This window comes from Hymenobacter sp. HDW8, assembly GCF_011305775.1.
Taxonomy (GTDB): domain Bacteria; phylum Bacteroidota; class Bacteroidia; order Cytophagales; family Hymenobacteraceae; genus Hymenobacter; species Hymenobacter radiodurans.
Genome location: NZ_CP049907.1, coordinates 115343 through 173013, shown reverse-complemented (window position 1 = coordinate 173013; position 57671 = coordinate 115343). Strand labels below are relative to the sequence as shown.

At 53.4% G+C, this 57671-nt stretch carries 53 protein-coding genes and 1 pseudogene (2 of these 54 running past the window's edge); 28 read left to right on the top strand and 26 right to left on the bottom strand.

The window, feature by feature from the left end; translation table 11 throughout:
- From G7064_RS00755 to treF, 7 genes are all read left to right on the top strand, one after another.
- On the top strand, positions 1-702 hold the 3' portion of the coding sequence (locus G7064_RS00755) for a SusC/RagA family TonB-linked outer membrane protein (RefSeq protein WP_205711151.1). It extends 1716 nt beyond the left edge of the window; the window shows 702 of its 2418 coding nt (coding positions 1717-2418); the start codon falls outside the window, past its left edge; its stop codon occupies positions 700-702.
- 173 nt (positions 703-875) lie between these two features.
- On the top strand, positions 876-1340 hold the full coding sequence (locus G7064_RS21840) for a hypothetical protein (RefSeq protein WP_205711150.1): 465 nt from the start codon (positions 876-878) through the stop codon (positions 1338-1340).
- A 17-nt stretch (positions 1341-1357) separates the two neighbouring features.
- Positions 1358-2923 carry a RagB/SusD family nutrient uptake outer membrane protein gene (locus G7064_RS00750; protein WP_166072053.1) on the top strand — a complete coding sequence of 522 codons (1566 nt, stop codon included), beginning with the start codon at positions 1358-1360 and terminating at the stop codon, positions 2921-2923.
- Positions 2924-3077: 154 nt separating this feature from the next.
- Positions 3078-3356: a hypothetical protein gene (locus tag G7064_RS00745; protein WP_166072052.1), complete on the top strand. Its 279-nt coding sequence runs from the start codon at positions 3078-3080 to the stop codon at positions 3354-3356.
- Positions 3298-5172, top strand: coding sequence for a glycoside hydrolase family 65 protein (locus tag G7064_RS00740; protein ID WP_317172798.1), 1875 nt, complete (start codon positions 3298-3300; stop codon positions 5170-5172). The genes G7064_RS00745 and G7064_RS00740 overlap by 59 nt, the downstream gene beginning before the upstream one ends.
- Positions 5172-5303 (top strand): hypothetical protein, encoded by a 132-nt coding sequence (locus G7064_RS22885; protein WP_317172797.1) that lies wholly within the window; start codon positions 5172-5174, stop codon positions 5301-5303. The genes G7064_RS00740 and G7064_RS22885 overlap by 1 nt, the downstream gene beginning before the upstream one ends.
- Positions 5304-5396: 93 nt before the next feature.
- Positions 5397-6974, top strand: coding sequence for an alpha,alpha-trehalase TreF (treF, locus tag G7064_RS00735; protein ID WP_166072051.1), 1578 nt, complete (start codon positions 5397-5399; stop codon positions 6972-6974).
- A 210-nt stretch (positions 6975-7184) separates the two neighbouring features.
- Here the strand turns inward: treF and dnaG are convergent, their stop codons facing one another.
- The gene (gene dnaG / locus G7064_RS00730) at positions 7185-9239 is read right to left on the bottom strand and encodes a DNA primase (protein WP_166072050.1); all 2055 of its coding nucleotides are present in this window, start codon (positions 9237-9239) and stop codon (positions 7185-7187) included.
- A gap of 252 nt (positions 9240-9491) precedes the next feature.
- A complete protein-coding gene (locus G7064_RS00725; RefSeq protein ID WP_166072049.1) occupies positions 9492-10766 on the bottom strand; it encodes a hypothetical protein in 1275 nt (424 codons plus the stop codon).
- Positions 10767-10962: 196 nt separating this feature from the next.
- Here G7064_RS00725 and G7064_RS00720 point away from each other — a divergent pair, with 196 nt between their 5' ends.
- Both G7064_RS00720 and G7064_RS00715 read left to right on the top strand, forming a co-directional pair.
- The gene (locus G7064_RS00720) at positions 10963-12066 is read left to right on the top strand and encodes an Mrp/NBP35 family ATP-binding protein (protein ID WP_133273066.1); all 1104 of its coding nucleotides are present in this window, start codon (positions 10963-10965) and stop codon (positions 12064-12066) included.
- Between the two features lie 173 nt (positions 12067-12239).
- Positions 12240-12575 carry a NifU family protein gene (locus G7064_RS00715; RefSeq protein ID WP_133273067.1) on the top strand — a complete coding sequence of 112 codons (336 nt, stop codon included), beginning with the start codon at positions 12240-12242 and terminating at the stop codon, positions 12573-12575.
- Positions 12576-12791: 216 nt separating this feature from the next.
- Here the strand turns inward: G7064_RS00715 and G7064_RS00710 are convergent, their stop codons facing one another.
- The 3 genes from G7064_RS00710 to G7064_RS00700 all read right to left on the bottom strand — a co-directional run bounded on the left by G7064_RS00710 (position 12792) and on the right by G7064_RS00700 (position 15278).
- Positions 12792-13460 (bottom strand): SMI1/KNR4 family protein, encoded by a 669-nt coding sequence (locus G7064_RS00710; protein WP_166072048.1) that lies wholly within the window; start codon positions 13458-13460, stop codon positions 12792-12794.
- A 228-nt stretch (positions 13461-13688) separates the two neighbouring features.
- Entirely contained in the window at positions 13689-14675 is a 987-nt protein-coding gene (locus G7064_RS00705; protein WP_166072047.1) for a bestrophin family protein, read from the bottom strand.
- A 183-nt stretch (positions 14676-14858) separates the two neighbouring features.
- Positions 14859-15278 (bottom strand): hypothetical protein, encoded by a 420-nt coding sequence (locus G7064_RS00700; RefSeq protein ID WP_166072046.1) that lies wholly within the window; start codon positions 15276-15278, stop codon positions 14859-14861.
- A gap of 257 nt (positions 15279-15535) precedes the next feature.
- Between G7064_RS00700 and fahA the strand changes: the two genes are divergently transcribed.
- From fahA to G7064_RS00685, 3 genes are all read left to right on the top strand, one after another.
- The gene (gene fahA, locus G7064_RS00695) at positions 15536-16816 is read left to right on the top strand and encodes a fumarylacetoacetase (protein WP_166072045.1); all 1281 of its coding nucleotides are present in this window, start codon (positions 15536-15538) and stop codon (positions 16814-16816) included.
- 315 nt (positions 16817-17131) lie between these two features.
- Entirely contained in the window at positions 17132-18286 is a 1155-nt protein-coding gene (locus tag G7064_RS00690) for a zinc-dependent alcohol dehydrogenase (RefSeq protein WP_166072044.1), read from the top strand.
- Between the two features lie 12 nt (positions 18287-18298).
- The gene (locus tag G7064_RS00685) at positions 18299-18862 is read left to right on the top strand and encodes a hypothetical protein (RefSeq protein WP_166072043.1); all 564 of its coding nucleotides are present in this window, start codon (positions 18299-18301) and stop codon (positions 18860-18862) included.
- Between the two features lie 88 nt (positions 18863-18950).
- On the opposite strand, the gene acs is transcribed toward G7064_RS00685, so the two are convergent.
- The 11 genes from acs to G7064_RS00640 all read right to left on the bottom strand — a co-directional run bounded on the left by acs (position 18951) and on the right by G7064_RS00640 (position 31513).
- Complete coding sequence (gene acs / locus G7064_RS00680; RefSeq protein ID WP_166072042.1) at positions 18951-20861, bottom strand: acetate--CoA ligase; 1911 nt, start codon at positions 20859-20861, stop codon at positions 18951-18953.
- Between the two features lie 87 nt (positions 20862-20948).
- Entirely contained in the window at positions 20949-21785 is an 837-nt protein-coding gene (locus tag G7064_RS22650) for an AMP-binding enzyme (protein ID WP_262888636.1), read from the bottom strand.
- A 23-nt stretch (positions 21786-21808) separates the two neighbouring features.
- Complete coding sequence (locus G7064_RS22645; RefSeq protein ID WP_262888635.1) at positions 21809-22705, bottom strand: AMP-binding protein; 897 nt, start codon at positions 22703-22705, stop codon at positions 21809-21811.
- Between the two features lie 328 nt (positions 22706-23033).
- Positions 23034-23417 (bottom strand): response regulator transcription factor, encoded by a 384-nt coding sequence (locus tag G7064_RS00670; protein ID WP_166072041.1) that lies wholly within the window; start codon positions 23415-23417, stop codon positions 23034-23036.
- Between the two features lie 85 nt (positions 23418-23502).
- Positions 23503-26301 carry a sensor histidine kinase gene (locus G7064_RS00665; RefSeq protein ID WP_166072040.1) on the bottom strand — a complete coding sequence of 933 codons (2799 nt, stop codon included), beginning with the start codon at positions 26299-26301 and terminating at the stop codon, positions 23503-23505.
- A gap of 64 nt (positions 26302-26365) precedes the next feature.
- Positions 26366-26578, bottom strand: coding sequence for a hypothetical protein (locus G7064_RS00660; protein ID WP_133274682.1), 213 nt, complete (start codon positions 26576-26578; stop codon positions 26366-26368).
- Between the two features lie 214 nt (positions 26579-26792).
- On the bottom strand, positions 26793-28286 hold the full coding sequence (locus G7064_RS00655; protein ID WP_166072039.1) for an MFS transporter: 1494 nt from the start codon (positions 28284-28286) through the stop codon (positions 26793-26795).
- Positions 28287-28373: 87 nt separating this feature from the next.
- Entirely contained in the window at positions 28374-29879 is a 1506-nt protein-coding gene (locus tag G7064_RS00650; RefSeq protein ID WP_240731386.1) for a hypothetical protein, read from the bottom strand.
- 134 nt (positions 29880-30013) lie between these two features.
- Positions 30014-30139: a hypothetical protein gene (locus G7064_RS22640; protein WP_262888634.1), complete on the bottom strand. Its 126-nt coding sequence runs from the start codon at positions 30137-30139 to the stop codon at positions 30014-30016.
- Positions 30136-30435: a terminase gpP N-terminus-related DNA-binding protein gene (locus tag G7064_RS00645; RefSeq protein WP_166072038.1), complete on the bottom strand. Its 300-nt coding sequence runs from the start codon at positions 30433-30435 to the stop codon at positions 30136-30138. The genes G7064_RS22640 and G7064_RS00645 overlap by 4 nt, the downstream gene beginning before the upstream one ends.
- Before the next feature lie 157 nt (positions 30436-30592).
- Positions 30593-31513, bottom strand: coding sequence for a M28 family peptidase (locus G7064_RS00640; protein ID WP_166072037.1), 921 nt, complete (start codon positions 31511-31513; stop codon positions 30593-30595).
- Positions 31514-31784: 271 nt separating this feature from the next.
- Between G7064_RS00640 and G7064_RS00635 the strand changes: the two genes are divergently transcribed.
- Positions 31785-32105 carry a hypothetical protein gene (locus G7064_RS00635; protein WP_166072036.1) on the top strand — a complete coding sequence of 107 codons (321 nt, stop codon included), beginning with the start codon at positions 31785-31787 and terminating at the stop codon, positions 32103-32105.
- Between the two features lie 25 nt (positions 32106-32130).
- On the opposite strand, the gene G7064_RS00630 is transcribed toward G7064_RS00635, so the two are convergent.
- The 3 genes from G7064_RS00630 to G7064_RS00620 form a co-directional block, all read right to left on the bottom strand.
- Positions 32131-33057 (bottom strand): NAD(+)/NADH kinase, encoded by a 927-nt coding sequence (locus G7064_RS00630; RefSeq protein WP_166072035.1) that lies wholly within the window; start codon positions 33055-33057, stop codon positions 32131-32133.
- On the bottom strand, positions 33054-34076 hold the full coding sequence (locus G7064_RS00625; RefSeq protein ID WP_133273081.1) for an SPFH domain-containing protein: 1023 nt from the start codon (positions 34074-34076) through the stop codon (positions 33054-33056). Before G7064_RS00625 ends, G7064_RS00630 begins: the two co-directional genes overlap by 4 nt.
- A 121-nt stretch (positions 34077-34197) precedes the next feature.
- Positions 34198-34737, bottom strand: coding sequence for an RNA 2'-phosphotransferase (locus G7064_RS00620; protein ID WP_166072034.1), 540 nt, complete (start codon positions 34735-34737; stop codon positions 34198-34200).
- Positions 34738-34807: 70 nt separating this feature from the next.
- Here G7064_RS00620 and G7064_RS00615 point away from each other — a divergent pair, with 70 nt between their 5' ends.
- Positions 34808-35731, top strand: a complete 924-nt coding sequence (locus G7064_RS00615; RefSeq protein WP_166072033.1) for a flavin reductase family protein — start codon at positions 34808-34810, stop codon at positions 35729-35731.
- A gap of 10 nt (positions 35732-35741) precedes the next feature.
- Here the strand turns inward: G7064_RS00615 and G7064_RS00610 are convergent, their stop codons facing one another.
- From G7064_RS00610 to G7064_RS22635, 5 genes and pseudogenes are all read right to left on the bottom strand, one after another.
- A complete protein-coding gene (locus tag G7064_RS00610) occupies positions 35742-36590 on the bottom strand; it encodes a GNAT family N-acetyltransferase (RefSeq protein WP_166072032.1) in 849 nt (282 codons plus the stop codon).
- 158 nt (positions 36591-36748) lie between these two features.
- Positions 36749-37974 (bottom strand): annotated as a pseudogene (locus G7064_RS00605) (alanine dehydrogenase).
- 101 nt (positions 37975-38075) lie between these two features.
- Positions 38076-38516: a tRNA (adenosine(37)-N6)-threonylcarbamoyltransferase complex ATPase subunit type 1 TsaE gene (gene tsaE, locus G7064_RS00600; RefSeq protein WP_166072031.1), complete on the bottom strand. Its 441-nt coding sequence runs from the start codon at positions 38514-38516 to the stop codon at positions 38076-38078.
- Positions 38517-38535: 19 nt separating this feature from the next.
- A complete protein-coding gene (locus G7064_RS00595; protein ID WP_262888653.1) occupies positions 38536-39624 on the bottom strand; it encodes a hypothetical protein in 1089 nt (362 codons plus the stop codon).
- Positions 39525-40142: a hypothetical protein gene (locus tag G7064_RS22635; RefSeq protein WP_262888633.1), complete on the bottom strand. Its 618-nt coding sequence runs from the start codon at positions 40140-40142 to the stop codon at positions 39525-39527. The genes G7064_RS00595 and G7064_RS22635 overlap by 100 nt, the downstream gene beginning before the upstream one ends.
- A gap of 189 nt (positions 40143-40331) precedes the next feature.
- On the opposite strand from G7064_RS22635, the gene G7064_RS00590 reads away from it, so the two are divergent.
- The 7 genes from G7064_RS00590 (at position 40332) to G7064_RS00570 (ending at position 48121) form a co-directional block, all read left to right on the top strand.
- The gene (locus G7064_RS00590; protein ID WP_166072030.1) at positions 40332-41588 is read left to right on the top strand and encodes a pyridoxal phosphate-dependent aminotransferase; all 1257 of its coding nucleotides are present in this window, start codon (positions 40332-40334) and stop codon (positions 41586-41588) included.
- Between the two features lie 319 nt (positions 41589-41907).
- Positions 41908-42228, top strand: a complete 321-nt coding sequence (locus G7064_RS22040; protein ID WP_240935630.1) for a hypothetical protein — start codon at positions 41908-41910, stop codon at positions 42226-42228.
- Positions 42171-44000, top strand: a complete 1830-nt coding sequence (locus tag G7064_RS00585) for a TonB-dependent receptor domain-containing protein (protein ID WP_262888632.1) — start codon at positions 42171-42173, stop codon at positions 43998-44000. The genes G7064_RS22040 and G7064_RS00585 overlap by 58 nt, the downstream gene beginning before the upstream one ends.
- A gap of 2 nt (positions 44001-44002) precedes the next feature.
- Positions 44003-44368, top strand: a complete 366-nt coding sequence (locus G7064_RS22630) for an outer membrane beta-barrel family protein (RefSeq protein ID WP_262888631.1) — start codon at positions 44003-44005, stop codon at positions 44366-44368.
- Between the two features lie 300 nt (positions 44369-44668).
- Positions 44669-45364, top strand: coding sequence for an HAD family hydrolase (locus G7064_RS00580; RefSeq protein ID WP_166072029.1), 696 nt, complete (start codon positions 44669-44671; stop codon positions 45362-45364).
- 146 nt (positions 45365-45510) lie between these two features.
- Positions 45511-46416 carry a UbiA family prenyltransferase gene (locus tag G7064_RS00575; protein ID WP_240935629.1) on the top strand — a complete coding sequence of 302 codons (906 nt, stop codon included), beginning with the start codon at positions 45511-45513 and terminating at the stop codon, positions 46414-46416.
- A 46-nt stretch (positions 46417-46462) separates the two neighbouring features.
- Positions 46463-48121: a glycosyltransferase family 39 protein gene (locus G7064_RS00570; RefSeq protein WP_166072027.1), complete on the top strand. Its 1659-nt coding sequence runs from the start codon at positions 46463-46465 to the stop codon at positions 48119-48121.
- A 93-nt stretch (positions 48122-48214) separates the two neighbouring features.
- Here the strand turns inward: G7064_RS00570 and G7064_RS00565 are convergent, their stop codons facing one another.
- The gene (locus G7064_RS00565) at positions 48215-49783 is read right to left on the bottom strand and encodes a PglZ domain-containing protein (protein WP_133273095.1); all 1569 of its coding nucleotides are present in this window, start codon (positions 49781-49783) and stop codon (positions 48215-48217) included.
- Positions 49784-50164: 381 nt separating this feature from the next.
- On the opposite strand from G7064_RS00565, the gene G7064_RS00560 reads away from it, so the two are divergent.
- From G7064_RS00560 to G7064_RS00535, 6 genes are all read left to right on the top strand, one after another.
- Complete coding sequence (locus G7064_RS00560; RefSeq protein ID WP_166072026.1) at positions 50165-51397, top strand: HD domain-containing protein; 1233 nt, start codon at positions 50165-50167, stop codon at positions 51395-51397.
- 95 nt (positions 51398-51492) lie between these two features.
- Positions 51493-52533 (top strand): UDP-3-O-(3-hydroxymyristoyl)glucosamine N-acyltransferase, encoded by a 1041-nt coding sequence (gene lpxD, locus G7064_RS00555; protein ID WP_166072025.1) that lies wholly within the window; start codon positions 51493-51495, stop codon positions 52531-52533.
- Positions 52534-52671: 138 nt separating this feature from the next.
- Positions 52672-54066, top strand: coding sequence for a bifunctional UDP-3-O-[3-hydroxymyristoyl] N-acetylglucosamine deacetylase/3-hydroxyacyl-ACP dehydratase (locus tag G7064_RS00550; protein ID WP_133273096.1), 1395 nt, complete (start codon positions 52672-52674; stop codon positions 54064-54066).
- Positions 54067-54087: 21 nt separating this feature from the next.
- Positions 54088-54891 carry an acyl-ACP--UDP-N-acetylglucosamine O-acyltransferase gene (lpxA, locus tag G7064_RS00545; RefSeq protein WP_166072024.1) on the top strand — a complete coding sequence of 268 codons (804 nt, stop codon included), beginning with the start codon at positions 54088-54090 and terminating at the stop codon, positions 54889-54891.
- 6 nt (positions 54892-54897) lie between these two features.
- Positions 54898-55530, top strand: coding sequence for an ABC transporter ATP-binding protein (locus tag G7064_RS00540; protein ID WP_166072023.1), 633 nt, complete (start codon positions 54898-54900; stop codon positions 55528-55530).
- 311 nt (positions 55531-55841) lie between these two features.
- The gene (locus G7064_RS00535) at positions 55842-56192 is read left to right on the top strand and encodes a hypothetical protein (protein WP_133273099.1); all 351 of its coding nucleotides are present in this window, start codon (positions 55842-55844) and stop codon (positions 56190-56192) included.
- Between the two features lie 64 nt (positions 56193-56256).
- Here the strand turns inward: G7064_RS00535 and G7064_RS00530 are convergent, their stop codons facing one another.
- On the bottom strand, positions 56257-57012 hold the full coding sequence (locus G7064_RS00530; RefSeq protein ID WP_133273100.1) for a DUF4197 domain-containing protein: 756 nt from the start codon (positions 57010-57012) through the stop codon (positions 56257-56259).
- 102 nt (positions 57013-57114) lie between these two features.
- Here G7064_RS00530 and G7064_RS00525 point away from each other — a divergent pair, with 102 nt between their 5' ends.
- On the top strand, positions 57115-57671 hold the start of the coding sequence (locus tag G7064_RS00525) for a competence/damage-inducible protein A (protein WP_166072021.1). Its footprint extends 694 nt past the window's final position; only the first 557 of its 1251 coding nucleotides appear in the window; its start codon is at positions 57115-57117; its stop codon lies off the right edge, out of view.

The window sequence follows — 57671 nt, the reverse complement described above, 5'->3', positions numbered from 1 at the left end:
TTCGGCCTCGATTACACCAACTACATTCAGTATTCGGCCGCCGGCAACCGCCAGGTGTCTTCCTTCTTCGACCCGTCGTCAGAGCTGCAATCGGTATTTGGTCGGGCCATCTTCAGCTATAAGGACCGGTACGTACTGACCGGTACGCTGCGCCGGGATGAAAGCACCAAGTTCGGACCGAACAATCGGGTGGGCTACTTTCCTTCGTTTGCCGCGGCCTGGGATCTAAGCCAGGAAGCTTTCTTCCCGGCCGAGCGGCTTACCCAGCTTAAGCTGCGGGCCGGCTACGGCCTTACCGGCAACCAGGAGTTTCCGGCCGGCGCGGCCCAGTTTCGCTACACCCTCGACAACAACGGCGCCCAGTCGCCGCTCAACGACGCGAACGATGATTTGAAGTGGCAGGCCGACGCCCAGTTCAACGTGGGCATTGATATCGGGGCCTTCAACAACCGCCTCACCTTCTCGGCTGACTACTTCAACAAAACGACCACCGATATCCTCTTCCCGACGACCCCCGGCGAGCCCCGTCCCGCCAACGCGGCTATTCGCTGGGACAACCTCGACGCTAAGATTGTAAACAAAGGCGTAGAGATGTCCCTGGGAACTACGCTGGTGACCAACGAGCAAGTGGAGGTGAGTTTCAATGCTAACGCCACTTTCATTCGCAATGAAGTGTCAGATCTGGTAGGCCCCCCATTATAACTGGAGCCATCAACGGTCAGGGCCTGTCAGGGGCTACGTCCCAACTCATTAGGAACGGCTACCCCATCAATGCCTTCTTCCTGCCTCAATTCAACGGTCTCAACGAGCAGGGCTTATCTAATCCAATTGATCTAGCAAACCCAGTTTACGCTGGTAGCCCCAACCCCCGTACGTTGCTGGGCCTAGGTGCCAACGCTCGTTACGGCAAGCTCGCCCTGGTGGCAAACATGACCGGCGTGTTCGGTCAGTACATCTATAACAACACGGTCAACGCAGTGGGCAATGTGGGCCAGATTGGGGCCGGCAAAAATATTGCCCTCTCTACGTTTGAAAATCCAATTAAGGAGTCATTAGGTAATCCAGCGGCGGCCAATACGCGCTATCTGGAAAAGGGAAATTTTCTCAAAATGTCTAACCTGACGCTTTCCTATGCCCTCGGCGACGTGAGCACATTCATAAAGGGCGCTCGGGTGTATGTTACGGGTCAGAATCTGTTCGTGCTTACCGACTACGATGGGTTTGACCCGGAAGTAAACACCGTGAAGCGCGGAGCCAACCAAGTGCCCTCGGTTGGAATCGATTACCTACCCTACCCCAGCGCCCGCACCTTTACGTTCGGCGTTAATTTCAATCTGTAACCTCTGCTTTTCCCACCATGAGATATTCTAAGATTGCCTGTGCAGCTGCCGTCCTGGCTTTATTACAGGCGGCTACTAGTTGTGAAATTGACGAAACGCTGGAAGGTCAGCTGACGGAAAGCCAAGTTCGGCGCGGCGAGCTTACCTCACTGCTCCAGGGCGTGTATAATGCTCAGCGCGAACCTATTCAGGGTCACGTAAGCGTGTTTGCCCTCCAGGAAGTGTCCACCGATTCCCGCATCATGCCCACCCGCGGGCCAGACTGGGACGATAATGGCAAGTGGCGCGCCCTCTACAACCATACCTGGGATGCCAATAATGAGCGGGTGCGGGAAACCTACACCCAACTCAATGGCATCATCTACGCTTCCACTGACCTGCTGCGCTTCTCCCCTTCCCCCCAGCAGGAAGCTGAGTCCCGGTTTCTGCGGGCCTGGGCTATGTATCTGGTGCTCGACCTCTACGACCAGGTGCTCTATCGAGAGCCCGGCGAGAACCTGAGCGAACTGGCGCGGGTGCGCAAGGGCACTGAGGCGCTCGACTACATCGTCAGCGAGCTGAACGCTATTCAAGCCAACCTGCCCGATGCCCCTGTTAGTCGCGCCACTAAGGACGCGACCAAGGTGCTGCTGATGAAGTGCTACCTCAATAAGGGTGTATACGCCAATCGGCAGTCCCCAACCTTCGCGGCGGCTGATATGAACCAGGTGATTAAGCTGGCCGACGAGATCATCAACACCGGCAAGTACTCGTTTACGCCCAACTACTTCGACAACTTCGCGCCCAACAACGGGGCTATTGGCCGGGAGAACATCTTCACGCAGGCCAATACCTTCGGCAATAGCGGCCCCGTGCGCGACTTGTGGAAGTTCGTGTCGCACTACAACATGCGGCCCGTGGACGGCTATAACGGTCCGGCAGCCCCGGCGGAACTCTACGACTTGTTTGAGGCGACCGATAAGCGCCGGGGCGTGGCCTACGACGTAGCAGGCGGGCCCGCCAACCCCGGCCGGCGGATCAACGTGGGCTTCTTGATTGGTCAGCAGTACAATCTGGCTACCGATGCTCCCCTTACTACCCGGGGCGGGGCCCCGCTGGCGTTCACCAAGGAAATTAACTTGTTTGAAACCGGGGCTGACCTCGAAGCGAAGGGTATCCGGCCCATAAAATACCCCGTGGATTACCCAAGTGAGGCCAAAGGAGGCAACGGCGCTGAAAATGACCATGTATCCTTCCGCCTAGCCGATGTGCTGCTGATGAAGGCCGAAGCCATCCTGCGGGGCGGCACGCCTACCAATGCCGGAGGATTCGGGGGTACGGCCCTAGCCATCGTGAACTCGTTACGCACTCACCCTTCGCGCGGAGCCAGTGCTCTCACCTCGCTTAACCTCGACGCGTTGCTCGCCGAGCGGGGCCGGGAACTGTATAGCGAGTCGTGGCGGCGGCAGGATATGATTCGGTTCGGCAAGTTTCTGCTGGCGCGCAAAGACAAGCCCCAGAGCGACCCGAAATACCTGATCTATCCTATACCGCAAACCCAGGTGGATGTGAACCGTAACATCACGCAGAACCCAGGCTACTAGCCTTTGGTAGCACACAAACCGGCCGTTGGTTACTGCTGAACGGCAGCAGCCAGCGGCCGACTTGTGTCCGTCGTCTTCCTACCCCATTGCTTAATTTCTACTCCGACAAACGCAGTTGGGCGCTACCCGCTACTCTGAAGCTAGGCGGTAAGCCTTGACAGAACAATTACCCGACCCTTACGCCGGCCGCAACCCTGGCAATATTGCCCTGGTAGCCTTTAGTGCTACCCCTACGCTAAGCCTTATTTTGCTTAGTTCATTTACTTCCCGCCTGCCCCACCTCACTCCTCCCGAATGCCGAAATTTGCCCCCCACCCCCGAAAAAAGCCCCCCGGAATCGGTCCGTTGGTCTAAGTACGCTGGCTTTGTTTTTCATGATGATTTTGCCCCCCGCGCTGGCCCAAGCACCCGACCCGTGGCGCATTGCCGCTGATAAAATTGACCCCAGCAAGTACTATGGCGTGACAGTGGCCAACGGCATGATCGGCATTGTGTCGTCGCCGGCGCCGTTTCAGGTTAAAAACGTAGTGCTGGCCGGCGCTTATGATCAGTACGGTCGGGGGCGGGTGAGCAATTTCCTCAACAGCTTTAACCTGCTGAATATGTACCTGGAAGTGGATGGCCGGCGGCTGGGTCCCCAGGATGCGAGCAACTTTCGCCAGGAACTGGACATGCGCCGCGCCGCCCTCACCACCACCTTCGACTACCAGGACAAAGCTACCATCAGCTACACCTACTACGCCCTGCGCCACTTGCCCTTTACCGTGCTGTTGGATGTGAGTATCGTCGCCAAAAAAGACCTCGCCCTGACGGCGGCCAGTGTGATGGAAACCCCGGACGCGCTGCGCGATGCCCAGAACTACTACAACGAGATTGATAGGCCCCACGTCACGCTCAGCCTGCTCACTTCCTCGGCCCAAAGCCCCACGGGCAAGCTGCAGCTTTGCGCCTCCAACAGCTTTTTGTTTAACGAGGCGCATGGGCAGGAGCCCCGGGTGATTCACGAGATGTGGGATAACAACATGCACCTGATGAAATTCAGCAAAAAGCTACCCGCGGGGCAAACCTACACCTACGCCGTAGCCGGCTCGTCCATCACCTCCGCCCACCACGCCGACCCGCTGAACGAGGCCGAGCGCCTAACCATTTTTGCCCGCCTTGAAGGCAAAGACCGGCTGCTGGCTTTCCACACCAAAGCCTGGAATGAGCTCTGGCAGAGCGACATCCAGATTGATGGCGACCCACAGGCCCAACAGGACGTGCGCAGTATGCTCTACCACCTCTACAGCTTTTCGCGGGCCGGCACCGACTATTCTCCCTCGCCCATGGGCTTGTCGGGGCTGGGCTATAATGGCCACGTCTTCTGGGATACCGATGTGTGGATGTTTCCGGTGCTGGCGGTTATGCATCCGGAAATCGCTAAATCATTGATAGAGTACCGCTTCCGGCGCCTGGAGGCGGCCCGGCGCAACGCCTTTGCCCACGGGTACCAGGGCGCCATGTACCCGTGGGAAAGTGCCGATACGGGCGTGGAAGAAACCCCGGTCTGGGCCCTGAGCGGCCCCTTTGAGCACCATATTTCGGCCTGCGTGGCCCTGGCCGCATGGCAGTATTACTGCGTAACTCAAGATAAGGAATGGCTGCGCGAGAAAGGCTGGCCTATCCTATCCGCTACGGCCGACTTCTGGGCCAGCCGCGTGGAGCGCAACGGCCCCGGCCGCTACGATATCAAGAACGTAGTAGCCGCCGACGAATGGGCCGAAAACGTGGACAACGACGCTTTCACCAACGCTGCCGCCCAGGTAAACCTGCGCAACGCCACGGCCGCCGCTAAGCTGCTCGGGTTGAAGGCCAACGCTGATTGGCTGCACGTGGCCCAGAATATCCCAATCCTGAAAATGGCGGACGGCGTGACCCAGGAGCACGCCACTTACAAGGGCGAAGGCATCAAGCAGGGCGACGTGAATCTGCTGGCTTACCCGCTGAATGTAATTACGGCGCCAGCCCAGATTCGAAAAGACCTAGCTTATTACGAAACCCGCGTTCCGAATGAAGGTACGCCCGCGATGACCCAAGCCATCTTCGCGCTGCTGTACGCGCGCCTCGGCGACGCCAGCAAGGCCAAGCTGTGGTTCAAAGACGCCTACGAACCCAACTTGCTGCCACCCTTCCGCGTTATTGCCGAAACCAAGGGCGGCACCAATCCCTATTTCGCCACCGGCGCGGGGGCGTTTTACAGGCCGTGTTAATGGGTTTTGGGGGGCTAAATATTACGCCCACCGGCATTACCCAAAGCAAGACCACCTTGCCCACGGGCTGGCAGTCCGTCAAGATTACGGGTGTAGGCCCCCAGCGCAAAACCTACTCCGTTGGCCGCTAAGGCGCTGTAGCTCCTCGAACACGATAGCCACCCGGCCAATTCAGGCGCGCCGGGCCGGCCAGAATAGTACCAGACACTTTACCCTCCCACCCCATGCGTAAGCTATTTATCGCCGTCCTCCTGATTCTAGGGGGCGCCGCTACCGCTCAATCCATTCCGCCCTCGCCGCGGCAGCTCTATCCTGGCTTGTTCGAGGCCGTGCAGCTAGGCCGCGTGTACCCCGATAACAAAACCTTCGTCGATGCAGTAGCCAAAAGGCCCCCCGCCGATGTAATGCAGGCCTATTTGCAGCAGAAAGGGACCCCAGGCTTCGACCTTAAAGCCTTCGTGGCGGCGCACTTTATTCCCCCACCCGCAATTGGCGGCGAATACCAAAGCCGGGTGGACGCGGGCCTGCGCCACCATCTCGACACGCTCTGGACCGTGTTGCAGCGCCAACCCGACACGCTGGCACGCGGAGCTTCGTCGCTGTTACCGCTCCCGCGCCCCTATATCGTACCTGGGGGGCGTTTTAGGGAAGTCTACTATTGGGACTCCTACTTCACAATGCTGGGGCTGGCCGAAAGCAAGCGCACGTCGGTCATTCGCGACATGGTTGACAACTTCGCTTACCTGCTGGATACGTACGGCTTTATTCCTAACGGCAACCGCACCTACTACCTCACCCGCTCACAGCCGCCATTTTTTGCCAAGATGGTGACCCTGCTAGCCCAGGAGGAAGGCGACGCGAAGACGGTTCTACGCTACCAGCCCCAGCTGCTGCGCGAGTATACTTATTGGATGGCCGGCGCGGAAACCTTGGCTCCGGGTACGGCCCAAGACCGCGTCGTGCGCCTGCCTAAGGGCGAGCTGCTCAACCGCTACTACGACAGCAGCGACCAGCCCCGCGAGGAATCTTACGCCGAAGACGTGGCCGCCGCCAAGCTCAGCTCCCAGCCGCCAGCGCAGTTCTACCGCAACGTGCGCGCCGCCGCCGCTTCGGGCTGGGACTTCAGCACCCGCTGGTTCGGGGCAGACGGCAAGCTAGGCAGCATTCAAACTACTGATATAGTGCCAGTTGATTTGAATTGCCTGCTGTATTACCTCGAAACGACGCTGGCCAACTCTTACCAGCTACAGGGCAATACGGCCCAAGCCAACGCATTTCTCGCCAAGGCTCAAAGCAGGAAAAACGCTATACTGGCTTATTGCTGGGATGCCAAGGCCGGATGGTTTGTCGATTATAATTTCCGGACCCAACTCCGTTCACCTCAGCATACGCTGGCGGCCGTCTATCCCCTGGAGTTTGGCATAGCTACCGAGCCCCAGGCCAAGCGCATAGCGAAAGGCCTGCAACGGGACTTTCTGGAGGCTGGCGGCCTCATTACTACCCGCCGCGGCGGTGGCCAGCAGTGGGATGCTCCCAATGCCTGGGCCCCACTGCAATACATGGCCATCGACGGACTGGAGCGGTATCAGCAAGGGGCCCTGGCCCGCACCGTGGCGACCCGTTGGATTGGCCTGAATAGTGAGGTGTTCGAGCAAACCGGTAAACTGATGGAGAAGTACAATGTGGTGGATACCAAGCTAAAAGCCGGAGGTGGGGAATATCCCCTCCAAGACGGCTTCGGCTGGACCAACGGTGTGCTCCTCAAGCTGATGAACAAGTATACGCCAGAGAAATCCTTCTGATGGGGATTATTTGTCGGGCAACGGCGCGTTACCGCGGCCTAGAGTGGCCGGGCGCAGGTGGTAACTATGCTGTGACGCGGGTCTTCCTACTGCCTATACAGCATCATAATATCCCTGTAAGGAAGGATCGGGACCGATAACCGGTTTCTGTATCGCTACTAAGCTAGAATTGTACTTGCCCGTTTTGAACACTGATACTACGCTTACCCTTTACCCACTTCGCGGAATAACCGTGCCCAGCATTCCACCCAGTTGATTATCCATCTGCTTGAGCAGCTTGATAGCGTGCAGGGTTTCCATCAGATCGGCCTCGTTCATGGGCTGGCGCAGGGCGTCGAGGCGAGTGGCCAGTTCGCGCTGCACGGTGCACTTGTTGAGGCGAAGCACGGCGTTGTCGCAGGCTTGCTGAAGCAAGTCAATCTCACGGGGCACATAAATCTGGTGGGTGGTCCAGTTCGGGCTGAGCTCGTATTTCTCAGTAGCCAAGTCGCTCACTAATTGGCGGATGTCGCCGCGGCCATGCTGAATGAGGGTGCGCACATCGGGCCAGCGCCCCTGCTCCATTTCGGTGCGACAGAGGTAAAGCAAGTCGGCATAAATGGGTGTGAGAAACACGTTTTCTTCGAGCTGACCAAACAGGTATTGCGCTACGCTCACTTCCGGCGCCAGCTGTTGGGGAGCGTAGAGCAGAATTAGTCGCACGATTTCCCGCTCGCAGGCTTGCAACACATCAGGCACGGGCTCTACTTCCTCGGCAGTGCCAGCGTCGGGGACCTGGGGGGCAAAAGTGTCGGATGGCGCCCCGTACATGGCCGCTTCAGCCTCCTCTTCCAACGAAAGCGGCCGTGAGTTGGCGTAAGGCTTTTGGCTTTGGGGGCGCGAGTCGGGCTGGCTGGTGGGCGACGCGGCAGCCGTCTGGGGGGCATTTTTGCCCCCCGCGTTCTTTACCAGCTTGTTATATTCCGTAATAAGTACCTGCTCATCAATGCCGAACGTACCCGAAGTCTGCTGCAGGAACACCTGCCGCTTGATGGGGTCGGGTACCTTGGCGATGCTCTGGAGCACATCGCGGATGGCTTCGGCTTTCTTCACCGGGTCCTGGGCCGCTTCGCGGGCCACGAGGTCGGTTTTGAAGCTAATGAAGTCCTTACTGTGGTTTTCGAGGTGCTCGCGGAAGCGCTGGTCGCCTACTTTGCGGATGTAGCTGTCGGGGTCGTCGCCGTCGGGAAAGAGCACCACGCGCACATTCAAGCCGCCTTCCAGAATCAGGTCGATGCCGCGCAATGAGGCCCGAATGCCGGCCGCGTCGCCGTCATACAGCACCGTCACATTATCCGTGTAGCGAGCAATAAGGCGTATCTGGCTTTCCGTAAGCGAAGTACCCGAGGAGGCCACGACGTTCTTAATGCCGCCCTGATGCAGACTAAGTACATCGAGGTAGCCTTCCACTAAGTAACAGGTTTCCTCCGCCCGAATCGCTTGCCGTGCCTGATACATTCCATACAGCACATCCGACTTATGGTAAATATCCGACTCGGGCGAGTTCAGGTACTTGGCCGTCTTATCATTAGCCTTCAGCGTGCGCGCCCCAAAACCGATGGTACGGCCGGCCACGTTGTGAATCGGGAACATCACGCGGCCCCGGAAACGGTCGTAGCGCCGGCCCGTATCCTGGCCTTGGTCGTCATCTTTCTTAATGACCAGGCCCGTTTTTTCCAGGTATTTCCGCTCGTAGCCAGCTTTTTCAGCTGCTTTCAGCAAATCATCCCACAAATCAAGCGAGTAGCCCAGCTCGAAAGTTTGAATAGTCTGCTGATTCAGACCGCGCTGGCGCAAATAGCTTAGGCCAATGCTTTGCCCCTCTTCCGACTCCAGCAGGAGCTTATGGTAGTGGTCTTTGGCCCAGTTGGAGATGATGAACTGAGAATCTTTCTCATTCTGAACAAGCTGCTGCTCAGGCGTTTTCTCTTCCTCCTGAATCTCAATACCGTACTTTTTCGCCAGATACTTAAGCGCCTCCACGTAGCTGCTGCCCTCAATATCCATAATGAACTGCACCACCCCGCCGGCCTTACCACAGCCGAAACACTTATACAGCCCCTTGGCCGGCGCTACCGAGAAAGAGGGCGACTTTTCGTGGTGAAATGGGCAGCAGGCCCACATATTCTGGCCCTTGCGCTTGAGGCTCACGAAGTCGCCAACCACCTCTACGATGTCGGCTAAGTGCAGAATTTGATCAATAGTTTCTTTGGGAATGCGGGCCATAAAGGCAAAGGTAATACCGCTCCGCCCGGAAGTAATACCACGCTCAAGCTTGGTGCTCTCGTTAGTTAACTGTAGCTGTCCTTGACCGCAATTCTTTATCCTAGGTAGTACCCACCGATTTGAGATTTACCCACTAAGTCCAGCGGCAGTATAAACTGCGCATCCGTCTGCAAAGCGGCAAGGAAATGGTGCAAACTACGCTGGCAATAATCTGGGAGTAGCCGGTTGGGGGCAAATTATGACTGTAGCGCGTTAATAATTGTGGCTAGCGGTGGTTTCGGGAATAATGACAATGTAATCGTAGCCTAAAATGATGGCTTCCAGCTTCTGGTTAGTTACCTGAAGCTTATCGGTGAGGATAGCGCGGCGCGTAGGGCGCAAGTCGACTACGTTCCAAGCCGCGTTGGTCGCGGGCAGGAAAGGCTTGAGGTAGGCTTCTTCAGCGTAGGAATAAGGAGCAACGTTCTTGCTGAAATCGTCCGGATTTTCTCCTGCCACCTGTGTGCCCTGCTTACCCATAATCATAATGTGCAAAGACTTCTGGTCCTGGGCATCGGCCAAATTAGTAACCAGATTTCCCACGTCGGAAATACCGGCCCAAGGGCTCAGATTACGCGCCATATGGCTGGCTCCGAACTTAAATAGCATTTTGGGAAATGGCTGACTAGGCCGTAGCGAGTAAGCTTGTAGTCCTTGTAGCAGATTACGCTTCATCAAATTGATCCGCTCCTGATGGCCGCCGGTGCGCTGTCGTTGTGCTTGGTAGATAGTATAGCTAGCCACGAAATCCCGCACCATTTTCTGCACTTTTGGACTTTCCATTTTTGTGAAGCTCCGCAAGCTGTCAATGCCGGATTGGCGCAGAAAGCTCATTGTGCCCGTGTTCGTATTCCCTACCATACTAGCCCGGTCGCGGGCTTGATAAGCCACGGCACGTTGCTGCAAATAAAGCTTGGCAGGTTTGCTTTTCACTTCCGCGGCCAGCAGTTCAAAAAGGCGTCCTGAAAAGGCTCCACCCACCTGTTCAATCCCCATCAAGATTACTTGCTGAGAGCGGAGGTAACGAGCCAACTCAAATTCTTCAGCCCAACTGAAAAACGATAAGGCTCCTGGGTGCTGCCGCTCAAACGCAGTTGGTAAGCCGGGCTGAGCTGCTAAACGGGTAACCTCGTGCGCCTGATACTCATCAACCTCACTCACGTACACGGCTGGCTTGAGCTCTCGAGCCACTGCCGTAGTAAACACTGGTATCTGGGCCATACCATGGTCTTCCCCTACTAATACGAACTGGCTTATCTGGATGTCGTGCTGTAGCTTTTCCCAACCAGGCCCTGAGAACTGGGGGCCATTTTGTGTGAGAGAATAATGATTTCTCTCTACCAAACGGGTAAGGGTACTATCCTGAGCCTGGGTCCGGCTACCAACTAGGCCAGCCAGAACCACGAAAATAATGTAACGGAAGCTCCTATTAGCTTGAGGATGAGGGCTAGTAGCGAGAGTAAGTTGGCGGCGCGTCAAAGCGGTCATCAGGAGACGTTGGTTTGGATGCCGGAAGCTAGCACAAATTAAAATTGAGAGCGTAAGAGCTAATCCCTCAGGTATAGTGCGAGCAGCGAGCAAGTTCCTTCTACAATGGCGCGCACGGAGTGCTACTCTATTCCACTTACTTTTTCAACCTCTGCCTACGTTTCTGGGTTATCTTTGTATCCTGATTCCTGAACTTATGGCTATTACCCAAGAAGACGTACTGCGTGCCCTCAGCTACGTGGAGGAGCCTGACCTAGGCAAAGACCTGGTGACGCTCAACATGATTGAGGACGTGCGCATCGACGGCCTGAACGTTTCGTTCTCCGTCATCCTCACCACTCCCGCCTGCCCGCTCAAAGAGCTGATTCACAACGCCTGCGTGCGCGCCATACATACTATGGTGGACAAAAACGCGGTGGTGAATGTGAACCTCACTTCCCGTGTAACCACGGCTAGGGCCGCCAACTCGGCTATTCTTAGCGGGGTCAAAAACATCATCGCCATTGCTTCTGGCAAAGGCGGTGTGGGCAAAAGCACGGTGACGGCCAATCTGGCTATTGCCCTTGCGCGCACCGGCGCCAAAGTAGGCCTCATCGACGCCGACATTTCCGGCCCCAGCATGCCCACCATGTTTGGCCTGGAAGATTCTCGCCCCCACGTATTTCAGACGCCAGAAGGCAAAAATCTCATTTTGCCCATCGAAAAATTCGGTGTGAAGCTGATGAGCATTGGCTTTTTGGCTCCCAGCGACAATGCTATTGTGTGGCGCGGTCCCATGGCTTCGTCGGCTCTCAAGCAGTTTATTTCGGAGGTTGATTGGGGTGAGTTGGATTATCTGCTCATCGATATGCCCCCCGGAACCTCCGACATTCACCTGACGCTGGTGCAAACCGTGCCTGTCACTGGCGCTCTCATCGTAACCACGCCCCAGAAAGTGGCGCTGGCCGATGCGCAAAAGGGTTTGCAGATGTTCCGCCAGCCCCAGATTAACGTGCCCGTACTGGGCGTAGTTGAAAATATGGCGTGGTTTACGCCGGCCGAACTACCCGAAAGCAAGTATTTCATCTTCGGAGAAGGCGGCGGCAAAGCCCTCGCCGACAAGCACGAGGTACCGCTCATAGGTCAGATTCCGTTGGTACAGAGCATCCGCGAAACCGGCGACCAGGGCGCACCCGCTATTACGCAGGAAGGAACACCTGCTGCGGCGATTTTTGAGCAGGTTGCTGAAGAGGTAGCCCGCCAGATTTCTATCCGCAACGCTGTTGCGCCGCGCACGCAGGTAGTCGAAATGACGCGCTAATATGAGCGCCAGAGTTGTTTTTTGGTATGCATAAGGCCTTATCCGAACTTCCAAACCTTCCGATTGGTTGGTTCTTAACCGGCTAAAAGCCTTACTTTTGTCTTGCTAGTTTTTTGTTTGGCTGGTTGTTGTTAATCAGCTGAATCAATAAAACCGGCATTAATCTGCGATTCATGACACATTCTGCTGCCGTTGAAGAACATCCGCTGTTATCCCGCGTCGAGCAAGCCCTGGACACGATTCGTCCATACCTGGCTGCCGATGGAGGGAACGTGCGCGTGCTGAATATCACGGACGATATGGTGCTTCAACTGGAGCTTCTGGGTGCTTGTGGTACCTGTCCCATGTCGCCGATGACGCTGAAAGCTGGCGTAGAAGAATCGGTGAGAAAGGCGGTGCCCGAGATTCGGTCGGTGGAAGCGACCAACGCCACGCCGATGGAAGAGCAGCCCGCTGGCCAAACCGGTCATCCTTTGCCCCCCACGCCCGTGCCAACGCCTCAGTTCTAGAGTTTACTGCTTGTAATAGACAACGCCTCGTTTCTGCCAATTTCGGCGGAAGCGGGGCGCTGTGGTTTTGGGGAATTTAAGAAGCTAATGATTTGAGGCGTTGCGTTCAGACGAGAAATGAAAGCATAAAAGTTAGCATTATTAACAATATTCGAAAACTACACTTGACTTTAGCACTTCGCCCAACTGATGCAAAAGCTATGTTATGTATTATTTTTAATATGCATATTTTTTATACCAATTAAAAAATTCATCTTCGGAGCTTTCGTCATCCATTGTCGCTGGATGTTTTACGATCTCCAATGCGATTTTTGGTATTTCAATATTAAATATCTGCCTTACCCAATTTTGAAATTTGAAATTTGGTTTTACAATGAGGTCATCACTATTTTCATTTGGTGGATAAGGAAAGTTTTCATTCCAACAGATTTCATCATAACCAATTGCTAAAAGCCTTAAGAAATCTGTAAAGTTATCAGCTAAAACACATGATAACATTGAGCCAGAACCAGAACCCATATGTACGACCTTGATTTGTCCATTGTCAGACAACCATAGTGCGCATTCTGAACCTTCTGCGCCACTTTGAGCAAAAACACATAGTCTTTCTTTTACCTCATCATTATCATTTCCCCCAAACCAATATTTTAAATTTTCTACACCACCAGCTGAAAAGTACATTGACGTTCCACCATCTCTTTCACTGTCTGTATAACTATCATTTAACTCGTTTTCGGGAAATAGAAATCCGTATCTATATCCGTCTTTATCGTCAACATAAAGTTTTTCTTCTTCAATCCATTGATAGAGCAAAATCAACTCTTTGGGTAATACCATTCCCATTGGAAGAACTTTTTCTAATTGGTCTATAAGTTTATTATTCATTTATTCTATCGTTTACATTGTCTAAAATAATGTCTCCACCTGGTGCGAGCTTGTAGCTCGTGCCGAGCCTTGAGGTGGAGGTTGTACCTCCACTGCCGCAACAGCGGCAAACGGTGACCGCTGCGCCTGGATAATCTGGGCGGCGTGGTCGTTCAGGCGGGGGAGGCGCAGCCTCCCGACGTGGCTCGTCACGAGTCACGCTGCGCTAAACTCGCGCTAGTTGGAAGGCTACAGCAGAAAGCCATTTTCTACAGGGTAAGGCGCGGGTATATTTTCTTCATCCAACATTTCCCGCAGATCAATCTCTATCGTGCGGGCAATGGAAGAAATAGGCACATCATTATAAGCACCCTCAAATGGGTTTTCAGAGTAGTCGCCTATTCGGTCCACCAGAAAATACAGCCAGATGATGACCGTGGAAAAAGGAATAGTAAGCCAATAATGCAAAGAGCGTGATTGCTCAAATATGTCGAGCAGTCCAAAAGGAATGAGAGCACAAAAAATATACATGATCCATAGCCCGGTGGAGGCATATTGCCGGGGGAAAGGGAAATTTTTAATGCGCTCGGTCATTCCCTGTGCGTCGTACAGATTGCCGATGAGGGTATGGAGCCGCACATGCTTATAGTCAGATAATTGCCCGCTGTTATATAGACGTTCGATTTCTCGGCTTTGGTTTTTTAGAATCTGGCTGGGAATGTTTGTGTACTTTTTGAGTTGGCTAAATTCCTCGGCCGATAAATAGGGCGATACTTCAGGCTCCATCCCATCTTGGCACTCCTTCCTGAAATTCGGGGTAAAACCCAGCTTTTCAATAGGCTCATTATGTTCCCACGTTCTTCCTTTTCGCATCGTGTGCTTGAGGGCAAGGAGCCATGCCAAGTGACGGTGAATGGTTCTTTTCTTCCATTCATCGCTACTCTCTGGCCCCGGCATGGTCAGGATGGCCGTAGCAAAGGTTCGGCTGTCATTAATGATTTTGCCCCATATTTTTCTCGCCTCCCAGGTACGGTCGTATGAGCTGTTATTTTTAAAGCTTAGGAAAAAGGCCACCGCAATACCAATCACAGAAATGGGCTGCCAGGGCAAGGCAAAGGGAATATGCGTCGTTTCATACACCACAATAATTGCTGCGGAATAAAGCAACCCATACAGCAGCGATTTTCGCGACCACCGGATTGTCATCCAAAGGCTGTAATAGCGTTTTATGTACATCCTGTTTCCATTTTGGTTGAAGCTAAAACCTGTTAAACATCCCGGATAAAATGGCGATGGCCGGATAAATATAGGGTTGCCTCGGCTGCTCCTCAACTGGCGCACGCTTGCTAGCTCGTGACTTTAAGTGTTGTACCTACACTGCTGTAAAGCGATAAACTGTAGACGCGCCAGTTGAAAAGTTTATTTTGAATTAATTGATAAAATATCCTTTTCCATTTTAGTAAAGGTTTTCTCATTGAGTTTTATTACGGCAACAGGAGGGTCTCCAATGATTAATTCTTTAAAGTCGAAAAAAATAAATTTTTTATCTCGTACTTCTTTTATATCCTTCCAAGGAATGAGTATTGGGTCATGAAACAAACGAAATAAGAAGATGGGCTTTAAATAAATTCCTTCGCTGTTATATTCTAGCAGAAGTGAATTATTGTAGTTAGTTCTATTTATTGACGCAGAAATCAACCCTATCCGCTTGCCAACAAAGTTGTCATTTGCTTTATAGTGTGAGACAAGGTCGCTCCAACCGAATTTAGAAATAATATAGGTAACAAATACCCATATGCTAATGAAGAAGACGGGGAAAAGGTAAACGAGATATTCCATCGGCTTTTCTAATTATTTGTCTGGTGTTCATTGCAGTCAACATCTACGTTGGCGCCACCGAACATTTACCGGGTAGCGGGTATTGTATGGACGGTATACGGATTGCCGCTACCCCTCCCGAAACTGTAGCGGTAGTCAGCAGCGGAAGCTGAAACTCAAGGTAGGCGGTTTCACTGGGTTCGCCCAAACTTCTGTTTGGTTTGCAGTCCTTCGGCTAGTGGGTCTACCTTTGCCCCTCCTACTACCAAGCACCTTCTATGGCTAGCCCCAACGACCCCACGCTCCGCTCCTGGATTGACATTCCGCCTACCAGCGACTTCCCCATTCAGAACTTACCGTTTGGCGTGTTTGAGACGCCGGAGCGCGGCACGCGCCTGGGCGTGGCCATCGGCGACTATGTGCTGGATTTGTACGCCGTTTGTCAATATGGCTTTTTTGAAGATTTGGACTTGGGGCCGGCTCAGCCCAAGGTGTTTCGGCGGCGTTCGTTGAACGCGTTTATTGCCATGGGTAGACCTGTATGGCGGGCCGTGCGCCAGCGCGTGAGTGAGCTGCTGCGCCACGACAATCCGGCGCTGCGAGAGGAAGAAGCGATGCGCGCCTGCCTGCTGCGCCAGAGCGAGGTGGAAATGCTGCGCCCCGTGAAGCCCAACAACTACACCGACTTCTATTCGAGCATAGAGCACGCGACGAACGTGGGGACCATGTTCCGCGACCCGAATAATGCCTTGTTGCCTAATTGGCGCCACATTCCAATTGGCTACCACGGGCGGGCCAGCAGCATTGTAGTGTCGGGTACCCCCATCCGTCGTCCCAATGGGCAGCGTAAAGCCCCCGATGCCGATGCACCTACATTTGGCCCGTCGCAGCAGCTGGATTTTGAGTTGGAAGTAGCTTTTGTGAGTGGTCGCACTACCGAGCTTGGTTCACCAGTGCACATACAGCATGCCGAAGAGCATATTTTTGGGTTGGTGCTGTTTAACGATTGGAGCGCCCGCGACATTCAAGCCTGGGAGTACGTACCGCTGGGGCCGTTTTTGGGCAAGAGCTTTGGCAGTAGTATTTCGCCCTGGGTGGTAACGCTGGATGCACTGGAGCCCTTCCGTGTGGCTGGCCCTGTGCAAGAGCCGGAGCCACTGTTGTACTTGCGGCAGTTGGATGCGCACAACTTTGATATTAATCTGGAGGTCGTGATTCAGCCTGAAAATGCCCCCCAGACGGTAGTTAGCCAAACCAACTTCCGGCACATGTACTGGAGCATGGCCCAGCAGCTCACCCACCAAACCAGCAATGGCTGTAACCTGCAAGTAGGCGACCTCTACGCCAGCGGTACCATCAGCGGCGCCACACCTGACTCCCTGGGTTCTATGCTGGAACTGGCCTGGAAAGGCACTCGCCCAGTGCCCCTAGCCGACGGTTCGGAGCGCAAGTTTCTGCTGGATGGCGACACGGTGACGATGCGTGGCTTCGCGCAGAAAGATGGTATTCGGGTTGGATTTGGCGAAGTAAGCGGGATGATTTTGCCCCCCAAGGAGTAATTTATCAGCATGCATACCCGGCGAAATGCTGCTTCCATCGGAGGCAGCATTTTTCGTTTCCATATCTCTAGCGAAGAGAAATTTGCGAATGCGCTACGTATAAGCACGACTGCCTAGGTATAGCGCGCATTTGCGCCTAAGGTTTAATACGTATTTCGGAGCCAATTGACCCGATTCCGCAACTTTAGAAATACAGGGTAGTACCATTTACCACCGCTACAGTACCTCGCCCACAGATTCAGAATTTCTGCGAATCTGTGGGCGAGGTACTGTAGCGAACTGAACTCCTACCCACTACCTAAACGCCGGAAACGTATGTTAGCTATGGAATACCGGGGCCCGAAAAGGGTCCGTGCCGTCCAAAAACCAATGCCCGAAATCAAGCACCCTCAGGATGCGATTGTGCGGGTTACCCGAACCTGTATTTGTGGCTCTGACCTGCACTTATACAACGGCAACGTGCCGGACACCCGTGTAGGCTCAACCTTCGGGCACGAGTTTGTGGGGATCGTAGAGGAAGTTGGCCCTGATGTAACCAAGATCAAGGTAGGCGACCAAGTATTGGTGCCCTTCAACGTAGCCTGCGGCGAGTGCCACTTCTGTAAGCAAGGAATGTTTGGCAACTGCCACGAGTCCAACACGATGGCTACAGCGGTGGGGGCTATTTTTGGCTACTCACACACGGCCGGCGGCTTCGATGGCGGGCAGGCTGAATACGCCCGCGTACCGTATGCCAACGTCGGCCCGACGGTTATTCCGGCCGACATGGACCCCGACGATGCTGTACTGCTAACCGACGTGGTGCCTACTGGCTACCAAGCGGCCGAAATGGCGGGCATTCAAACCGGTGATACGGTAGTGGTATTTGGGGCGGGCCCGGTGGGTATTATGGCCGCGCGCTGCTCGTGGCTGTTTGGTGCCGGGCGGGTTATCGTGCTCGACAACGTGGACTACCGACTGGAATTTGTGCGCAATTATGCCCCCTGCGAGGTGTATAATTTCGACGAGATCGGGGACCCGGTGCTGTTTATCAAGAAGATAACGGACTGGATGGGTGCCGACTGCGTAATTGACGCCGTGGGAGCTGAAGCAACCGGCAACGCGATGCAAAGCATTACGGGCCGTAAACTTTTGCTGCAAGCGGGTTCGGCCACGGCGCTGCACTGGGCCATTAACTCGGTGAAGAAAGGCGGCGTGGTGTCGATTGTGGGCGTGTATGGCCCGACTGATAACTTGGTACCCATCGGCAACATGATGAACAAAGGCCTTACCATGCGCGGCAACCAAACGTCGGTTAAGCGCTTGCTGCCGCGTTTGATTGACCACGTGATGAACGGTACGCTCAACCCGAAGGCAATGATTACCCATCGCTTGCCCCTGGAGGAAGTAGCCGATGGCTACCGCATGTTCTCCGCCAAGCTGGATAACTGCATCAAAACCGTTCTGATTCCCCCATCCGCCAACAAGTAAAGCCGACTGATCATGGAAAATTCAATAAAAGACTACAAGCAGATAAAAGGCTGGGGAGTTGACGCAGATCCTAAAAACGACCCAACTTATCCGATGCGCAATCGGATGAACGTGTCGCAGGACCCTGACAGCAAATCGCATCCCTCGCCGATGCAGCATGACGACACGGAGCTGTTGAAATCAAATGAGCGGCCTCGCGTATCGACGGTGTATGGAACTACCGTGCCTCCCAGCGGGCTGAGTGGCATGATTCGGCGCTTGGCCTTCCGCTACAGCGAAAACGAGTATCGCCACTGGCTGCCCCTCCTGGTTGCCGACCGGGTGCAGGTAGTAGAAGGTATCTTGGAGGATCTCGCCAGTGGCACAGTCCCCAATATTTTTGCTGAAAAAGGGTACGCTATGGAGTGGAAACACAACCGCACGGCCTTTGTAACCAAGATGGCGGCCATTGCGGCCGTTACGGCTGGTGTCGTGGTTTTGCTCACCTCCGATTCAGATAAGAAGAATAAAAACTCGCGCAAGCGCAAAGGCTACAAAAAGGGGTATCGCGGATATTCCGATACGCACGCCTTGTAGCATTCTAGTTCATAAAAAAGCCCCCCAGAACTTGTCTGGGGGCTTTTTTAGTTTTAAGCCTACTGCTCAAATATTGCGTCTGTACACGCTACTTTTTACCGGCGATAATCTCTTCTACGATGCCAGGGTCGAGCAAGGTGGTAGTGTCGCCGAGGTTGGTGGTTTCGCCTTCTGCTACTTTGCGCAGGATGCGGCGCATGATTTTGCCGGAGCGCGTTTTGGGCAAACCGGACACAATCTGAATCTTGTCGGGCTTGGCGATTTTGCCAATTTCAGCCACCACCGTTTCGATAATGCTGGCTTCCACGTGTGACATTTCGTTGGGCTTCACAGGCTCGCCGCAAATAACGAACGCATAAATGCCCTGCCCTTTCACATCGTGCGGGTAACCAACCACCGCCGACTCCACGACGTAGGCGTTTTCGTTGATGGCATTCTCAATTTCGGCCGTGCCGAAGCGGTGACCCGATACGTTGATGACATCATCGACGCGGCCAATGATACGGTACATGCCGTCCTTGTCGCGGCGGGCACCGTCGCCAGTGAAATAGTAGCCGGGGTAGGCGCCAAAATACGTTTGGCGGCAGCGCTCATGGTCGCCGTAGGTGGTGCGAATAATACCCGGCCATGGATACTTGATAGCGAGGTAGCCTTCCTCTTCGTTGCCTTCAATTTCTTTGCCTTCCTGAGTAAGCAACACGGGCTGCACGCCAGGCAGCGGCTGACCGGCGTGGGCCGGTTTGAGCGGAGAAATGCCCCCCAGCGCCGAAATCATGATGCCGCCGGTTTCTGTTTGCCACCACGTATCCACAATGGGGCAGCGCTCCTTGCCTACGTGGGTGTGGTACCAATCCCAGGCTTCCACATTAATGGGCTCGCCCACGGTACCCAGAATGCGGAGGGAATCGAGGGAATAGCTGAGCACGTTATCAAGGGGCGTGGCCATCAGCGACCGGATAGCAGTTGGGGCCGTGTAGAATATATTAACGCCGTGCTTGTCAATTACTTCCCAGAAGCGCCCGGCGCTAGGATACGTCGGAATGCCTTCGAACATGAGGGTGGTAGCACCGCTCAGTAGTGGCCCGTAGAGCAGGTAGCTGTGGCCCGTCACCCAGCCGATATCGGCGGTGCACCAGTACACGTCGTTTTCATTTACCTGGAATACATTGCGGAACGTGTAATCAGCCCATACCATATAGCCGGCCTGGGTATGCACCACCCCTTTCGGCTTGCCGGTGCTGCCCGACGTGTAGAGGATGAACAGCATATCCTCCGCGTCCATTTCCTCGGCCGGACAGGATTTTTCAGCCTCCAACACTTCCTCATGGTACCACACGTCGCGGCCTTCGTGCATGTGCACCGGCCAGCCCAAGTGCTCCACCACAATCACGCGACGCACGCTAGGGCAGGTTTCCAACGCCTCATCCACTACCCGTTTCACCGGAATCTGGCGGGCGCCGCGGTTGAGGCCATCGGAGGTGAGGACGGTGGTAGCTTGTGCGTCGTTCACGCGGTCGGCAATGGCGGTGGCGGAGAAGCCAGCAAACACCACCGAATGCACTGCCCCAATGCGGGCGCAGGCCAGCACGGCAATAGCCAGCTGCGGAATCATAGGCATGTAGATGCACACCCGGTCGCCTTTCTCCACGCCGTTATTGTGCAGCACGTTGGCAAACTTGCAGACTTCCTGATGCAGCTCGCGGTAGGTATAGCGAATCTGACGGACTTTGGGGTCGTTGGGCTCCCAGATGAGCGCCAATTTGTTGCCGCGCGTAGCGAGGTGGCGGTCGAGGCAGTTTTCGGTGATATTGAGCTTGGCGCCGCTAAACCATTCATTGTGCCCGCCAACGAGGTCGGCCTTGACTACCGTATCCCACTTGCGGCGCCAGGTAAAGGGCTCGGCCACGTCCGCCCAGAATTGCTCGGGATTCTCGACGCTGCGCTTGTAAGCGTCGGTGTATTCTTCGAAGGTGCGAATGCGCGAATGTTGAGTGGGCATAATAGGGAGAGTAGGTTGTGTGGAAGGTTCTACTAAGTGAGGCAGCAAGGCTACCTCTGTGATAAGTATTAAGTGTTAGTGCAGGAGTTATACTTTCTCAAAGGCGGCTCCTACTCCCCGCCGCTCTAGCCCCGCTCGAATTTCATCGAGAATCAGTGGGTCGTCGATGGTTGAAGGGATACTGAACTGCTCGCCGTCGGCTAGTTGACGCATGGTTTTGCGCAGGATTTTGCCCGACCGGGTTTTGGGCAACCGTTTTACTATCAGTACTTGTCGGAAGCAGGCGACGGCCCCAATCTGGGAGCGAATTATCTGCACCAATTCCTGTTCTAGCGCCTCTTCGGCTATGGTTTGGCCATCTTTCAGCACAATTAAGCCAATGGGTCGCTGCCCCCGCAGCTCGTCGGCAATGCCCAGCACGGCGCACTCGGCCACGGCTGGGTGGGCGGCCAACAGTTCCTCCATCTCGCCCGTGCTGAGGCGGTGGCCGGCCACGTTCATCACGTCATCTACCCGGCCCATAATAAATACGTAGCCCTCCGCGTCGCGGAAGCCACCGTCGCCGCTGAGGTAGTAGCCAGGAAAGGTGTTCAGGTAGGATTTGCGGAAACGCTCATCATCCAGCCAAAGCGTAGGCAAACAGCCGGGCGGCAACGGCAGGCGCACTGCCACCAGCCCGGTAGTACCAGCGGGCACCTCGTGGCCGGCTTCATCCAGAATCCGGACATCATAGCCCGGCACCGGGTGGCCAGCGCTGCCAGCGCGAGCGGGGGGCATTTCCGTCAGGCCAACCAGCGTAGCCAGCATCGGCCAGCCTGATTCAGTTTGCCACCAATGGTCAATTACAGGAACGCCCAGGGTTTGAGCGGCCCACTCGTACGTGGCAGGGTCGCAGCGCTCTCCGGCCAGAAACAGGTGGCGCAAACGGCTCAGATCGTACTGCTTCGCTAATTTGCCCCCGGGTCTTCTTTTTTGATGGCTCGGATAGCGGTGGGCGCTGTAAAAATCACGTTTGCGCCGTAGTCGGCGGCTAAGCGCCAGAAGGTGCCAGCGTCGGGCGTACGAACGGGCTTGCCTTCAAATAGTATCGTGGTGCAGCTGTGCAGCAATGGACCATACACAATATAGCTGTGGCCCACCGCCCACCCAATATCGGAGCCTGAGAACATGGTTTCGCCGGGAGCCAGCCCATAAATGGCGCTCATGCTGTATTTCAAAGCCACAGCATGTCCGCCGTTATCACGCACCACGCCTTTGGGTTTGCCGGTGGTACCGGAGGTGTAAAGAATGTAAAGCGGATCGGTAGCTTGCACGGGTACGCACGCCTGCGGTTTGGCTTTCAGCAACTCTTGGTAATCAAGGTCGCGGCCCGGTAACAAGTCGGCTTGCACGAAAGCACGCTGGAGCACCACCGTATAATTAGGTTTGTGGGAAGCCAGCGCAATGGCTTCATCGAGCAGGGGCTTGTAGGGAATAATCTTGTCAATCTCGATTCCGCCCGAGGCCGACACAATGACTTTGGGCTGGGCATGATCGATGCGAACGGCCAGCTCGTGGGGGGCAAATCCGCCAAATACCACGGAGTGCACGGCCCCTAATCGAGCGCACGCCAGCATAGCCACCACCGCTTCCGGCACATTGGGCATATAAATAATGACCCGATCCCCTTTCACCACGCCCAAATCGCGCAGCCCGCCGGCGAAGCGCGCCGTCAAATCTTGCAGCTCTTGATAGGTGTAGCGCTGCTTGGTTTGCGCGACGGGCGAGTCATAGATCAGGGCTACCTGCTGCCCGCGGCCAGCATCTACATGATGGTCGAGGGCGAGGTAGCAGGTGTTGAGCATACCACCTTTAAACCAGCGATAGAACCCGTTTTCGTCTTGAGAAAGTATTTCCTTGGGTTGGTCGAACCATGCTATTTGCCGGGCCTGCGCCGCCCAGAAGGCGGCGGGGTCGGCGAGGCTGGCGGCGTGGGCCGCAGCGTAAGCAGACGGTTGGGGGCATTTTTCATGGAACTGACAAGTAAGTACTGTCCGATTGGGTGAGAATACTCTTCTAAAACGTCATGCAGCGCAAAGTGAAGCATCTCATATGTTTAGCAAGGTTAGTACCCTCTTATCAGCACGCCAGATGCTTCACTGCATTCTGCATGCGGGTCAGGTACATTGACTATTAACCTGGCGCGGTGGCGGCAACCAGCTCCTGCACTTTGCTTACCAGCTGGCGGGTGCTGAAGGGCTTGGGAATGTAGAGGTCAGCGCCGGCTTCGTAGCCTTTCTGCACGTCGGCTTCCTTGCTCTTGGCGCTCAGAAAAACGACTTTCGTTTCTTGGCGCTCAGGATGGGCGCGCACGTGCCGGCACACCTGATAGCCATCCACGTCGGGCATCATAATATCCAGCAGAATGACGTTAAAAGGTGCTTTATTAATAGCCTCCAGCGCTTCGGTACCATTACGGGCAATGCTGACATGGTAGCCGTTTTTGCGCATCAAAAACTCCAACGACATCACGATATTAGGCTCATCATCAACGATCAGGATTCGGGGCTGTTTCATAGAAAAAAGGCAGGTCGGAAGCGAAATTCGAGGTACTATGGGAGACTTGCTCCCTCGTGAATTTTCAGGGTTAGAGGTTCTTAGCTTAGGTTTGGGCGCCGGCAGCAGTATGCTGCGGCTCATTTGTATTCGCTGACACGGGTAGTTCAATGGAAAAGCGGGCGCCGTGATCGGGCTCACTTTCAACCCAGATGCGCCCGGCGTGCAGCTCCACTATTTTCTTGGTGATGGCCAGGCCCAGCCCAGAGCCTTCGGGCTTGCGGGTAGTCTGGTTTTTGGCCTGGAAAAACTTGTCAAAAATCAGCTCGTGGTAAGCTGGATCGATGCCTTTGCCGTTGTCGAGCACGCTGATGCGCAAGGCCTCCCCGGCTATTTCCGTGAGCACGCTAATTTGCCCCCCGCCATCGGGGCGGCACGTTTTGACCGCATTGGAAAGCAGATTAACCAATACCTGCATCAGCCGGTCGCGGTCGCCGGTGAGGAGCGGCAGATTGGGCGGCACCACAACATTGAGTTGAATGTGCTTGTCGCGAATAAGCTGGCCCACCGACTCGATAGCGTCGTTGATGATCTCGGCCACATCCACGGGTGCATAGTCCAGGGTGGCTTTGCCCGATTCATACTTTTCTAGATCCAACACCAGCGTAATCAGCCGGCTCAAGCGCTCCGACTCGCGGGTGATGGTGTGCAGAAACCGGAGGCGTTCTTCCTCCTCAATTTCCGGGTTATCACTCAGGATTTCCGATAGCGCCCGAATGCTGGTGAGCGGCGTGCGCAGCTCGTGCGTAACGGTGTACAAAAACTCGTCCTTGCGCATATCCAACTCCTGGAGCTGGGTGTAGGCATCGCGCAAATCGTCGGTGAGGCGCTGGAGCTGGCGCGACTGCTTCTGGAGCTGGCGGTTGGCTTCCAGCACTTGCTGGGACTCTTTCAAAATGCCTACCACGTTATCGAAGCTGATTTCCTCCACTCCTACCGCCGACGATAGCAGCAGCCGCGCGGAAGCCGGCCCAATGCTGCCAGCCAACAGCTTTTCGGCGTAAGCCACTAGGCGCGGATCGGCTTGGGGGGCAATTGTATCGGCTAGTTGGTTGTCGGCATCGGGGAAGCGCTCGGCGAAGGCGTGCAAGGCCTGGGCTGTGCGCTTTTTGCCTAGAAAACCCGTGAGTAAAGCCCGTAGATCGGGCAACGGAGCTGCCGAGCTAGGCCAGCCGCTGGGCCCCTCAAACACGGTGCGGTAGCGGAAAACATCTACAAATACATCGGCCTGCCGTTCTTCCAACGCCGTAGGCTGGCCCGCCAACGAAACCCCAACGTAGAGCCCAACATTGAAAAACCAGCTCCAGAAGAGCCCGTGCGACAGATAATCTAGGTCGCTAAGACCGAATAGTACGAACGGCCGCAGCCAGCTTTGGCCAAATAAACCATCGGTCAGCAAGCTTTCCGGCAGCAGTCCCGGCCCTACCATCGTGGGCATGACCAAGGTAAAAAACCACACAAAAAAGCCCCCCAAGATGCCCGCTGTTGCTCCCTGATGGGTGCCGCCTTTCCAATACAAGCTTCCGAGCACTACAGGCAGAAACTGCGCTACCGCCGCAAACGAAACCAGCCCAATATTCACCAGCGGCAGCAAATGCCCCACAAAACTATAATAGCCAAAGGCCAGCAGCAATACCAGCACCACCGCCAGCCGTCGGCTTTGCAGCGCCACCTGACTTAAGTAAGCAAACCAATGCGTGCGCACCTCGGAGCGGGCAGCGGGCACGCGCACCAGCAATGGCATAAGCAGGTTATTGCTCATCATCACGCTCAAGGCAATGGTTTCGACGATAATCATGCTGCTGGCTGCCGACAAGCCACCCAAATAGGTGAGCATAGCCAACCAGCGCTGGCCCGCATTCAGCGGCAGGGCCAGCACAAACGTATCGGCGTCGAGGCCCCGGCCACCGTAGAGTAATACGCCGCCAAAAGCAATGGGCAGCACAAACAGATTGATAACAATGAGATAGAGCGGAAACAGCCACATGGCTTTGCGCAGGTGATCCTCATTCACGTTTTCGACTACGGACACCTGGAATTGGCGGGGTAGCAGCAGAATAGCTGACACACTGAGCACGAGCAGCGTAAGCCACTGCGTAGCACTGGTACCGGCCCCGCCCAGCGTAAACAGTCGGTTGAGGGCAGGCTCGGCAGCCGCTTTTTCAAACACGTCACCGAAGCCATCGAACAGCCCGAACGTTACAAACAACCCCACACCCAGAAAGGCGATAAGCTTCACCAAACTCTCCACGGCTACGGCCAGCACCATGCCCTCGTGGCGCTCGGTGGCTTCCACCGAGCGTACACCGAAAATGATAGTGAAAAAAGCCAGCGCTACCGTGGTGTACAGAGCTGAGCTTGCAGCTTCCCCTCCCTCGGCCACAATGGACGTGGCCGCCCCTCCACGGGTCATGATATTAAATGATGCGGCTATAGCCTTGATTTGCAGCGATATATAAGGAATTATCCCCAGCACGCACACTACCGTTACGAGGGCACCCAACGAAGCACTTTTGCCGTAGCGGGCGGATATAAAATCGGCGATGGACGTGAGGCGTTGCAACCGGCAGATGCGAATAATCTTACGCAATACCAGCCACCAGGCCGGCGCCAACAACGTAGGGCCCAGGTAGATGACTACAAACTCCAGCCCATGACTAGCGGCGTGGCCCACACTGCCGTAATACGTCCAGGCGGTGCAGTACACGGCCATACTCAAGGCGTACACATACGGGTTGCTCACCAGCGAACGGCGTTCGGCCGAGCGGCGCTCCGCCGCGTAGGCCACGCCAAACAGCAAAGCCAGGTAGCCGAAAGAGAAGCCGATAATGAGCAGCTGATTCATGTGAATCCCAGATAAAACTGGTTAGGGGAAGCAAAAAGTAGCGGTTGTACTTCTGGGTGAAGCGTCAGTTTTTGACTTTGCGAACCAGCCAACCTGTAAGCATAACCAGCACGATCCAGGCCAGCAGCACATAGAGGTAGAGCACCGGAATGCCCCCCACCCGACCATTATGATCAAATACTGCTAGCAACGGGTAATTGAGCAGCACGGCAAACAGCAAACCCAGGAACAGCAGACGCTGCCCGCGGCGATGCTCAGCTTGCTCTTGTGGCGACATGGAAGCCATAGTAGGCGGTTACTTTTGGGATGATACGCTGTGTTAGACAATCACAGATGCACAGCAATAGGATGCGCGTAGAATGTACGCATTCGCTGCTAAAAGCCCCCCAGACGCCAGTTAGGTCTTTACACATAACCTAAAAAGTCCGCCGTGCCACCGGCCCGACGGACTTTTACAAGTTAACAGTGCTGGGCGGCCTGTTATAGATTCTTTAGTGTGTGCTACCGGAGCCCTCCTCCATGAGGCGCACGTTGCGCACATCCTTCATGAGCGCCTGGCCAATAAACCAGCAGATGAGGGCAATACTAACTGGGTATATCAGGCCGGCAAAGCTGCTGTACTCCTTCCAAAGTGTACCCTCAGGCTTACTAGCGGCCCAAAGCGTGAGCGCCGTAGCGATGAAAGGCACAAAGCCACCAAATACACCGTTGCCAATATGATAAGGCAAGGAAAGTGAAGTATAGCGCACCTTGGTGGGGAACAACTCGACCAAGTAGGCCGCAATCGGACCATAGGCCATTGTCACGAATAGCACGAGGCAGAATGTAAGGGCGGTCATAGCCATCAAGTTGGGGCTGAGCGCCTTCATCACGGCCGGAATGGCTTTTCCGGTGGCATCTACGGTAGCAGCAGTCACTTCCGTGAGGGGGCCAGCAAAGGCTTTAAGACCGTAGAAAATCGGAATAGTGAATAAGGCGCCGCACAGCAGTCCCATCATAATAATTTTCTTACGGCCGATGCGGTCGGAAAGGCTTCCAAAATACACGAAGAATGGCGTAGCGAGCAGCAAGGCCGCGCACAGCACAATACTGGCGTCTACTAGGTCAAGCTTCAACACGTTTTGCATGAAGGAATAGGCGTAGAATTGACCCGTGTACCATACTACACCTTGGCCCATAGTAGCGCCAAACAGCGAAATGAGCACCAAACGGCGGTTTACGGGGTTCACGAACGACTCGCGTAAGGGGCTCTTGCTGGTTTTGCCTTCGGCTTTGGCCTTCGCAAAAAGCGGCGACTCGTGGAGCTTGCGGCGGATGTAGTAAGAGGCAATTACCAAGGCACCGGAGAGGAGAAACGGAATGCGCCACCCCCACTCTTTGAAGGCTTCTTCGCCCAAGCTCTTGCGGGTAATGATAATAACCAGAATGCTCAAAAACAGACCCGCGGTGGCCGTAATCTGGATGAAAGAAGTGAAGTAGCCCCGCCGGTTATCGGGCGAGTGCTCGGCCACATAGGTGGTAGCACCGCCATATTCGCCCCCCAGGGCCAAACCTTGCAGCAAGCGCAGCAGCGTAACAATAATAGGGGCGGCAACCCCGATCTTGTCGTAGCTTGGAATGAGGCCGGTGATGAATGTGGCGCCCCCCATGATCAGCAGCGTGAGCAGGAAGGTGTACTTCCGGCCAATCATATCACCAATACGCCCGAAGAACACTGCCCCGAAAGGGCGCACAATAAAGCCTGCTCCAAACACAGCCAGCGTACCCAGAATGGTGTCCTCAATCTTACCCGTAGTACCAAACAGCACCGGACCGATAATGGCGGCCAGAGAACCGAAAATGTAGAAATCGTACCATTCGATGACGGTGCCTACGGAGGAGGCCGTAATAACCTGCCAGATTTTACTTTCCGATACCGCGTTGTTATCGTGTTCTACAGGCGCATCCGCGACAGCGCCATAGCCGGGATTTACAGTATTTTCCATGCCGATGGGAGTTTTTTATGTTGTGGAGTATGGGGAGGAGTTTTAAGGGCAAGCGCGTGCTGGTCAAGCACCAGGGCAAACCGAGTATTACAAGGATACCTGGGTCTGGAGCGTAATTTCAGGGCGATAATTCAGGTTGTTGATGTCGGTAAAGTCGGGGCGGGCGCGGTAGTTGAGCGTGAACTTGGCGTTGTGGCCGTCGATGTAAAAATTGGCCCCCGCATCGAAAATATTGACGTTCCGGGTTTCTCCGTTGTTGCGGCGCAGGCCCTCATAGTTGGCCAGTAAGTGCGAGGCATAAGGCTGCACGCGCAGTTTGGGGCCAAGCAGGCTTTTGGGCAGCAGATAGCCAGCTTGCAGGTAGCCTACATTGCCGGTGCCGGAGTGGGGCACGGCATTGCCACGGCGAGCATCGGTGCCGTAGCCAGGATTAGAAGCTCCAATAAACCGCACATGGTTGGGGCCCATGTTATAGTTGTAGTATACCCCGTAAAGTGTGAAAGCAGTGCCAGTTTCCTTATTGATGGGGGTATCAAAAAACACATCAGCCGAGAACAGGGCGATATCGCTTTTAGTCGTTTGAATGCTATTAGGATCGGCAATCTGGGCGCCATTTACGATGCTGCTCGTGGGGCGCGATACCATACCATCATTGTTGTAAAAGAAGCCTGCTCCAATGTTAAATACCCGCTTGGTGCCTAGGTAGGTACCCACGTTGAAGGGCAACAGGTTGGCTTCCTGCTCCAGAAACTCATAGCTAAAATAGCCCTGGTAGACATGGTCAGTACCCTGGGGGTTGTATTGGGCGGTGTTGGTGCCGGTATTCACGGCAGTAGCGCCCGTGCCTACTGTTGTGCCCAGGCCAAGCGGTGTGCTGAGTGCGCCGGTTTGGTTTGTCAGGAACGACTCGTTCACCGAAAGTACATAGTCGAGCTTACCAATTCGGCCCTTGCCATATACCCCAATACCCCGCACAAATTGATCAATGGCTTCAATCACCGGCCAGTTGGTGAGCGGCGCATCCAGTGTGAGGTAATTGATGGTACTGGAGCGCGTCATGCGCGACAGGCCATTCTGGTAGTGCATGCCGGCCCCCAGATTGAGGTATTTGTTCACCTTATACTCTACTACCGCCTCGTGCACAAATAGCTGCGGTTTTTTACCGTCGGTAGCCGGGGCCACGCCGCCGCTCACGGCTGTTTGGTTGTTGATACCGATGTGGGTGTAGACCAAAAACCGCGGATTCAGCTGCGACAGCACGATAAAGCGCGAGCGGCGAAGGGCAAAGTCAATCTGGTCGCTCTGGGGCTTGTTGGGCGCGCGCAGGGTGCCGGTGTTATTCTCCGTGTAGCGCGTCCAGACTTGGTGCCAGGTGATGAAACGCAGGTACTTAGAGCCATCAGGCGATAAGGGCACTTTCATGCCGGCCCCGTAAGGCACAGACTCTGTGGCCGTGGGGGTAGGTGGAGCGGGTGCCGGCGCTGCTGGCGGTGGGGCGGGTTGTCCTCCGACGGGTGGGGGCTGCACCTGGGCTGAAGCTCCAGCGGCGGATAATAGGGCACTGATGGCCAACGCGTAACGGGCGGTTCGCATAGGATCTTGGATGGGTAAGAAGTGTGGGAACATCTACCCGAAACCAGAGCGATTCTCCGGTTCGGCCCAACCAAGTAGGAAAATCCTTGCAGCGAAAGCACACCCTTGCTATACTTCCGCTAACTACTATAGCTTTATACGCTTTTGAACCGCTCCCAGCGGATCATCATATACTTATCACCTAGTTCCGTAACCACTAGCCCCGCTCCTTTCAGCTGCTGCGGATCCTGAAAAAACTCCGCCAGCTCCTTCTGATTCAATATTTTATACGTCGGGTGATAATCGGTTTGGCGGGGGCTTTTACACCGTATTTTTTCACCCAGTTCATTACGCTCACGTGGCTTACACCCAGCAAGCGCTCTATCTCACGGTAGCTGACACCCTCCACGTACAGTTGAAGCGCTTTTATAACATAGTACGAATTGATTTCTCGGCCCACCTTAGCCACCGAAAAATGGTAGCCACAATTCTTGCACTTATAACGCTGTCTGCCACCTACAACGCCACTTTTTGTTGCTTCGGTGGTATCGCACTTGGGGCAGGAGGGCTTGGTCATGGGGGGCAATTTTCGAGTGTAAAGCCTTGAAGCTATACCTATTTAGTAAAGATATAGCAGATTAGCTAATTATATAAAAACAGACCTATTCCGGCATATCCGAAATCTGCTCGCAACCGACTCATAACCAGTATAGCATCATGAAGCAGGTTGGTGCTTACGCCTCAACCAGTGCCGCCAATACAGCATCTACGGCCAAGCTCAGGCGGCGCAGATCGAGACGGTCCAGAGTATCGGTAGGCTCATGGTAATGCTTATTGCGGTAGAACGCGGTGTCAGTAACCAGCACGGCAGAATAGCCAAACTGCCAGTAGTTGAGGTGGTCAGAAAAGTCGATGCCGGGTAGCCAGGCCGGCGCTTTAAACCGCTTAACAGGCAAAGCGGCTTCCTGGCGACAGCGCCGCGCAAACTGCCGCCCAAAGCTTCCATTTCCGAATTTCTGGGCTACGGTGAGGTAATTGCCGCGGGTGCCATAGATAAGGCTCAGCAGGCCAACAGGGTAATCTTGGGAGCCTTTGCGGTCGTCGTAGTAGCCAAGGGTTTCCAGTGCCACCATCCCGCGTACGGTCACACCCTGATCGTGCAGTGATTTGGCGTGGACATAGCTACCCATGTTTTTGGTGCGGAAAAAGGGCGGCTCCTCCAAGGTATACGCCACCAAATCAACGCGATAGGAAAGTTGCGGCTGCTGACCCAACAGGCGCGCCAGCTCCAATAGCGCAGCTACGCCGGAGCCGTTGTCGTCGGCGCCGGGCTGGTCGCCGCACACATCGTAGTGAGCACCCACAATGAGGCGTGGCCCATCAACAGGGCCGAAGGAGCCGATGACGTTGCGATAAATTTGCCCTCCCACTTCATAGGGCTGGTCGCTGAGGCGAGCCCCGGCACTGTGCAACTGTTGGTTAATATAAGCGGCCACGGTATCGAGCACCGCTACCTGCTGATAATTGCGCGGTTGGGGTGTAGCCGTTAGGTATGTGAGGTGCTGGCGCAGGCGCACGGAGTCGGCGGTATCGAAGCCACTGGCGTACAATGTGCTCAACAATAAATAAGTGAGCAAAGACAATCGTAAATGCATAAACTGCGCAGGTATTAGCTAAACCTTGTTCGTTGTGAAGTTATCTATTAGCCGTTCTTCCCTTCGAACAACGGCCTTAATCCTAGTTATTGTACTATATGTGCATGCAGAAGCAAGTGAGCCATTATTAATGATGCTTCAACTGTTTGCGTCGCTAATTCTACTGTTCATTTATTTTTTGATTCCGGTATTTTGGATTTCGAATGCATCTATAATTACCCGTCGAATTCTTGGTTCAACCGCGGTTTTGTCCTTTCTCATTTTTCCCATAATGATACCTGTATGGCAATGGCAAGACACAACAACCAAGCGAAGGGCTGACACGATCATTCAGCAGTTAACTATCTACCAAAAGCAGCACGGTCATTACCCTGATTCGCTGGAGCAACTGGTGCCGCAGCAGCTGACGAAGGTTCCATCCACAGCCAAAGGATTACTACATGGTAGGCCATTCATTTATAAAATTCACTTTCATCAGCCCGATTCGGCGAATGCTTTAGCTAATCAGAACTACTCTATTCAGTACTATTCGGGCACAATGGTAGAAGCCAGCTATGACAGTAGAAGCCGCAAATGGCACTATGATGATTGATGAGGGTATTTACAGGCGAAACCTTCTACCCTTTCAGGACCAGTCGAGCCTTCTCGGGAGCTACACCAATAGTGGCAATGGCCCCGGCATTAAACTGCAAAAAGTCGCTTTCCACGCCGTCGGAGAAAATTACGCCATTGGTGGGCATGAAGGATTCAACCACCAGCGGAGCTGCCTCATGAAGAATCCCAGCTACAAGACTGGATTGGGTCCGCTTACTTTGAAAGGCCTCTCGTACCACAAATAGCAGTTCCTTATCACCTAAGGCTGGTGGCGACGAGCGTTTCTGATCAGAATCCACAAAGCGCGTCATGCCGGTGGTCATATTAAAAATCGAGCTAAGCCAACCCGTGGAGCCCGATTTAGTTGACACAATTATGCCTGAGGAGGAATGATTTTCTTCTGCTCCCTGGTAAGCTATCCGATAGCGCGCTGACACATGCGAGGCGGCCCCAATAAATAAGTCGTTGAATGCCAGCAGGCGTTGCCCATCGTTTAGGCGTGCCTCCGCCAGCGACGCTTCCCGCACCCGAAACTGGTTGGACATTACTCGCTCTACGGCGGGCATAAAATCCTGGGGCGTGAAGGGCAGCAACACGCCGTCGTAACGCTCCTGATCAGGGTTTATGGCGATGATGGGGATGCCATTGACGTATTTGGCGGTATTAGCTACTAGCCCATCTTGGCCGACCACCACTACCACTTGCTTCTTATTAAAAAGAAAGGAAGGTAGGTAGGTACGCTCGACAATCTTATTCTTGATAACCGACGACAACTGACGCTGCACCAGCGCAAACGACTCCTGAAAACGGTCATTTTCACTCTCGTATTCCTCAAATTGCCCCCCAAGGCTCTCGATATAGAACTTAGCCTGAGCCTTGGTATTGAACCGCTCAATGAGCAGTTCCAATCGAGTTTTGTTTCTTACCAGAATAGCGTAATCAAAGCTCATCGCCGGCCTTCAGGTTTATCGGTCAGGATGGAATCCAGCAAGTCCGGCGAGATATTCAGATTGCCGATTTTGCCGGCATTCTCGGCCAATTCGCGGAAAGCCAGGGCAATGTTAAACTTGGGGTCGGGGTTGTTGCTCAGGGCTACCAGCAGCTTCCAATCCATCTCTTTGTAGGGGCGCAGGGTGGTTTCGAGCACGTAGCCGCGGGTTTCGGCCTCCTTGCGCTGGTTTTCCGCATTTTGCGCGATGAGCAGCTTCCGTTGCTCTTCAACTGAAATATCAGCCTGCACTTTCATTTCGCGCAACTTGCGGTTGCTTTCGGCCTTCTGCATTTCGCCTTCAATCTTCTTTTCGGCAATCTGCTTGTTCTTCTCTTCTACCGCAATTTCGGTATTCAACTCACTTTCCCGGATTTTACGCTCCTGTTCCACGGCAAAGTTGCGCCGCTCAAAAATCGCCTGATCGGCTTCCTGCTGGAGCTTTTCGCGAGTTTCTGTCTCTAGTGCCCGCCCCATTTCTGGGGTTGCCTTCACGGCCAAGATGTTAATGCTCAGCACTTCTATTCCTAGCAGCAGAATAGCTTTAGAAGCTGCCAGTCCTTCCAGTATGTTTACCTCAATGGCCTTGGCCGCGCGCATGGCATCTTTAAGGCCTAAGCTGTGCACAAACGTGGCCGTCGCGGTCTGAGCCTCATTGATGATGCGCTGGTGCAGCTTTTCTAGGTCGTTTTTCTTGTACACGCCTCGGCTATCCACGGTGAAGTCGAGTACTTCGGCTAGCTGTTTTGGGCTGCCCGTTTTATAAGTGATTTGCCCCTGAATAGAAACCGTTTGGTAATCGTGGGTAGTCTCGTTGAAAATAAAGGGCAAGTCATTGCTACCCATCGGAATAGCTACGACAGAGCTATTCGGGGCAAAATAATAAAAGGATAAGCCCCGACCCTCTCTAGCTATGCGACCATTCTTGTAATGAATGGCATAGGTCATCGAATCGAATTGAATGTGGTTTATTCCAAACATAGAGGATAAGTTGAAAGGAGACTCGACAGTAAAAGTATCTACACTTCGTGGCCTATCAGCCTTTTTCATGCCTAATATTCATTGTCCGATTTACTTGTTTTAGGCTTGACCAGTGGCCTCACTATTCTTCCAACTCCAGAAATGGAGGCGGTACCGCTTCCGTGAGCCAAACCCCATTCGCCGAAAGGTAAAAAAGCCCCCCAGCCCAGTGCAACCGGCCCGCCTGCACGATGAGCACCACCGGCTTACCATGCCGGCGCCCGACCGCTTCAGCCGTTTCAGCATCCGCGGACAGATGCACGTGCTGACGGCTGCCGCTCCGCAGTCCGTCTTTTCGAATAGAATCCAGAAACCGCGTGGCGGTGCCGTGGTAAAGTAGCTCGGGTGGGGCCACGGCGGCTAGCGCCAAATCTACAGCCACGGAATGCCCTTGATTGGCCCGTATCTTCGTACCATCGGTGGATAAGCTGAACCGTTGCTTATCATTGGTAGCTACCACGTTGTGGAGTTGTTCTAGTTTTGCTTCATGTCCACGGGCGTGTAGCGCACGAAGCAGTTCGGCTACGTCTACCCAACCTTGAGCATCAAGTTGTAAACCGAATTCTTCCGGCTTATGCCGAAGCACGTAACTCAGCTTCTTACTCAGTTGTTGATTTTGCATAGCACGGGCGATAGATCATCTTCGCGGCTTGAAAGTACAAACACAGCACCTCACGCATTCCCCAATTCTAATGTCGTTTCCCTCCTTTCGCACTATCGACCCAGCTACCATTAAGCCCAGCGAGCTGCACCCGTTTTTGGTGGGGGCCGTGGCCCCACGCCCTGTCGCTTTTGCCAGCACCGTGGATGCGGAAGGAAACGTGAACTTAAGCCCCTACAGCTTTTTCAACTGCTTCGGCTCCAACCCGCCCATCCTGGTGTTCTCTCCAGCCAATCGGGTGCGCGACAACTCGCAGAAGCATACTCTGCAAAACGTGCGCGAGGTGGCCGAGGTCGTCATTCATATTTGCGACTACGCCATGGTCGAGCAGATGTCGCTGGCCAGCACGGAGTATGAAAAGGGCGTGAATGAATTCGTAAAAGCCGGTTTTACGCAGGTGCCGAGCCAGAAAGTGAAGCCGCCGCGCGTGGCCGAAGCGCCGGCAGCTTTCGAGTGCGTGGTAGAGCAGGTGATTGAGCTAGGACAAAACAACGGCGCCGGCAACCTAGTCGTTTGTCGAGTGGTGCTGGCGCATTTCCGGGAGGATATCCTGCTCCCAAGCGGCAGCGGCATCGACCCTTTCAAGCTCGACGCCATTGCCCGCCTCGGCGGCGACTGGTACTGCCGCGCATCGGGCAGCAGCCTGTTTGAGGTGCCCAAGCCCAACCGCAACATGGGCATCGGCATTGACCAATTGCCGGAGCATATCCGCAACAGCAACCTGCTAACCGGCAACAACCTGGGACGCCTAGGCAATATAGAAGCCACTGCGCTGCCTACGGCGGCGGAAATCGAAGCCTTCCGCCACGACCCGTTGGTAGCTTATACGCTCAGCAAATACGAAAAAGCCCCCCAGGAGCAGCGTCAGCAATTGGAGCTGCTGGGGAAAAAATTACTGGAAGAAGGCCGACTAGTAGACGCGTGGAAAACGTTGCTTCTTGCTCAACCAGCATAGAATCAGGTATCTATAGTGGCCGGACCATCTCGAACAATGGCAGTGGCATTAGCTCCCACTGCATTGCTTCCAGAAGCGAGTACAGCGGCCCGCTAGCCAGCATTGAAATTACCAGTGGTTTTTCTGGAAAAGCAGCTTCTACGGCGTGCAACAGCTCACGCGCTCGCCCTTGCCGCCGATACTCGGGCCGTACCAGCACGGTCTGCAATAGTGTACGATTAGCATCCTGGCGCAGCATCACGTACGCCTTTTCATCCAGCTGAAACGCCCGAGAAGGCGCAGCGACTCCCATCAGCGTCGCGGGCGCGTACATCCATGAGATATTCGGCTCACCTTCCAGCAGTACAAGTCGGGCTAGTTCTGCGGGATCTATTTCCTGTAGTTCTCGGCTATCCGCTGGGGGGCTTTTTGGATTGGGTACATACCGAAAGCTGAATAACTCGCGCTCATTGCGAAACCCCAGCCGCTCATAGAGGCGGCGTGCCGGCTCGTTGGCCGCGAATACTTCCAGCAGCATCGAACGGTCGCCGCGGGCGGTAGCTTCCTCAATTGCTGCCTGCAGCATCTGCCGGCCGTAGTGTTTGCCCCGAGCTTCCCGCACCAGGCCCATGGCCGCCACGCGGCTCGTCCAGCCACGCCGAGCAATAAGTACCACTCCGACTAACTCTTCGCCCTGAAACCACAGCTTGCTGGCTTCGGCATCGAGATGCTCGCCCCGAAAACGCCGCTCGAAGCTAGCCGGCGTGAATACCATGGGCACCATATACTCTTCAAAAGAGCGATTCATGGCGTCGGTTACCTGTATGGGCGTAAACTCAAGTACAGGACGGGCAATGAGTTCTGCTTCAGTAGATTCCATTGGAGGGAACTGTGTAGCGATGATGTATGCAATTAATAAATCTGAGCGAGCTTGTGCTCAGGGCACCTACTTTTTCTGATAAACAGAGCACGATTATCGACACAAAAAAGGCCATATCGTGTTAGAAATGGCCTTTTTTGCAAGCGAAATTCGTACTCTTAGTTACGCACGGCAATCATCAGCCCAAGCTCCTTATAGCGCATATTGAATTTCTTCGCGATGGCCGAGTTAGTCAGGGAGCCTTTATAGATGTAGACACCCGCACGGAAATGCTCATTGGCGAACAATACTTCATTCACGCCACCGTGCTGGCTGATTTCCTGGAGGATGGGCGTAAAAATGTTGCTTAATGCGCCCGTAGCGGTGCGCGGCACGCGGGAGGCTACATTCGGTACGCAATAATGCACAACGTCGTATTTGCGAAAAACCGGCTTGCTGTGGCTGGTCATTTCCGAAGTCTCGAAGCAGCCGCCCTGGTCGATACTGACATCAATAATAACGGAGCCTGGCGCCATGGTGGCCACGACGCTTTCGGGCACCATGAACGGAATGCGGCCCTCTTCTACATTTAGGGCGCCAATCACCACATCGGCGCGGCGGATTTGCTGATTCAACACGTAGGTATCCAACGTACTGGTATACAGCTGAGTACCCAGGTTTTGCTTTAGGCGGCGCAGCTTGTAGATGTGGTTATCGAACACCTTCACTTCCGCGCCCAGGCCAGTCGCGGCGCGCGCGGCATACTCAGCTACGGTACCCGCGCCCAAAATGACCACCTGTGACGGCGGCACGCCGGTAATGCCCCCAGAATAATGCCTTTGCCTTCGTTAGAGCGAGCCAAGTATTCAGCGGCAATGAGCATGACGGTAGAGCCGGCAATTTCGCTCATGGCACGCACTACCGGCCTGGCACCTGATGGGTCTTTAATCAACTCAAACGCAATAGCATTAATCTTTTTGCGGGTGAGGGAAGTGACGTAATCACCGGTGAGCGAGCCAAATTGCAGGGCCGAAATCAAGGTTTGGCCGGCCCGCATCAAATTAATCTCATCGGTGGTGGGCGGAGCTACTTTCAGGATAATGTCGGCCTCGTACACCTCCTTTTGGGAGTAGGCGATGGTAGCGCCCGCCTCCGAGAATTCGTGGTCGGAGTATTTGCTGGGCTCGCCGGCCCCGCTTTCGAGCACAATTTCGTGGCCTTCGTTGATAAGGTGCTTCACGGCCTCCGGAGTCAGGCCCAGGCGATTTTCCTGTAACGACGACTCGCGAGGCAAGCCAATAAAGAGCTTGCGGCGACGCGTTTCCACCGCCAGCATCGATTCCTGCGTGAAATAGGCACGGCTCGTAGCCAGCGACTCGAATCCTGGGGGTACTGCTTCCTGCATTATGGCAAGTAAAAATGTTTACCGAAAGACGATGAAGTAAGGCGGACTGATTGAATAGAACTGACTTAAAAACAGACTGGATTTTGCTTCAACTCTGCTTTTTAACTCATCGTTTTTAATTGAAGAACGCGTGCTTCTTCGCCGGTGACCGTGAGCGTGACGAGTAGATGGCGCAAGGGCAAAAGGTCGGCTACTCGGCTTGGCCATTCTATCAGGCAAAGATAGCCAGAATCGAAGTACTCAAGCGCACCCATGGCTAAAGCTTCGGCCGAATTGTCGAGCCTGTAAAAGTCGAAGTGATAGATGGGCTTATCCTGGGCGTCGCGGTATTCGTTTACCAAGGAAAAAGTGGGGCTGCTTACTTCAGCGGCCGGCACGCCCAGGGTTTCGCAAAGTGCCTTAATTAGAGTGGTTTTGCCCGCTCCCATCTCACCCTCAAATAAGATAATGGTGTGGTCGCGGAGGGCTGCTCGCAACTGCGCGGCGGCGGCAGGCAAGTGAGCGAGGGATGAAACGGCTATTTCGGTTTCGGTAATTGCCATAGCGCAGGACGTGAGCTCTTTATTTCAAAATCTGATAAATCTGTACGTGCTCGTCTTTGTGTACGCGTGGATTAAGCGCGTGCAGCACCTGGTCGTAGGGCGAAGGAGTGATGGTGTGCTCCAGCTTCAGGCGCGGAAACAGCATGCGCAGTCGGTCGAGGCGGCGGTTGATGTCCTTCTCTCCCACCAACAACAGGTAATTAGGCTGGCGTTGCGTCGTATTCAGCTCGCGGGTGAGCCTCTCCAGCGGCATCTCGTCGTTAAGCGCGTAGGTCATCACGAAGTTAGTCGGCAGGGGGTGCTGCTGCTGGTAGCGCCGCCACACGCCGCTGGAATCGGGAATGAAGGCGCTGGCTTCGGCTCCCATTCGACCCAGATAAAACACAGGGGGCATTTTGGTACCATGGGGCCCAAAATCGAGCACCAAGCCACGCAAATCACTTTTTTGCGACAGATACACCATCGGCTCGACGCGGCTTTTTTTAGAATACGTTAGCGCTAAGGCCAGTGCCACAATTCCATTCAGTACCCAAAAAAACCGCCAGCTATTCGCCAGCAATCGTGGGTGACGGTGCCAGAAACCAGCGCCGGCCACGTACCGTTCCCACCCTATCACGCCCAGAATTATGAGCAGCGGAAACAGCGGGAGAATAAACCGTTCCTGCTTATTTGGAAACAAAGAATGGGCGACAAAAAACAGCACTCCCCCCCAGAAGAGCAACGGAGCCAGCCGCCGGGTGCGGGCGTAGCCAAACACCAGAAAGACGCTGATTGGCGGCACCAGAAAACCCAGAACCGTAAGAGCAAAGCGGTAAACGGGGCCCGTGCTATACTGAAAGGCGCCTTTCGAATTGAAAAGGAAATAAGCCACCAGCGAGTGCATGGGATAATCAAACAGAACGCCGTCGATGGTGCCCTGAACCAGTCCAACCACGCCGATGAAGCCGAGTGTGAGCCACGCAACCGCTTTCCACTGCTGCCGAAACACCAGCACCGCGCTGGCGCCCATCAGAAATAAAGCCGTGTGATAGCGAAACAGAAACGATACGCCAAATAAAGCGCCAGCCAACAGAAAGTGGCGCGCCTGGAGCCGCTCGCGGTAGCGCACCAGCACATAAAAGCCCCCAGATAAGGCGGAATGCACACCATCTCGACCAAATTGCGTACGCTCATAAAAGGCATAAACCAGAGCACCGCCAGCAACAGACCCGCCCGGCGAGCATAAGTTTCGCCCGCTAGCTGCTCGGTGATTTTATAGCCCAGGTACACTGTAAGCAAAGAGTAAACTCCGTGCAGGAGGCGTACAAGAGTCATTTTGGCGTCAGGATTGGTAAAGCCGACTGCGTCGAGAAGCCAAAAAAGACCGTAGTGCAGCCCCGTATAAGTCATGCTGTGGCGCGGGGGCAGGGGCTGATGCAGCCAAGTGGTAAGGCCGTATACCCAATCCTGTGCGATACTGATTACGTCGAAATGGTCATCGTGAAAAGCGTAGCCCTTGGAGAAAAACGCTGCCAGCACCCGCAGGCCCAGTGCCAGCAATAAGATAGTGCGCAGCGGCGGCAGATACTCTCGGTGCCCGCGAACTTGCGCAGCGGGTTGAGGAGAAAGGGTAAGCGGGTCGGGCATACAACAGACGGACGTTAGGCTGAGGCCCTGACGCGGACCGGCGGGTTGAAACGGGCGCAAGTTCAACAATTCCTATGGGCCAACAGTTAGCTTTAGCGAATTTTGGATGCGGGTTGCGGCGCTGTCGGTAACCGGTTTCAACTTTCCGGCTACCAACCGGCTGTTATATTTAACCAAAAAATGCCCCCCATGACTGTATCCAAGATGGCCGGTAGCTTGATCGGCTCTGAAATCATAAAAATCGGCAACGAGGTAAGCGAGATGATTAAGAAGGGTGCAGCCATCTGCAACCTGACCATTGGCGACTTCGACCCCGCTATTTTCCCCATTCCGGCAGAGCTGCGCGACGAGATCACGCAGGCCTATGCAGACGGGCAAACGAACTACCCGCCGGCCAATGGTGTAGCCGACCTGCGCATCGCCGCCGCCGATTTTGTGCAACAGCGCCTCGGACTAAGCTATTCCCCCGCCGATGTGCTGGTAGCTGGTGGCTCGCGCCCGCTTATCTACGCCACCTATCGGGCGCTGCTGGACCCCGGCGACAAAGTGGTGTTTCCGGTGCCTTCGTGGAATAATAACCACTACTGCCACTTGGTTAGTGCAGAGGCGGTGATGGTGGAAACCAACCCGGCTCATGATTTTATGCCAACGGCCGCCGAAATTGCCCCCCACCTGCCCGGCGCCACGCTGCTGGCGCTATGCTCACCGCTTAACCCAACCGGGACTGTGTTCGCCCGTGCCGATCTGGAAGCCATCTGCGACTTGGTAATAGCCGAAAATAAGCGCCGGGGCCCCAATGAAAAGCCGCTCTATGTTCTGTATGATCAGATTTATTGGATGCTCACCTTCGGCACCGCGCAGCACTTCGACCCCGTAAACCTACGTTCGGAGCTTCGCGACTACGTGATCTATATTGATGGTATTTCTAAGTGCCTCGCCGCTACGGGCGTGCGGGTAGGATATGCCTTTGGCCCGAGTGGAGTTATCGACAAGATGAAGTCCATTCTGGGCCATGTGGGTGCGTGGGCTCCTAAGGCTGAGCAGGTTGCCACGGCGCACTACTTGCCCAACACCGCAGCCGTTGACACTTTTACGGCCGCATTCAAGCAGAAAATTCAGCGTAGCCTCGATACGCTCTACCAAGGATTTCAGGATTTGAAAGCCTCGGGCCTTCCGGTTGACGCCATTGCTCCAGCGGGGGCCATTTATCTTACCGCACGACTCGATGTGCTCGGCAAGACCACGCCGACGGGACAGTTGCTGGCCACCACCCGCGACCTCACCTCTTATCTGATTGCTGAGGCCGGATTAGCCTTGGTGCCCTTCAGTGCTTTTGGCACCGCCGACACTTCGCCTTGGTTTCGCCTCTCTGTAGGTGGCGCTTCGCTGGAGTCGATTGAGGGTGCGTTACCCCGACTGCGGGCGGCCCTCACAGAATTAAAATAGTCAGCAAAGGGCGGTTTGGAAGCAATAGGTTCACTTTTCAGCGTTTCTCCCATTCCTCCGATTCCTTAATCCTCCCGCAAATTCTTAGATTGACAAAATTTTTAACTGTTGGTTGCACTTGCGAAAGCGTAATCAATGGTGAAAAATTGTCCTGCTTACGCCACTCCATCCTTTGTGCGGCCATTCATTCCGGCATACCGCAAAGGTCTGCTCCACTTCGGCGCCGCAACAGCGCCGCTCACGATGCCCTCTTAACTACGCTCTAGCCCACATCTATCCCAACCCACAATTTAGCCCTGCTCCCCCTTATATAGTCTTTATGCAAAGTGCTTTACCTACTTCGGCCGCGGGCCGACTAGGTTATTTGCTTATCCTGCTCCTCCTGACCTCTCAATTGGTGTATGCGCAAACCGGGTCTGGCCTGAGTAGCGTTACAGGTCGGGTGCAAAATGCAGTTGGAGGTGTACCCATACAATTCGCCAACGTAACGCTGCACCGGGCGGCCGACTCTGTGGCTGTCAAAACAGAGTTCAGTGATGCCCAGGGGGCTTTCCGGCTGGAGCAGGCAGTGGGGGGGCTTTTTTGGTTTCCGTCACTCAGGTTGGCTTCACCCGTTATTGGAGTCCGACCTTCGAGTTGACTGCTGGGGGGCAAAATTTAGCCGACATCGTCCTGCAAGCCAGTGAAGCTACCCAACTCAAGGAGGTAACCGTTGTAAAGCAAAAGCCTCTGTATGAGCGTTTGGCCGACCGTACGATAGTGAATGTGGAGAGCTCAACGCTGGCAGCCGGCAGTACTTCGCTGGATGTACTGACGCGCGCTCCGGGCATAACAGTGGGCAGCAATGATAACCTGGCGCTACGTGGCCGCGGAGGCCTGCTGGTTTTGATTGATGGCAAGCGCCAGCCCATGACCGGCTTCGAACTATCGGACTACCTGCGTGCGTTGCCCGCTGAGCAGCTCAGCAGTATCGAACTCATTACTAATCCTCCTGCCAAGTACGATGCGCAGGGTGGAGCCGGTATTATTGCTATCAATCTTAAAAAAGATCAGCGGCAAGGCACAAATGGTACTGCAAATGCCGCCTATGGCCGCGGCCAGTATGGCAAATTCACCACAGGCCTCACCCTAAATCATCGGCAAAAGAAAATTAATGCTTTCGGATCGTATGCGTACGCAGATCGGGAAAACTTCCAAAAACTTACTTTCGACCGTTTCTTCTACGACGCAGTAGTACTACAAAGTAGCAGCATCCAACGCAACAATGGCCGCAGTCACTTACAGTCGCACACCTGGCGGGGTGGGCTCGATTATTCCATCTCCAAACGCACAGTTGTAGGAGTAGTGGTGGGTGGCTTGGATAGCCGCTTTCCAGGTTTTGCCACCAATAGAACGCTGTTGTTTGACGCCCAAAGTCAGCCACTGCCCACGTACCGCTCCACCATCAATCGGCGGCCCTATAACCCGAGCATCACGAGCAATCTGAATTTCAGACATTCATTTGCCGACTCCAGCGGCGCTCCTACACTCTCGGTTGATATTGACTACGACCGCTTCAATCGCTATGCTGATCAGGAACTGACTACTTTCTTTAGCGAGCCCGGTCGATCGGCGGTCATATTGGATGGTGATCAGGCAGGCAACCTGACCATTCAGTCGGTAAAGGCCGACTACACACGCAGCCTACGCCGAACTACGCGCTTGGAAGCAGGCTTCAAAGCCACCCTGATTGAATCTGATAATAACTTGGTATTCGAGGATATTATAGACGGAATACGAACGCCGAATCTGAATTTCAGCAACCATTTTCGCTATGAAGAAAACATCAATGCAGGCTATGTGACTCTCACGCGCACTCTGCCGAAGCTTACAATTTCGGCTGGATTGCGGGGGGAGCAAACGAATGTGGAAGGTCAGCAGGCGATAGGCAACGAAGGCTTCGACCGCAACTATTTTCAGCTCTTTCCTAGTGCCAGCGTCCAGCGCAAGCTTTCAGACAAGCACGAGTTGAGCCTCTCCCTCAGCCGCCGAATCAATCGGCCCACGTACAACCAGCTCAACCCATTCCGATCTTACGTAGATGCCACCTCTTACCGCACCGGCAACCCCTATTTACGGCCTGAAACCAGTTATAATATTGAACTCACGCATACTTTCAAGGAGAAGTTTAGCGCCGCGCTAACATATAGCATCACCGATCTGCCGATCATTAATGTGGTTCAGCCAGCAGTTGAAGGCGGCTTTTTTGTCGTGAACCGAGACATCAATCTTCGTACGCTCCAGTATTACTCCTTAACCTTGACAGCTCCCTTAGAGCCAACTAAATGGTGGAGCGTCTACAACAACCTCTTATTGTACTACAACCACTTTGAAGGAAAAGTGGCCGAAACAATGCCCCCAGCACTTGGGTAACAGTGAATGTAAGCAGCAATAGCACATTTAGCTTCGGCCATGGCTGGACGGCTGACCTCAGTGGCACGTATTTGGCGCCGGAGCGCTACGGATATGAGCGCCTGCGAGCCCGCGGGCAGATAGGAGTCGGCCTCCAGAAGCAACTCTGGGCCAATAAGGCGACCGTGAAGCTGAGCGCAACCGACCTCCTCTATACGAGCCCCGTTCGCTCCACCTATGCCTACGCCAACTTTGAGGATACTTTCTTTAATCGGCAGGATACACGGGTCATGACGCTATCGTTTACTTACCGCTTTGGCAACGATAAGCTTGCCCCTATACGGAGGCGGCAGAGTGGAGCCGAAGACGAAAAGCGCCGCGCTCAGTAATTTCCCTACATTAAAGTCAAGTCCAATACTTTTTGATTAACGGTCCAATGCAGAGAGATAGCCTCTAATTCTGCGTTGGACCTATCTTTTTTATGTGCTATTCGATGGTTATTTAAACTTATATAACTATTTTATTATCAGCATCTTACTTTAATAAATCGATATTATTGTCAATAACATTATGTTTTATCAACTTTAACTGCAATCCATCTAAAGAAAAAATTATAAAAAATTGCCAAAAATTTGGATTGTCAATCGTAGCTATTGTATGTTTGAATGATATTATTGAATATAAATTACATGAAGGGATATACAATAGTTGATTGGAGTGCTATTAAAGTAGTTATTTTCGATGTCGATGGTACTCTATATACACAGTCGCGGCTCAGGAAGCGAATGTTTTATGCGTTGATTAAGCACTACGCCTTAAGGCCTTGGCAAGCAAAGGATCTGATGATTCTGCAGCGTTTTAGAGTTGAGCGCGAGAAGCGTGCTGGATATGCCGGTGGAAACTTGGAAAAGGCCCAATACGAATGGTGTGTTGAGAAAGGAGGCTACTCACCGTTAAAGGTCAGACAAGTAGTGGAGCAATGGATGTTCACCTTCCCCAATCCATACCTAGCACAATGCACGTATCCTGGAACGCATAGCTTTTTTGCTAAACTCAAGAGTAAAGGAATTAAGGTTGCTATCTACTCTGATTATAAAGCACACGATAAGATGCTCGCGATGGGTCTCGAAGCTGACCTTATCGTTAGCTCAACCGATCCTGAAATAGATCGACTCAAGCCAGACCCAACCGGGCTACTTTACATCGCTAAGAAGCTTCAGGTACTACCAGAGCAATGCCTATTTATTGGCGATAGACAAGAAATGGATGGTGAATGCGCCATAAGAGCTGGTATGCCATACCTCATCCTAGATAAGAAACCCTTCAATAAATTTAATTTTTATCAACAGCTCGAACATACCCTCACCGTCCCTATCACTGCCTAGCAACAACCGTTATGAGTAACACACTATCCGTGCCTTCAGAGAGCACCGCTACAAAAGACCAAGCCACAATTCCTGCAGGCCTAAGGGATTACGTAGCTATAGCCCGTCCCGACAACTGGGCGAAAAACGTTTTCATGGTACCGGGAATGCTTTTCGCGGTAATAGTATTTGCCCCCCAGATCACTACTACCTTGTTATTAAAAGTAATAATGGGAGTAGCAAGCACATGCCTTATTGCCTCGGCCAATTACGTTATCAACGAGTACCTCGACGCTGAATTTGATAAGTTTCACCCCTTAAAGAAGGCCAGAACATCGGTAGTCAAGGTGGTAAATCCAGCTATCGTCTACTCCGAGTGGTTTCTACTGGCCGTTGTGGGCTTAAGTCTCGGATACCTCATTTCGATTCCATTTATGGTGGTATCGGCCTTCCTGCTCTTCATGGGCATCATGTACAACGTCCGCCCCATCCGTACGAAAGAGCGTGTTTATCTGGACGTTTTGTCCGAATCAGTAAATAACCCCATTCGATTTGTACTAGGCTGGTTTATAGTCGCTCCCGCTCTATCGTTACACGATTTCACTCCCCTATCTTTCTTTAGTGCCCTTCCGGCTACCAGTATTATCGTCGCCTACTGGATGGGGGGCGCATTCCTGATGGCTACGAAACGCTTCGCCGAATATCGCCTCATCGATAATCCTGAGCTAGCTGGCCTTTATCGGAAGTCCTTTAAGTATTATACCGAGCATAGCCTGCTTATTTCTATGTTCTTTTATGCGCTTACATCAGCGTTCTTCCTAGGTATTTTTCTGGTAAAAAACAGAGTGGAGCTGCTCGTTAGCTTCCCCTTCTTTGCGCTCTTGTTTTCCTGGTACTTACGTATTGGCCTCCTGGAAGACTCGCCGGTTCAGGGCTCAGAAAAGCTTTATACCCGCAAGTGGTTTATGCTCTATGTGGTATTGTTCTGTATTCTGCTAACAGGCTTGATGTTCGTAGATATTCCCTGGCTACACCAGCTTTTACAGGATCATTATAATCTCAACAACCGGTAGATACTCCTCCCTGGTTTATTAGGCCCTCCTAATGTCACTTACCACATTGGCCGCGCCTGCTTCGGGGGTGCGTGAGCCTGCGCCTGCCAGCCCCGCTACGGCGGCTCACTACCAGCGCCTTACCCTGTATTTAGTATTAGCTCTAGGCATAGGCTTTCGCCTCTTCCATTTCTTTTACAATCGTTCATTATTCATCGACGAGCTATATCTGAACATTAGCCTTGTCAAGCTTAATTTCTGGGAATTAGCCACCCAACCCTTAGCCTATGAGCAAAAGGCACCTATCGGCTATCTCTGGACCGTTAAGCTATGCGTTCTACTTTTCGGTAAAGGCGAAAAATCTCTACGGCTTTTCTCTTTGTGCTGCGGTATTAGTGCACTATTCGCCTTTGTTCCCGTCGCTCGCTTTTATCTAAAGTCCTGGGGTGTAGTACTCGCAGTCGGCTTGCTTTCCCTTTCATGGGCAACGATTTACCACTCCGTCGAAGCAAAGCAGTACAGCGCCGAACTCCTGGCCACAGTTCTGGGCCTCCTACTTTATACTAAATATCACAACGCTACTCGCCTGCAACCGCTGTTGCTCTGGGGGCTTGCTGGGGGGCTTTTGTTGTGGTTTTCTTTCTCGCTGATCTTTATCCTTGCTGGTGTAGCTTCGGCCGTTAGTCTAAAGACAATTCTTGAGCGCAACTGGAAACGCTTCTTTACTTATCTCATTTCCTTTTCGCTCTGGCTGTTCAGCTTTAGCTTGCTTTACATCCTGTTTCTGAGCAAATACCATCAGTCCGGCTGGCTCATCGATTTCTTTGAAAAAGCCTACGATGGGTTCATGCCCTTGAAAGTGACCTCTTTTGAAGATATTCTTTGGTTTATTAAGAAGTCATACAACATGCTCTACCACCCTCTTGGCGTGTTATTGCACCTTGACGAAAATATTGCTAGTTCCAGCGTTAAATTCATTCTAAAATTAGGCTGGTTAGAAGGGCTGTTTCTTGTATTCGGAATGATTATGCTGTTCCGATCAGATAGATTTAAATTCTTTCTTCTTTTCTTACCTATTCTTATTACCTTCCTTGCATCAGCTTTTAAATTTTACCCTATTTTCGATAGATTCATTTTATTCTTAGCGCCATCATTAATTCTATTCCTTGCTTTTGGGGCAGAAAAGTTCATAGAAATATTTTCATTAAAATATTGGGGGGCTTTATTAGCTGTATTTTTATTACTAAGCCCTGCCTTAGCAAATTCAACTCGGCATATTTTTAATCCAAGTACTTTTCTTAAACTATCAAACTCTACTGAGCGCGAAGGAATTTTATATATCAATGAGCATTTCAAGGAAGGTGATGCTGTCTATGTATTCTGGAATATGCGCCATGCCTACGATTACTACAAAGAAGCCTATGGCTTGAAATACACTGCCATTAGGGGGAGCTACGTAAAAAGCACATCGACTGATCCGGACGATTATCTACGAAATCTCTCACCTGATTTTAAAAATTTCGAAGGCAAAAAAAGACTTTGGTATATATATAACACCAACAACAAAGATGATATAGGAGAATATGTAGGTCAGCCAGCTTGGTATAGTAAAAAAGGCTATGTTGCTCCTTTATCAGTGGAACAAGAATTAGTCAAGTTTGGAAATAAAGTTTCTCGCCATAAAATATTTTATCAGCACATTATCTTGTATCAGTTAAAAGATTAGCTTGTAATAAGCACAGCTAAACTTTCGACATCTCATTATTACTCATAAAAAAAGGCAAGCTATACTAGCCTGCCTTTTTTATGAACTAAGTAATTAGGAGCCTTTGGGGCTAAGTGTTACGAATGGAATAATGACTTCTTCCAGCGAAATACCTCCGTGTTGGAACGTGTCTTTATAGTAGTTCACGTAGTAATTATAGTTGTTCGGGTAAGCAAAAAAGTAATCGCCTAGGGTAAATACATAAGCAGTACTCACGTTTTCGCGGGGCAGGAAAATGCGTTCAGGCTTGCGCACCACGTATACATCCTTCTCCGTAAAGCCCAGGTTTTTGCCGTGTTTGTAGCGCAGATTCGTGTTGGTATTACGGTCGCCTACAATCTTGAAAGGGCGCTTCACGCGGATAGTGCCGTGGTCGGTGGTGATGATGAGCTTACCTTTCTTATCCGCGATTTGCTGGAGCATTTCATACAAGGGTGAGTGCAAAAACCACGAGCGGGTGAGTGAGCGATAAGCAGACTCGTCGCCCGCCAGTTCCCGAATCATGGCCATATCGGTGCGGGCGTGGGAAAGCATATCTACAAAGTTGTAGACGATGACATTGAGCTTATGATTGTTGTGCAGGTTGCTCATCTTGCCTAGTAAGTCCTTTCCAGCCTGCAGATTCGTTACCTTATTGTAGCTAAATTTCTGCTTCTGATTGGCTTTCTGGAACATGATTTCCAGAAACTCGGCCTCGTTTAGGTTCTTGCCCTCGTCGTCATCATCGGTCACCCACAGATTTGGGTACTTCTTCTGAATATCACCGGGCATCATGCCCGAGAAGATGGCATTACGGGCATAGGCCGTAGTGGTGGGCAGAATGCTGTAATACATCTCCTCCGTGTCTACGGTGAACATTTCGGCAATAATGGGCTCCAGAATCTTCCACTGGTCGTAGCGCAGGTTGTCGATGAGCACAAAGTAAACGGGCGTATCGCCAGTGTCTTTGAGCAGCGGAAACACACGCTTTTGGAATAGCTCATGCGACATGAGCGGCGCATCATCTACTTCCTTATTCACCCACTCCTCGTAGTTCTCCATAATGAACTTGGAGAAATAGGTATTGGCCTCATCCTTCTGCATGTTGAACACGTCGGCCATGCTCTTGCCTTCGGTTTCATCAATTTCTAGCTCCCAGTACACTAGCTTTTTGTACACATCCGCCCACTCCTGGGGCGAGAGACGGTCACCGAGCTGCATGCCCAGTTGCCGGAAGTCGCGCTGATAGCCAGTGTTGGTACGCTCACTTACTAGGCGCTTATTGTCAAGCACTTTCTTTACAGAGAGTAGAATCTGGTTAGGATTAACCGGCTTGATGAGATAATCGGCTATTTTGGAGCCAATTGCCTCCTCCATGATGTGTTCTTCCTCGCTTTTGGTAATCATAATGACGGGCACCGTAGGGCGCGCCGCCTTAATTTCCGACAAGGTTTCGAGGCCGGTAAGACCGGGCATATTCTCGTCGAGAAAGACAATGTCAAAGTTTTGCTCCCCGACTTGCTCAATGGCATCGGCGCCGCTGTTCACGGGTGTGACGTCGTAGCCGCGTTCTTTAAGAAAGAGAATATGGGGCTTGAGTAGGTCAATTTCGTCGTCGGCCCAAAGGATGTTGTATCGTTGCATAAGGGTGCTTAGAGGTACGTTTCTTGAATGGTAGATGCAGGGCAGCAGCGTGATAGACTGGCCTGGAGCACAAAGCTCCGCAGTTACTAACGCCCGCAACTGGAGTTTCGTCAGTAGCTTTACTGCCAATCGGTCAATTTTGATCCGAAAAATTCAGATTTCTCTATTTTTTGCGCCTAACTCGTCCGTTAAATAAGGCATAATACGATCATTCTGGTTCCCTGGCTGGTTGCACCTGTCACAGACTAGACGTTGGATTTACCGATTGCTGGACTTAATTCCGGGGGGCTTTTTTGATAAATATCACGAGCCACTAACCCCAATAGTGCTTTTCTTACTAACTGCTCCCACCCATTAAGCTTTGGCTTAAGGCAACTGCCAATGAACAAGAAGAAAATATTCAACGACCCGGTATATGGCTTTGTAACAGTGCCCACCGAGTTGCTATTTGATTTGATAGAACACCCTTATTTTCAACGGCTACGCCGCATCCAGCAGTTAGGGCTCACAGGCTTCGTCTACCCGGGGGCGTTGCATACACGTTTTCACCACGCGCTGGGGGCGATGCACCTGATGAGTATGGCCCTGCGCACCCTTAAAGACAAAGGTGTGCAGATTTCGGCGGCCGAAGGGCAGGCGGCGTTAGCGGCAATTTTGCTGCACGATGTGGGCCACGGCCCCCTCTCCCACGCGCTGGAAACGGCCATTTTTGATGAGGTGCCGCACGAGCAGTTGTCGCTTTATCTGATGCAGCGTCTCAATGCCGAGCACAACGGCGCCTTGGATCGAGCCATTGCTATTTTTCAGGGGAGCTACGCACGGCCGTTCTTTCATCAGCTGGTAAGCAGTCAGCTGGACATGGACCGGCTCGATTATCTTAACCGCGACTCGTTTTATACCGGCGTGCAGGAAGGCCGGCCGGGGGCCGACCGTCTCATTAAAATGTTGACCGTGGTAGATGAGCGCCTGGCGTTGGAAGAAAAGGCCATTTATTCGGTGGAGAATTTCCTGGTAAGTCGGCGGCTTATGTACTGGCAGGTGTATCTGCACAAAACGGTGACCAGCGCCGAGCAAATGATTATCCGCATTGTGCAGCGGGCCCGCGACTTGGTGCGCTCGGGACATGAGGTGCCAGCCAGTGCCGACCTGCATTTCTTCCTGGCCAGAGCCGTGACAATACTGGACTTCGAGAAAGATGATACGATTCTGCAACGCTTTGTGCAGCTCGATGACCATGATATCTGGGGTGCTGTGAAAATGTGGGCATCTCACTCCGACCGCGTGCTGAGCTACCTTTCGCGCAGCCTGCTCGACCGGCGCCTGTTCAAAATAATTTTGCAGACTGAACCGTTTGAGGAAGAGATGAAAGCTGGTGTAGTTGAGTTGATTGCTGAGCACTTTAATTTGCCCCCCAGCGAGGCCAGCATGCTAATGCTCACTGGCCGCATCAGCAACAATGCCTACGACGCCGATGGCAAGGATACGATTGATGTTCTAACCAAGTCGGGACGAGTAGTAAATGTGGCTGAAGCTTCGGATTTGCCTAATATCCGCGCTCTCGGCCAACGGGTAGAGAAGCATTATATCTGTTATCCGAAGGAAATAGCGCAATGAGGTTGGCGGTAGCTTCAGAGCAGTACAAGTAGCCGCTTCTTCCTCTTGGCGCTAACCACGACTATTCACCAATTGATTTTATTTACTTTTGCCCGATGGAATTTACTGTAGGCCAAATAGCCGAAGTACTAAGTGGAACTGTCGAGGGCGACGCGGCAATACGCATCGACCGGCTGGCAAAGATCGAGGAAGCGCAGGCTGGCTCTTTGGCTTTTCTGGCCAATGCCAAATATGAGCCCCACTTATATACAACGGGTGCTTCCGCCATTATTGTGAGCAAGAAGCAAGCGTTGAGGCAACCAGTAACGGCGGCCCTAATTCGCGTCGATGACCCGTATTTGTGCTTTAGCCGCTTGCTGGAGTTTTATCAGCAGACCACGCGCACAGGTCGGCGGGGCGTAGAGGAACCTGCATTTTTGGGAGCCAACTCCACTATTGGGGAAGGGCACTTCCGGGGGGCTTTTTCCTACATCGGGGAAGGCTGCACCATCGGCCGCGACGTGCTCGTCTTCCCCCACGCTACCATTGGCGACCGGTGCCGCATCGGCGACGGCACTATTATTTACGCTGGGGCCAGAATTTATGCGGATACCGTTATTGGAGCGCGCTGCACCGTGCACGCAGGCGCCGTACTAGGTTCCGATGGCTTCGGATTTGCTCCCCAGCCCGACGGTTCTTACCGGGCTATTCCGCAAATCGGTAATGTGGTTCTGGAAGACAACGTCAGCATTGGCGCTAATACGACCATCGACTGCGCTACCATGGGCTCGACGATTATCCGAGAAGGCAGCAAAATTGACAACCTGGTGCAGATAGCCCACAATGTGGAGATCGGACGCCACACGGTGGTGGCCGCGCAAACGGGCATTTCAGGCTCGACCAAGATTGGCGACTACTGTGTACTGGCGGGCCAAGCCGGCCTGGCGGGCCACCTGACTCTAGCTAACCGTACGACTGTCACGGCGCAATCGGGCGTTGGCAAATCAATAAAGGAGGAAGGGCAGTTTCTGCAAGGTTCCCCGGCCTTTAACCTGCGCGACAGTTTGCGTGCCAACGCTATTTTCCGGCATCTGCCCGAGCTAGCGCGTCGCCTCGACGCACTAGAAGGCAACAAAAGCGCAACAGAAAAGCTTTAGCTTTGCCTCTCGGAAAGCCGGAACTCGAAAACTAGGAGTCAGAAGCAAACAACTAGTGGCCGGGCCGGAATTCTTTTTCTTCTTGCTTTTGGTAATGCCATCCTTCCGGCTTCTAGCTTTCAGCTTCTAGCTCCTCTAATGAACGACAAGCAACATACTATCAAGTCGCCGGTTACTGTGAGCGGCATTGGCCTGCACACCGGCGTACAGGCCACCATGACCTTTTGCCCGGCACCAGTCGACCACGGCTATAAGTTTCAGCGCATCGATTTGCCCGGTAAGCCCATTGTGGATGCCGACGTTGACAACGTGGTGGACCTTTCCCGCGGTACCACTATCGAGCAGAATGGTGCCCGCGTAAATACCGTGGAGCACACGCTAGCTGCGCTGGTAGGCCTACAGATTGATAATGTACTGATTCAGTTGGATGGCCCCGAGCCGCCCATCATGGATGGCTCCTCGTATGAGTTCATCAAGCCCTTGCAGGAAGCCGGCTTGGAGGAGCAAAACGCGTTGCGCAACTACTTCGAGATTCCAGAGAGCATTCGGTACGTAGACCATGCCCGTCATGTAGAGCTAGCTGTATTGCCTTTGCACGACTACCGCGTAACGGTAATGGTAGATTATAACTCCCCCGTGCTAGGCTCTCAGCACGCCACGCTCACCGACATAACTCATTTCGCTACTGAAATAGCTTCCTCGCGTACTTTTTGCTTTTTGCATGAGTTGGAGGCGCTATACAAGCAGAACCTTATCAAAGGCGGTGACCTGAGCAACGCTATTGTGGTAGTGGACCGCGTAGTAAGCGAGGAAGAATTGCACGATTTAGCTGAAATGCTGGGCAAGCCTAAAGTGGCGGTCAAGAAAGAAGGCATTCTAAACAATGTGGATCTGCGCTACAAAAACGAGCCCGCTCGGCACAAGCTTCTGGACTTAGTAGGTGATTTGGCCTTGGTTGGTCGGCCGCTTAAAGGGCAGATTCTGGCGGCTCGCCCTGGCCATGCCGCTAATGTGGCGTTTGCTAAGAAAATCAAGAAGAAAATGATGGAGGTGGACTCCTCTCCGGTGCCCACCTACGACCCCGGCCGCGAGCCGGTGATGGATATCAACAAGATATCGGCTACCCTACCGCACCGCTACCCTTTCCTGCTCATCGACAAGATCATTCACCTCGACACTACTACGGTGACGAGTGTGAAAAACGTGACGATGAACGAGCAGTTTTTCCAGGGTCACTTTCCTGGCAACCCCGTCATGCCCGGCGTCATTCAGATTGAGGCTATGGCCCAAACTGGCGGCATTTTGGTGCTGAACACAGTGAAAGACCCCGAGAACTACTGGACGTACTTCCTCGGAATTGAGAACTGTCGTTTCCGAAAGCGGGTAGTTCCTGGTGACACCATCATCTTCAAATGCCAGTTGCTCGCTCCCGTTAAGCGGGGCATTGCCAAGATGAGCGGCAAGGCTTTTGTGAATGGAAAAGTGGTAATGGAGGCCGAAATGAGTGCTGCCATCGTCCGCAAAGACGCTTAGTTTTTCAATTAACAATACAGAATGAACCAGCCCCTCGCCTATATTCATCCGGAGGCTAAAATTGCGCAAAATGTAGTGGTAGAGCCTTTTACCACTATTGATAAAGACGTAGAGATCGGCGAGGGCACGTGGATTGGGCCCAATGTAACAATCATGCAGGGAGCCCGGATTGGCAAGAACTGCAAGATTTTTCCGGGTGCTGTTATTGCCGCCATGCCACAGGATTTAAAGTTCGCAGGCGAAAAAACAACGGCTCATATCGGCGACAACACCGTAATTCGGGAGTGCGTGACCGTAAATCGGGGTACCATTGATCGGATGCGAACCGTGGTGGGAGCCAATTGCCTGCTGATGGCTTACGTACACGTAGCCCATGACTGTATTGTGGGTGATAACTGCGTGTTAGCCAATTCTGTACAGTTGGCCGGCCATGTGGAGATTGGCGACTACGCTATTGTGGGAGGCATGTCAGCGGTGCACCAGTTTGTGAAAGTAGGACCGCACACCATGATTTCGGGTGGCTCGCTGGTACGAAAAGATGTACCGCCATTTGTAAAAGCAGGCCGCGAGCCTCTGACTTACAGCGGTATCAACTCAATTGGTTTGCGCCGCCGTGGCTACTCCGATATCAAGATCAGCGAGATTCAGCAGATCTACCGCCTGCTGTTTTTAAGCAAGCTTAATAATGCCGATGCCCTCGATAAGGTTGAGTTGGAATTGCTGCCCTCGCCGGAGCGGGATGAGGTTGTAAACTTCGTGCGAAACTCTGGGCGGGGCGTGATAAAAGGCTATTCGCGCAGCAGTAACGGCAGCTCCGACTACTAGTAGTTTATGCAGATTCAGGCTACCGGGCTGGGCAAGCGCTTTAATCGCGACTGGATATTCCGATACCTGACTCACACTTTCCGTCCCGGCACTGCCACGGCTATTCTGGGACCGAATGGCGCGGGCAAAAGCACCCTTTTGAACACGCTTTCCGGGCAGCTGTTGCCCACTGATGGCACGCTTACCTACAGTCTACAAGGCAAACCGATACCGGTAGAGGACATCCCGGCCCAACTGGCTTATTGCGCGCCCTATCTGGAGCTTATTGAGGAGCTGACACTAAGCGAGCTTCTCTCCTTTCATACCCGCTTCAAGCCTCTTCGGCCAGGCCTTAGTACGCGAGGCCTAATCGAGTTGCTCTATCTGGAAAAGTCTCGTCATAAGCTCATACGGGATTTTTCGTCGGGCATGAAGCAGCGTCTCAAGCTAGGATTGGCGTTGTACAGCGCTGCCCCTCTCCTGCTTCTCGACGAGCCCACCACTAACCTAGACCGAGCCGGCGTGGCTTGGTACCAGGAGCACGTGCACGCTACGGTGGCTGGTCGCCTAGTACTGGTGAGCTCCAATGTGGCGGAGGAGTATGACTTCTGTCAGGAACAGCTGGACGTAACCAGCTTTGGAGCGACAGCCGCTCGTTAGCCCGGAAAAAGCCCCCCAGTTTCGTAAAATGAATGTTTGGGACAGGTGGGTTTCCTAATTGAATTTTCGCCAAATTGTAGGAGGGTCACAATTTTCTGTTATTCCTGAAGCTCATCTATTTGGGCTGCTCGTGGCGTAGTAAATCAAGCTCTATTGTGCAGATTTAAAGCTGAACACTCACAATCGATTCGTTAAAAAACGACTTTATTTCCAACGCAAAAACCATTCGAACCGTATCTTCGCAACTGCCCCCTGGTAATAGAGTTGATTAAAGTATTCTTCTTTCACCCATCACCTGCCCTCACACGGCCATGAGACAATACGACGACCTCGACGACGATTCGCTCGATGATGACGAGCTAGATAACTTCGCCAAAAGTGGCGGCCGCGCTGGTATCGGCAGCACTGAAGACCGCCTCAGCGCCAAGTACGCCGACTACCTGATGTGGCGCGATACAGGCTCCTCGCACGACGAGGCGCTGGACCTGGCCAGCATGACGGAGGAAGAGTACACCGCCGCCGAAGCCGCTGAGGACCCGGATAGCAGCGGCTTTGCTTCCTTGGATGACGATGATGACTTTGATATTGCTGATGACGACGATGACCTCGGGAGCAGCCGCTCCGGTCGCAGCGGCCGCATCAGCGACGATGATGACTATTAGCCTGACCGCTAACAAAAAAGCCCCCCAAGTAGACATTGGGGGCTTTTTTGTTAGCGATTGCCTGCTATGACTTCTTACCAAATACCCGCTTTAGTAGTTCACTGCCACGAGCCATCGGGTTCTCCCGGATATTGGCTTCCTCCTGCGCAATGAGGGTAAAAAGCCCCCCAATAGCTTTCTCGGTGGCATACTGGTTCAGGTCGGTGTTGACGGGCTGCACCAATGGAATGCGGTTGTAGCGCGTCGTCAGGTCGGTGTAGTAGCGGGTGGCGTTGACCTTGTCAAGCGATTGCTGGATGATCGGCTTGAAGGCGGTGGTGAGTTGCGAGGTAGTTGTACGGCGCAGGTAATTGGTAGCGGCATCTTTCTCACCAGTCAGAATCCCCCACACATCTTTAAAGGTCAGGCTTTTGATGGCGGCCAGAAATATTGGCTTCGCACTTTTAGCCGCGTCCTCAGCGCCACGGTTCAACGACAGCTCGAACTTATCGACCTGCGAACCTAAGCCGATGCTACGCAGCGTATTAGCTACGCGCTGCGCATCTGGCGGAAACGGAATGCGAATAAGCTTGTTGAGGTAGAAACCATCCTGCTGCGACGCTTGGTCGGCGCCCTTGCTGATACCTTGCGTGAGGGCTTCTTTCAGGCCACGGGCGGCCTCATCCTGCGTGATGCTGCCCGTGGAGCCCTGGGTTGGCGTCTTGGTAGTAGGAGTTGTCAAAATGCCCCCCAGCTTGGGTAGGCGAAAAACCTGCGCTGAGGCGGCCACATGCAGACCAAGCAGCGCAGTTATTACGAGTGAATAGCGAATCTTTTTCATAACTCGGGGCAACTAAAGTGTAACGACCCAACGGGCCGGGCGTACTGGCTAAGGCACAAACCGGACCAAACCATCCTATTTTTTCCTTCCTTATTCCCCTTTATGCGGCAGGTACCTAATGCAGAAATCATTACCATCGGCGACGAGCTACTGTATGGCCAGGTTGTAGACACCAACTCCGCGTTTATGGGTCAGGAGTTGGGTAAGCTTGGTATACGAGTGCGACAGATAACGAGTGTCTCCGACCGAGCAGCTGAAATTGTACTAGCCCTGGACGCCGCCCGCGAGCGCGCCGATGTGGTGCTAATTACCGGTGGCCTCGGTCCGACGAAGGACGATTTGACCAAGCATATTCTCACGGAATATTTTCGCACCGAGTTAGTGTTGCATGAGCCTTCCCTGCGCGATGTGGAGGGCATTTTTGCTCGTTTTAACCGACCGATGCTGGAAGTGAACCGGCAGCAGGCTTACCTGCCCGCCGCTTGCACGCCCGTTCGCAATGCGGTGGGTACGGCGCCGGGTATGTGGTTCGAAGACCGGGGCGTGGTGTTTGTGTCGATGCCGGGTGTGCCGTTTGAGATGAAGCGTATGATGACGGACATCGTATTGCCAAAGCTGAAAGAACATTTTCACACGGCACCTATTGAGCACCTGGTTAT

Excerpts from the sequence above, each read along its gene's own strand:
- lpxA (WP_166072024.1), top strand. The coding sequence starts at position 54,088 with ATGAACCAGCCCCTCGCCTATATTCATCCGGAGGCTAAAATTGCGCAA.
- G7064_RS00670 (WP_166072041.1), bottom strand. The coding sequence starts at position 23,417 with ATGAAACAGCCCCGAATCCTGATCGTTGATGATGAGCCTAATATCGTG.
- dnaG (WP_166072050.1), bottom strand. The coding sequence starts at position 9,239 with ATGGCCCGCATTCCCAAAGAAACTATTGATCAAATTCTGCACTTAGCC.
- G7064_RS00560 (WP_166072026.1), top strand. The coding sequence starts at position 50,165 with ATGAACAAGAAGAAAATATTCAACGACCCGGTATATGGCTTTGTAACA.
- tsaE (WP_166072031.1), bottom strand. The coding sequence starts at position 38,516 with ATGGCAATTACCGAAACCGAAATAGCCGTTTCATCCCTCGCTCACTTG.
- G7064_RS00550 (WP_133273096.1), top strand. The coding sequence starts at position 52,672 with ATGAACGACAAGCAACATACTATCAAGTCGCCGGTTACTGTGAGCGGC.
- G7064_RS22885 (WP_317172797.1), top strand. The coding sequence starts at position 5,172 with ATGGGTTTTGGGGGGCTAAATATTACGCCCACCGGCATTACCCAAAGC.
- G7064_RS00590 (WP_166072030.1), top strand. The coding sequence starts at position 40,332 with ATGACTGTATCCAAGATGGCCGGTAGCTTGATCGGCTCTGAAATCATA.
- G7064_RS00530 (WP_133273100.1), bottom strand. The coding sequence starts at position 57,012 with ATGAAAAAGATTCGCTATTCACTCGTAATAACTGCGCTGCTTGGTCTG.
- G7064_RS00625 (WP_133273081.1), bottom strand. The coding sequence starts at position 34,076 with ATGTTTGGAATAAACCACATTCAATTCGATTCGATGACCTATGCCATT.
- G7064_RS00615 (WP_166072033.1), top strand. The coding sequence starts at position 34,808 with ATGTCGTTTCCCTCCTTTCGCACTATCGACCCAGCTACCATTAAGCCC.
- G7064_RS00720 (WP_133273066.1), top strand. The coding sequence starts at position 10,963 with ATGGCTATTACCCAAGAAGACGTACTGCGTGCCCTCAGCTACGTGGAG.
- G7064_RS00665 (WP_166072040.1), bottom strand. The coding sequence starts at position 26,301 with ATGAATCAGCTGCTCATTATCGGCTTCTCTTTCGGCTACCTGGCTTTG.
- treF (WP_166072051.1), top strand. The coding sequence starts at position 5,397 with ATGCGTAAGCTATTTATCGCCGTCCTCCTGATTCTAGGGGGCGCCGCT.
- G7064_RS00700 (WP_166072046.1), bottom strand. The coding sequence starts at position 15,278 with ATGGAATATCTCGTTTACCTTTTCCCCGTCTTCTTCATTAGCATATGG.
- G7064_RS22635 (WP_262888633.1), bottom strand. The coding sequence starts at position 40,142 with ATGCCCGACCCGCTTACCCTTTCTCCTCAACCCGCTGCGCAAGTTCGC.
- G7064_RS00725 (WP_166072049.1), bottom strand. The coding sequence starts at position 10,766 with ATGACCGCTTTGACGCGCCGCCAACTTACTCTCGCTACTAGCCCTCAT.
- G7064_RS22645 (WP_262888635.1), bottom strand. The coding sequence starts at position 22,705 with ATGCTCAACACCTGCTACCTCGCCCTCGACCATCATGTAGATGCTGGC.
- lpxD (WP_166072025.1), top strand. The coding sequence starts at position 51,493 with ATGGAATTTACTGTAGGCCAAATAGCCGAAGTACTAAGTGGAACTGTC.
- G7064_RS00650 (WP_240731386.1), bottom strand. The coding sequence starts at position 29,879 with ATGCGAACCGCCCGTTACGCGTTGGCCATCAGTGCCCTATTATCCGCC.
- G7064_RS00575 (WP_240935629.1), top strand. The coding sequence starts at position 45,511 with ATGCTTTTCGCGGTAATAGTATTTGCCCCCCAGATCACTACTACCTTG.
- G7064_RS00685 (WP_166072043.1), top strand. The coding sequence starts at position 18,299 with ATGGAAAATTCAATAAAAGACTACAAGCAGATAAAAGGCTGGGGAGTT.
- G7064_RS00640 (WP_166072037.1), bottom strand. The coding sequence starts at position 31,513 with ATGCATTTACGATTGTCTTTGCTCACTTATTTATTGTTGAGCACATTG.
- G7064_RS00750 (WP_166072053.1), top strand. The coding sequence starts at position 1,358 with ATGAGATATTCTAAGATTGCCTGTGCAGCTGCCGTCCTGGCTTTATTA.
- G7064_RS00535 (WP_133273099.1), top strand. The coding sequence starts at position 55,842 with ATGAGACAATACGACGACCTCGACGACGATTCGCTCGATGATGACGAG.
- G7064_RS00540 (WP_166072023.1), top strand. The coding sequence starts at position 54,898 with ATGCAGATTCAGGCTACCGGGCTGGGCAAGCGCTTTAATCGCGACTGG.
- G7064_RS00690 (WP_166072044.1), top strand. The coding sequence starts at position 17,132 with ATGTTAGCTATGGAATACCGGGGCCCGAAAAGGGTCCGTGCCGTCCAA.
- G7064_RS00635 (WP_166072036.1), top strand. The coding sequence starts at position 31,785 with ATGATACCTGTATGGCAATGGCAAGACACAACAACCAAGCGAAGGGCT.
- G7064_RS00630 (WP_166072035.1), bottom strand. The coding sequence starts at position 33,057 with ATGAGCTTTGATTACGCTATTCTGGTAAGAAACAAAACTCGATTGGAA.
- G7064_RS00715 (WP_133273067.1), top strand. The coding sequence starts at position 12,240 with ATGACACATTCTGCTGCCGTTGAAGAACATCCGCTGTTATCCCGCGTC.
- G7064_RS00655 (WP_166072039.1), bottom strand. The coding sequence starts at position 28,286 with ATGGAAAATACTGTAAATCCCGGCTATGGCGCTGTCGCGGATGCGCCT.
- G7064_RS00610 (WP_166072032.1), bottom strand. The coding sequence starts at position 36,590 with ATGGAATCTACTGAAGCAGAACTCATTGCCCGTCCTGTACTTGAGTTT.
- acs (WP_166072042.1), bottom strand. The coding sequence starts at position 20,861 with ATGCCCACTCAACATTCGCGCATTCGCACCTTCGAAGAATACACCGAC.
- G7064_RS00645 (WP_166072038.1), bottom strand. The coding sequence starts at position 30,435 with ATGACCAAGCCCTCCTGCCCCAAGTGCGATACCACCGAAGCAACAAAA.
- fahA (WP_166072045.1), top strand. The coding sequence starts at position 15,536 with ATGGCTAGCCCCAACGACCCCACGCTCCGCTCCTGGATTGACATTCCG.
- G7064_RS00740 (WP_317172798.1), top strand. The coding sequence starts at position 3,298 with ATGATGATTTTGCCCCCCGCGCTGGCCCAAGCACCCGACCCGTGGCGC.
- G7064_RS00565 (WP_133273095.1), bottom strand. The coding sequence starts at position 49,783 with ATGCAACGATACAACATCCTTTGGGCCGACGACGAAATTGACCTACTC.
- G7064_RS22040 (WP_240935630.1), top strand. The coding sequence starts at position 41,908 with ATGCAAAGTGCTTTACCTACTTCGGCCGCGGGCCGACTAGGTTATTTG.
- G7064_RS00660 (WP_133274682.1), bottom strand. The coding sequence starts at position 26,578 with ATGTCGCCACAAGAGCAAGCTGAGCATCGCCGCGGGCAGCGTCTGCTG.
- G7064_RS00705 (WP_166072047.1), bottom strand. The coding sequence starts at position 14,675 with ATGTACATAAAACGCTATTACAGCCTTTGGATGACAATCCGGTGGTCG.
- G7064_RS00620 (WP_166072034.1), bottom strand. The coding sequence starts at position 34,737 with ATGCAAAATCAACAACTGAGTAAGAAGCTGAGTTACGTGCTTCGGCAT.
- G7064_RS00710 (WP_166072048.1), bottom strand. The coding sequence starts at position 13,460 with ATGAATAATAAACTTATAGACCAATTAGAAAAAGTTCTTCCAATGGGA.
- G7064_RS00580 (WP_166072029.1), top strand. The coding sequence starts at position 44,669 with ATGAAGGGATATACAATAGTTGATTGGAGTGCTATTAAAGTAGTTATT.